Annotated in this window: 54 protein-coding genes (2 of these 54 cut by a window edge); 27 read left to right on the top strand and 27 right to left on the bottom strand. The window is 39.0% G+C overall.

All coding sequences use genetic code 11. The features are described 5' to 3' along the window. Positions 1-269: the final stretch of a TetR/AcrR family transcriptional regulator gene (locus ACFSR6_RS16020; protein WP_113950607.1), read on the top strand. Its footprint begins 307 nt before the window's first position; 269 of the gene's 576 nt are visible here — the last part of the coding sequence; its start codon lies off the left edge, out of view; its stop codon occupies positions 267-269. A gap of 168 nt (positions 270-437) precedes the next feature. Here ACFSR6_RS16020 and ACFSR6_RS16015 read toward each other — a convergent pair whose 3' ends face one another. From ACFSR6_RS16015 to carA, 5 genes are all read right to left on the bottom strand, one after another. Further along, on the bottom strand, positions 438-1,121 hold the full coding sequence (locus ACFSR6_RS16015) for an XAC2610-related protein (protein WP_379080621.1): 684 nt from the start codon (positions 1,119-1,121) through the stop codon (positions 438-440). A 55-nt stretch (positions 1,122-1,176) separates the two neighbouring features. Beyond that, the gene (locus ACFSR6_RS16010) at positions 1,177-2,133 is read right to left on the bottom strand and encodes a Fic family protein (protein WP_379080619.1); all 957 of its coding nucleotides are present in this window, start codon (positions 2,131-2,133) and stop codon (positions 1,177-1,179) included. Positions 2,134-2,357: 224 nt separating this feature from the next. Beyond that, entirely contained in the window at positions 2,358-3,479 is a 1,122-nt protein-coding gene (locus ACFSR6_RS16005) for an ABC transporter permease (protein ID WP_379080617.1), read from the bottom strand. A 63-nt stretch (positions 3,480-3,542) separates the two neighbouring features. After that, positions 3,543-4,307 carry an ABC transporter ATP-binding protein gene (locus tag ACFSR6_RS16000; protein WP_379080615.1) on the bottom strand — a complete coding sequence of 255 codons (765 nt, stop codon included), beginning with the start codon at positions 4,305-4,307 and terminating at the stop codon, positions 3,543-3,545. A 243-nt stretch (positions 4,308-4,550) separates the two neighbouring features. After that, complete coding sequence (gene carA, locus ACFSR6_RS15995; protein ID WP_183768549.1) at positions 4,551-5,663, bottom strand: glutamine-hydrolyzing carbamoyl-phosphate synthase small subunit; 1,113 nt, start codon at positions 5,661-5,663, stop codon at positions 4,551-4,553. 321 nt (positions 5,664-5,984) lie between these two features. Here carA and panB point away from each other — a divergent pair, with 321 nt between their 5' ends. From panB to ACFSR6_RS15980, 3 genes are all read left to right on the top strand, one after another. Continuing rightward, entirely contained in the window at positions 5,985-6,800 is an 816-nt protein-coding gene (gene panB / locus ACFSR6_RS15990) for a 3-methyl-2-oxobutanoate hydroxymethyltransferase (protein ID WP_379080614.1), read from the top strand. Between the two features lie 140 nt (positions 6,801-6,940). Further along, on the top strand, positions 6,941-7,627 hold the full coding sequence (locus ACFSR6_RS15985) for an RluA family pseudouridine synthase (protein ID WP_379080612.1): 687 nt from the start codon (positions 6,941-6,943) through the stop codon (positions 7,625-7,627). Positions 7,628-7,707: 80 nt separating this feature from the next. Further along, on the top strand, positions 7,708-8,133 hold the full coding sequence (locus ACFSR6_RS15980) for a hypothetical protein (RefSeq protein ID WP_379080610.1): 426 nt from the start codon (positions 7,708-7,710) through the stop codon (positions 8,131-8,133). A gap of 123 nt (positions 8,134-8,256) precedes the next feature. Here ACFSR6_RS15980 and ACFSR6_RS15975 read toward each other — a convergent pair whose 3' ends face one another. The 12 genes from ACFSR6_RS15975 to ACFSR6_RS15920 form a co-directional block, all read right to left on the bottom strand. Further along, the gene (locus tag ACFSR6_RS15975; RefSeq protein ID WP_379080608.1) at positions 8,257-9,561 is read right to left on the bottom strand and encodes a sensor histidine kinase; all 1,305 of its coding nucleotides are present in this window, start codon (positions 9,559-9,561) and stop codon (positions 8,257-8,259) included. A 77-nt stretch (positions 9,562-9,638) separates the two neighbouring features. Next, positions 9,639-10,316 carry a response regulator transcription factor gene (locus tag ACFSR6_RS15970; RefSeq protein WP_379080606.1) on the bottom strand — a complete coding sequence of 226 codons (678 nt, stop codon included), beginning with the start codon at positions 10,314-10,316 and terminating at the stop codon, positions 9,639-9,641. Between the two features lie 53 nt (positions 10,317-10,369). Beyond that, complete coding sequence (locus ACFSR6_RS15965; RefSeq protein WP_379080604.1) at positions 10,370-11,560, bottom strand: aspartate aminotransferase family protein; 1,191 nt, start codon at positions 11,558-11,560, stop codon at positions 10,370-10,372. A 71-nt stretch (positions 11,561-11,631) separates the two neighbouring features. Beyond that, positions 11,632-12,075 (bottom strand): hypothetical protein, encoded by a 444-nt coding sequence (locus ACFSR6_RS15960; protein ID WP_379080602.1) that lies wholly within the window; start codon positions 12,073-12,075, stop codon positions 11,632-11,634. Position 12,076: 1 nt separating this feature from the next. Next, positions 12,077-12,730 (bottom strand): hypothetical protein, encoded by a 654-nt coding sequence (locus ACFSR6_RS15955; protein WP_379080600.1) that lies wholly within the window; start codon positions 12,728-12,730, stop codon positions 12,077-12,079. Positions 12,731-12,763: 33 nt separating this feature from the next. Then, positions 12,764-13,324: an RNA polymerase sigma factor gene (locus ACFSR6_RS15950; RefSeq protein WP_379080598.1), complete on the bottom strand. Its 561-nt coding sequence runs from the start codon at positions 13,322-13,324 to the stop codon at positions 12,764-12,766. A gap of 81 nt (positions 13,325-13,405) precedes the next feature. Continuing rightward, positions 13,406-14,362 carry a transketolase family protein gene (locus tag ACFSR6_RS15945; protein ID WP_379080596.1) on the bottom strand — a complete coding sequence of 319 codons (957 nt, stop codon included), beginning with the start codon at positions 14,360-14,362 and terminating at the stop codon, positions 13,406-13,408. 109 nt (positions 14,363-14,471) lie between these two features. Beyond that, positions 14,472-15,317, bottom strand: coding sequence for a transketolase (locus ACFSR6_RS15940; RefSeq protein WP_379080594.1), 846 nt, complete (start codon positions 15,315-15,317; stop codon positions 14,472-14,474). Positions 15,318-15,374: 57 nt separating this feature from the next. After that, the gene (bcp, locus tag ACFSR6_RS15935) at positions 15,375-15,839 is read right to left on the bottom strand and encodes a thioredoxin-dependent thiol peroxidase (RefSeq protein ID WP_379080592.1); all 465 of its coding nucleotides are present in this window, start codon (positions 15,837-15,839) and stop codon (positions 15,375-15,377) included. Positions 15,840-16,002: 163 nt separating this feature from the next. After that, positions 16,003-17,736, bottom strand: coding sequence for a M23 family metallopeptidase (locus ACFSR6_RS15930; RefSeq protein WP_379080590.1), 1,734 nt, complete (start codon positions 17,734-17,736; stop codon positions 16,003-16,005). Positions 17,737-17,739: 3 nt separating this feature from the next. Next, positions 17,740-18,351 carry a fumarylacetoacetate hydrolase family protein gene (locus ACFSR6_RS15925; protein WP_379080588.1) on the bottom strand — a complete coding sequence of 204 codons (612 nt, stop codon included), beginning with the start codon at positions 18,349-18,351 and terminating at the stop codon, positions 17,740-17,742. 75 nt (positions 18,352-18,426) lie between these two features. Then, positions 18,427-18,957, bottom strand: a complete 531-nt coding sequence (locus ACFSR6_RS15920; RefSeq protein ID WP_379080586.1) for a T9SS type A sorting domain-containing protein — start codon at positions 18,955-18,957, stop codon at positions 18,427-18,429. 180 nt (positions 18,958-19,137) lie between these two features. Here ACFSR6_RS15920 and ACFSR6_RS15915 point away from each other — a divergent pair, with 180 nt between their 5' ends. Together ACFSR6_RS15915 and ACFSR6_RS15910 are read left to right on the top strand one after the other, a co-directional pair. Then, positions 19,138-21,117 (top strand): KUP/HAK/KT family potassium transporter, encoded by a 1,980-nt coding sequence (locus ACFSR6_RS15915; protein ID WP_379080584.1) that lies wholly within the window; start codon positions 19,138-19,140, stop codon positions 21,115-21,117. Between the two features lie 3 nt (positions 21,118-21,120). Next, positions 21,121-21,273, top strand: a complete 153-nt coding sequence (locus ACFSR6_RS15910) for a hypothetical protein (protein WP_162800021.1) — start codon at positions 21,121-21,123, stop codon at positions 21,271-21,273. 35 nt (positions 21,274-21,308) lie between these two features. Here the strand turns inward: ACFSR6_RS15910 and ACFSR6_RS15905 are convergent, their stop codons facing one another. Together ACFSR6_RS15905 and ACFSR6_RS15900 are read right to left on the bottom strand one after the other, a co-directional pair. Next, entirely contained in the window at positions 21,309-21,812 is a 504-nt protein-coding gene (locus tag ACFSR6_RS15905) for a transposase (RefSeq protein WP_379080582.1), read from the bottom strand. 5 nt (positions 21,813-21,817) lie between these two features. Next, positions 21,818-23,767 carry an amino acid permease gene (locus ACFSR6_RS15900; RefSeq protein ID WP_379080580.1) on the bottom strand — a complete coding sequence of 650 codons (1,950 nt, stop codon included), beginning with the start codon at positions 23,765-23,767 and terminating at the stop codon, positions 21,818-21,820. Positions 23,768-24,056: 289 nt separating this feature from the next. Between ACFSR6_RS15900 and ACFSR6_RS15895 the strand changes: the two genes are divergently transcribed. Continuing rightward, a complete protein-coding gene (locus ACFSR6_RS15895) occupies positions 24,057-25,277 on the top strand; it encodes an MFS transporter (protein WP_379080578.1) in 1,221 nt (406 codons plus the stop codon). Between the two features lie 234 nt (positions 25,278-25,511). Here ACFSR6_RS15895 and ACFSR6_RS15890 read toward each other — a convergent pair whose 3' ends face one another. From ACFSR6_RS15890 to yihA, 3 genes are all read right to left on the bottom strand, one after another. Beyond that, positions 25,512-27,218, bottom strand: coding sequence for a M3 family oligoendopeptidase (locus ACFSR6_RS15890; RefSeq protein ID WP_379080576.1), 1,707 nt, complete (start codon positions 27,216-27,218; stop codon positions 25,512-25,514). A 100-nt stretch (positions 27,219-27,318) separates the two neighbouring features. Beyond that, positions 27,319-28,176, bottom strand: a complete 858-nt coding sequence (locus tag ACFSR6_RS15885) for a UbiA-like polyprenyltransferase (RefSeq protein WP_379080574.1) — start codon at positions 28,174-28,176, stop codon at positions 27,319-27,321. 115 nt (positions 28,177-28,291) lie between these two features. Then, on the bottom strand, positions 28,292-28,915 hold the full coding sequence (gene yihA / locus ACFSR6_RS15880) for a ribosome biogenesis GTP-binding protein YihA/YsxC (protein WP_379080572.1): 624 nt from the start codon (positions 28,913-28,915) through the stop codon (positions 28,292-28,294). Between the two features lie 164 nt (positions 28,916-29,079). On the opposite strand from yihA, the gene ubiE reads away from it, so the two are divergent. The 14 genes from ubiE to ACFSR6_RS15810 all read left to right on the top strand — a co-directional run bounded on the left by ubiE (position 29,080) and on the right by ACFSR6_RS15810 (position 43,242). Then, a complete protein-coding gene (ubiE, locus tag ACFSR6_RS15875) occupies positions 29,080-29,811 on the top strand; it encodes a bifunctional demethylmenaquinone methyltransferase/2-methoxy-6-polyprenyl-1,4-benzoquinol methylase UbiE (RefSeq protein WP_379080570.1) in 732 nt (243 codons plus the stop codon). Then, a complete protein-coding gene (gene porT, locus ACFSR6_RS15870; RefSeq protein ID WP_379080568.1) occupies positions 29,808-30,605 on the top strand; it encodes a type IX secretion/gliding motility protein PorT/SprT in 798 nt (265 codons plus the stop codon). Before ubiE ends, porT begins: the two co-directional genes overlap by 4 nt. 89 nt (positions 30,606-30,694) lie before the next feature. After that, positions 30,695-31,453, top strand: coding sequence for an SDR family NAD(P)-dependent oxidoreductase (locus ACFSR6_RS15865; protein WP_379080566.1), 759 nt, complete (start codon positions 30,695-30,697; stop codon positions 31,451-31,453). A gap of 120 nt (positions 31,454-31,573) precedes the next feature. Continuing rightward, positions 31,574-32,020, top strand: a complete 447-nt coding sequence (locus ACFSR6_RS15860) for a GatB/YqeY domain-containing protein (RefSeq protein ID WP_379080564.1) — start codon at positions 31,574-31,576, stop codon at positions 32,018-32,020. A gap of 163 nt (positions 32,021-32,183) precedes the next feature. Continuing rightward, positions 32,184-32,948 (top strand): alpha/beta fold hydrolase, encoded by a 765-nt coding sequence (locus ACFSR6_RS15855; protein ID WP_379080562.1) that lies wholly within the window; start codon positions 32,184-32,186, stop codon positions 32,946-32,948. Continuing rightward, entirely contained in the window at positions 32,949-33,611 is a 663-nt protein-coding gene (locus tag ACFSR6_RS15850) for a CBS domain-containing protein (protein ID WP_379080560.1), read from the top strand. Positions 33,612-33,620: 9 nt separating this feature from the next. Further along, positions 33,621-34,502 carry an NAD kinase gene (locus tag ACFSR6_RS15845; protein ID WP_379080558.1) on the top strand — a complete coding sequence of 294 codons (882 nt, stop codon included), beginning with the start codon at positions 33,621-33,623 and terminating at the stop codon, positions 34,500-34,502. A 2-nt stretch (positions 34,503-34,504) separates the two neighbouring features. Continuing rightward, positions 34,505-35,317: a type IX secretion system protein PorG gene (gene porG / locus ACFSR6_RS15840; RefSeq protein WP_379080556.1), complete on the top strand. Its 813-nt coding sequence runs from the start codon at positions 34,505-34,507 to the stop codon at positions 35,315-35,317. Positions 35,318-35,336: 19 nt separating this feature from the next. Continuing rightward, entirely contained in the window at positions 35,337-36,077 is a 741-nt protein-coding gene (locus tag ACFSR6_RS15835; RefSeq protein WP_379080554.1) for an isoprenyl transferase, read from the top strand. 149 nt (positions 36,078-36,226) lie between these two features. Then, a complete protein-coding gene (gene bamA, locus ACFSR6_RS15830; protein ID WP_379080552.1) occupies positions 36,227-38,770 on the top strand; it encodes an outer membrane protein assembly factor BamA in 2,544 nt (847 codons plus the stop codon). Between the two features lie 102 nt (positions 38,771-38,872). Beyond that, positions 38,873-39,403, top strand: coding sequence for an OmpH family outer membrane protein (locus tag ACFSR6_RS15825; RefSeq protein WP_121283542.1), 531 nt, complete (start codon positions 38,873-38,875; stop codon positions 39,401-39,403). A 62-nt stretch (positions 39,404-39,465) separates the two neighbouring features. After that, positions 39,466-40,044, top strand: coding sequence for an OmpH family outer membrane protein (locus ACFSR6_RS15820; protein WP_183768625.1), 579 nt, complete (start codon positions 39,466-39,468; stop codon positions 40,042-40,044). A gap of 213 nt (positions 40,045-40,257) precedes the next feature. Further along, the gene (gene murI / locus ACFSR6_RS15815) at positions 40,258-41,076 is read left to right on the top strand and encodes a glutamate racemase (protein ID WP_379080550.1); all 819 of its coding nucleotides are present in this window, start codon (positions 40,258-40,260) and stop codon (positions 41,074-41,076) included. A gap of 264 nt (positions 41,077-41,340) precedes the next feature. Further along, positions 41,341-43,242 carry an amidophosphoribosyltransferase gene (locus ACFSR6_RS15810; RefSeq protein ID WP_379080548.1) on the top strand — a complete coding sequence of 634 codons (1,902 nt, stop codon included), beginning with the start codon at positions 41,341-41,343 and terminating at the stop codon, positions 43,240-43,242. 608 nt (positions 43,243-43,850) lie between these two features. Here the strand turns inward: ACFSR6_RS15810 and ACFSR6_RS15805 are convergent. Then, positions 43,851-44,477, bottom strand: a complete 627-nt coding sequence (locus ACFSR6_RS15805; RefSeq protein WP_379080546.1) for a LysE family translocator — start codon at positions 44,475-44,477, stop codon at positions 43,851-43,853. Between the two features lie 142 nt (positions 44,478-44,619). On the opposite strand from ACFSR6_RS15805, the gene ACFSR6_RS15800 reads away from it, so the two are divergent. The 5 genes from ACFSR6_RS15800 to ACFSR6_RS15780 all read left to right on the top strand — a co-directional run bounded on the left by ACFSR6_RS15800 (position 44,620) and on the right by ACFSR6_RS15780 (position 50,855). Beyond that, positions 44,620-46,056, top strand: coding sequence for an MFS transporter (locus ACFSR6_RS15800; RefSeq protein ID WP_379080544.1), 1,437 nt, complete (start codon positions 44,620-44,622; stop codon positions 46,054-46,056). Positions 46,057-46,120: 64 nt separating this feature from the next. After that, positions 46,121-46,579 carry a deoxycytidylate deaminase gene (locus ACFSR6_RS15795; protein ID WP_379080542.1) on the top strand — a complete coding sequence of 153 codons (459 nt, stop codon included), beginning with the start codon at positions 46,121-46,123 and terminating at the stop codon, positions 46,577-46,579. A 227-nt stretch (positions 46,580-46,806) separates the two neighbouring features. Then, positions 46,807-48,336, top strand: coding sequence for a glutamine-hydrolyzing GMP synthase (gene guaA, locus ACFSR6_RS15790; RefSeq protein WP_379080540.1), 1,530 nt, complete (start codon positions 46,807-46,809; stop codon positions 48,334-48,336). A 113-nt stretch (positions 48,337-48,449) separates the two neighbouring features. Next, positions 48,450-49,661: an ABC transporter substrate-binding protein gene (locus ACFSR6_RS15785; protein WP_379080538.1), complete on the top strand. Its 1,212-nt coding sequence runs from the start codon at positions 48,450-48,452 to the stop codon at positions 49,659-49,661. A 24-nt stretch (positions 49,662-49,685) separates the two neighbouring features. Next, positions 49,686-50,855 carry an RsmB/NOP family class I SAM-dependent RNA methyltransferase gene (locus ACFSR6_RS15780; RefSeq protein WP_379080536.1) on the top strand — a complete coding sequence of 390 codons (1,170 nt, stop codon included), beginning with the start codon at positions 49,686-49,688 and terminating at the stop codon, positions 50,853-50,855. A gap of 399 nt (positions 50,856-51,254) precedes the next feature. Here the strand turns inward: ACFSR6_RS15780 and ACFSR6_RS15775 are convergent, their stop codons facing one another. From ACFSR6_RS15775 to ACFSR6_RS15760, 4 genes are all read right to left on the bottom strand, one after another. Then, positions 51,255-51,821, bottom strand: a complete 567-nt coding sequence (locus tag ACFSR6_RS15775) for a MarC family protein (RefSeq protein WP_379080722.1) — start codon at positions 51,819-51,821, stop codon at positions 51,255-51,257. An 80-nt stretch (positions 51,822-51,901) separates the two neighbouring features. Beyond that, on the bottom strand, positions 51,902-53,233 hold the full coding sequence (locus tag ACFSR6_RS15770; RefSeq protein ID WP_379080534.1) for a porin: 1,332 nt from the start codon (positions 53,231-53,233) through the stop codon (positions 51,902-51,904). A 95-nt stretch (positions 53,234-53,328) separates the two neighbouring features. After that, positions 53,329-54,837 carry an amino acid permease gene (locus ACFSR6_RS15765; protein ID WP_183768653.1) on the bottom strand — a complete coding sequence of 503 codons (1,509 nt, stop codon included), beginning with the start codon at positions 54,835-54,837 and terminating at the stop codon, positions 53,329-53,331. Positions 54,838-54,970: 133 nt separating this feature from the next. Beyond that, positions 54,971-57,217, bottom strand: a complete 2,247-nt coding sequence (locus ACFSR6_RS15760; RefSeq protein ID WP_379080532.1) for a sodium-translocating pyrophosphatase — start codon at positions 57,215-57,217, stop codon at positions 54,971-54,973. A gap of 252 nt (positions 57,218-57,469) precedes the next feature. On the opposite strand from ACFSR6_RS15760, the gene ACFSR6_RS15755 reads away from it, so the two are divergent. Next, positions 57,470-57,671, top strand: the start of a protein-coding gene (locus ACFSR6_RS15755) for an APC family permease (RefSeq protein WP_379080530.1). The gene runs 1,235 nt beyond the window's last position; 202 of the gene's 1,437 nt are visible here — the first part of the coding sequence; the start codon lies at positions 57,470-57,472; its stop codon lies off the right edge, out of view.

Raw genomic sequence — 57,671 nt, 5'->3', positions numbered from 1 at the left:
GGGATTTTGTGCGCGAGAACGCAAATTCGCAGGAGTTTCTGAAACATTTATCTGATCAGCTCGAAGCCTTGTTGCTGGCCGCATACCTGCAATTAGATAATTTTAAGAATAACCCTGCAAGAAGAGAAGGTTTGGCCTTTTTGCTAAAAGCAAGCAAAAGTATTGTATTTTCATTTGCATTTACTTCGGTGAGCGATTCAGACGTACGTAAGAACTTTGTAAGTTTCCAGAAAGAAATACTGCCATTTTTGGTAAAAGCAGCGCTTTAAATTGAGCGGATTTCAATAAAAAATGATGTCATCCCGACTGAGGCATAGCGGAGAGATCTAAATAAAAAATGCTTTTGATATAGATTTAGCTTCGCTAAGTCTCTGGAGTTCCGGTTACGTTGCCTTTCGCTCAAAACGAAGACATTTGGCACCGCCATTTAATCTTAATTATTGATTATAATAATCTTTCATCTTAAATTTTTGTACGGTTCTTTTCATTTTACCGTCAACCAGTTTTTGGGTAATTACTGTAACGTAATCTGCGATAGTCGAATCTTCAATTACCGAAGAATCTTCATATAAAATGTTTTTACTGTCGTATCTGTAATTGATTGTCTTATCAAAACAGCATCCGTCTTTTTGATGGATGGATAGTTGCTTAGCTTTTTTATCTATATCAAACATGCCGAGGTTTTGGCTGGCCAGTTGGGTTAGTTCGCTGTTCAAAAGGAACTTGTTTTTGGAGGCAGCTAAATATATGTCGTATGACGGACTCGAATAGCTGCCCTTATTGCCATTTCTGATTGCGATATCTTCAAGACCATCGAAATTAAAATCTCCGAAAATTAATGGTGTTTGGTATTTTCCAAGTTCAAGCCATCCTAGTTTTGCATCCTGTTTTTCGGTTAAGCCGAATTCGAGGTCGTCTGAATGAAAAGTATCTATCTCACTGTCTGTAATCTTATCATAGAGTATTATAGTTGCTTTTCCATCACAGGCACTGTTTTGGCACCTGTCTACAATAATTTTAGCCTTATATTGATCAGAACTATTATTGGCAAGGAATTTAAACTGCGCTTCTGCTGTATGAGCAAGCAAAAAAATACTGCAAAAGATGATCAATTTTTTCATTAAATATTTTTCAGTAAAATTACATCATTCTCAAACTGTAAAAAGTTAAAAAAGGTTAACGTTTCCTCTTGCGTGTTCTGATATAGCTTTGCACCGCCGCTTTTGTGGTAAGCCAATCTCTGCCTTCCTTGTAGGCATCTATTTTGCCCTGCCTTGCCAATAAACTCACGTACTCCTGCCCATAAGGCACATCGGGTTCTGAAACGATATGAGAAATGGGTTCGTAATCACCATAGGTGTGGTTAGGTAATGCATTGATATAGATATTTAAAGAACGCTCCAGGGCCTGAAGCATCAATAAGCAAAGTTTGTGATAATTGCCTTTGTTGGCCTGATTAAGTGCTTCGTAGTATTTCTTTCTGTCATTTTTGAGGATAATGGCAGGAGGGAAGCCATTTCGCATGAGCAGTAGATTCATGGCAAGCCTTACGGTACGGCCATTACCATCGAAAAAAGGGTGTATCCAGACTAGTTTATGGTGAAAAATAGTTGATAGTAGAATGTCATTTAACCCTAATGGATTGTCGTTAATAAAAGTGATTAATTGATCTAACAGACCAGAAACCTTGTTGGCATTTGGAGGGGTAAAATTTGCACCTACAATACGTACCCCGCCATTCCTTAGGCGGCCAGCATAATCATCCTCAATGCTTCGCAATACTAAGCCATGCAGCGATAAAATATCAATGCTCCTTAATATATAGTTTTTGTTAACTAAGGTATATAAGTAATCAATGGCTTTTTCGTGGTTGTAGGCTTCGAAATGCTCCCTTAGTGATTTTCCTTTTACAGTCATACCTTCCTGTAAAACCATTTGGGTTTCTTTCAGGCTTAGGGTATTCCCCTCTATACTGTTAGAATTATAGGTCCATTCAAGTGTGAGGTCTTCTTTGATTCGGTGCAGGGCGCTATTAGGCAATGGCCTCGAAGCTTCCAACTTGGCCTTTTTTTCGTATAACCTTTCTATCTGAGGTAATAACTCTTCTAATTCGCTTAAATCAAAATCCCACATACCCAAATATAATATCGGTTAACCGGAAAAACAAATTATCCGATATTAATTTTTTATTCAGAAAAGTAGCCGTAGCCTATAGAAGTGTTATCGCAAGCTAGTTGGACGGCCAGTTTTAATGCCATGCAAGATTTCGTAAAGCTCGGTATAAACCGGGTCAGTTTATACCTGTTGAGATGAAATCACTGCTATGATACGGCCTCTTCAGAAGATTATAAGGTATTTTATTCCCACTTAAATACTTTTACCGCTACTGCATAAATGCCAATGCCCCAAAGCAATAAGATCATGATCTGGAATTTCACATCCCATAAACCTAATCCTTCAAAAGCAACTTTACGCATGGCATCGTTTAAATAAGTGAGTGGTAGGGCTCTGCTGATCGGCTGTAACCAATTTGGAAAAGCCTCTATAGAAAAGAATGTTCCCGATAATAAAAACTGCGGAAGGGTAACAATGTTTGATATGGGAGGTACCATACTTTCGTTTTTGGCGATACCCGAAATGATAAAACCAAAGCCCATAAAAACAATCACGCCAAGCGTAGCGAGTATGAGCATGTTGACGACCGTAAGTGTACCGTGTACAAGGGTAAAGCCAAAAAAGAAATGACCGATTAAAATGATAAATAAGGCACCGATTAAGGCAAAGCCAATACGGGCAATCCCTTCGCCTATTACAATACTCGAACGCTTTACAGGTGTTGCGAAAAAGCGTTTAATTACCAAAGTTTGGCGCAGGCTTAAAAATACAAATGCGGTTCCGAAAACACCTGTACTTAATAGTGAAAAGCCCAATTGACCTGGCAGGATAAAATCAATCATTTTATATTCGCGGCCTGTAATGGTGCTTTCCTTTATTTCCGCTACCGTTGGTTTTAAAGTTTTATCGTAAAATATATTGTTTAAAACCGATTTTAAAATCCCGCCTTTATCTCTTGATGCAGAAGTATAAACTACGTTGACCGAATAGGCTGCAGTGTTTACTTTTCTGTGCACATCTACCATTGCATCAACATTGCCTTTTTCAAGTAATTTATCAAACTCAGCTTTTGACTTATCTTTTACCAGACGGATCATCCCTGTTTTTTCGAGCATGCCTATCACCGGGTTGTTTATATCAGAGCCTGGCGTTACCCCAACGTCAATACGTGTTCCGCCACCACCCAAAAAACCAAAAACGAGAATAAATATCAAGGGGAAAGCAAGGGTAAATACCACGGCCGAAGGACTCCGCATAATAGACCGGAAACTCGCTTTGGCAAGTGCCAGGGTTGCTTTGGTATTGCTATAGCCTCCTGTTGCCAAGGGGGAGTTTGAAGGTTGATTTTGTATATCTTTTTGCATATTGGTTCTGCTGGATTTTATTTTGAAAAATGTATTAAGGAATAGGTTATAAGATAACCCCGGCTATTCACGCCATTCCTGACCTGTAAGATTAATGAAAACATCTTCCAGGTTGGCTTTTTTAACCTCTTTTTTACGCTCAAAACCACTGCTTACCAATTGATCTATTAAATTATCAGGGGTATCTAAAGCGATAATCTGTCCGCGTTCTACAAAAGCTACCCGATCACAAAGCTGTTCGGCTTCATCCATGTAGTGCGTAGTAATTACAACAGTCGTACCGGCATTCCGGATTTCGACAATCAGGTCCCACAGATTACGGCGCGCCTGTGGATCAAGGCCTGTTGTAGGTTCATCTAAAAAAATAATCTTTGGTTGGTTGATGAGTGTAGTGGCTATGGAGAAACGCTGTTTTTGTCCTCCTGAAAGTGCTTTGTATTTGGCTTTAGCCTTATCCTGAAGATTAACTTTCTCCAGCATTTCCATTGGTTTGATATTAGCCCCATATAAACCTGCAAAAAGTTCAATCAGTTCTATCAGGTTAAGGTTTGGGTAATAACCTGCGGCCTGAAGCTGTACACCAATAATCTGTTTAATATCTTGTGCCTGTTTATCTACCGAAAAGCCATCAACAATAATTTCGCCAGATGTTTTAGCTCTCAGGGTTTCTATAATTTCGAGGGTGGTTGTTTTTCCGGCGCCATTTGGGCCAAGCAGACCGAAAATTTCATGCTCATATACCTCAAAACTAAGCCCTTGAACGGCCACAAAATCATCGTATTTTTTTACCAGGTCTTTTACACTGATAATGGCTTTTTTTGTTTCCATATTGCGAATGTAAGGAGCTTTAAGTGAATAGGAAATGAATTTTTATAGAGATAACCGAAAATGTCGGTAAAATGATGTTTTATTCGGGTGAAATGGGCTTAAAAAAGAAATCTGCGAATCTTTAGCCCCAAATTTGCCGCAGATCCACAGATTATATTTTTATATTTTAGCTTTAAACTTGCTTGCTAACTTCACTTTCAAGCCTGCCTCTGCCTTTAGGCTTTGGTCTTTAAGCTGCCTCTCTTACCAAACTAACTCGCCTTTCATTACCTCAACAAAATCATCGAATAAGTAACGCGAATCATGTGGACCCGGAGATGATTCAGGGTGATATTGAACCGAGAATGCCTTTTTGCCTTTAACACGGATGCCCTCTATAGATTTATCGTTCAGGTTAACGTGGGTAATTTCTACCTTATCTGAGTTTTTAACCTCGTCTGGAATTACACCAAAACCATGGTTCTGTGAGGTTACTTCGCAATGGTTTTTAATAATGTTTTTAACCGGGTGGTTTAATCCACGGTGACCATTAAACATTTTCATAGTGCCGATACCATTTGCTTCGGCCAATAACTGGTGGCCTAAACAGATTCCAAATAACGGTTTGTCTACTGCTAAAATATCTTTAATGGTTTCTACTGCATAAGGCATTACAGAAGGATCGCCAGGACCATTGGAAATAAAATAACCATCCGGGTTAAATTTTTCCATTTCTGCGAAAGTAGTCTTGGCCGGGAAAACCTGAACATAGATGTCGCGGTTTTCGAAATTGCGCAAAATGTTTTTCTTGATACCCAAATCTAAAGCAGCAACTTTTAAAGTTGCATCAGGATTGCCATAAAAATAAGGTTCTGTTGTACTTACTTTTGATGAAAGTTCTAATCCTTCCATTGAAGGTACTTCGTCCAGTTTTTCTTTTAATTCTTTTAAATCAGTAATCTCAGAAGAGATAATGGCATTCATTGCACCCTTATCCCTGATGTGGCGAACCAGCGCACGGGTATCGATATCAGAAATGGCAACCAGGTTATCATTCTGAAAATAATCCTGGATGGATTCAGTAGCTTGTTTGCGGCTGTAAACGATGTTGTAATTTTTGCAGACTAAACCAGCGATTTTGATCGATCCTGATTCGATTTCATCTTTATGGATACCATAATTACCAATATGTGCATTGGTGGTAACCATTATTTGTCCAAAATAACTTGGATCTGTAAAAATTTCCTGGTAACCTGTCATCCCGGTATTAAAACAAATTTCGCCGGTAGTGGTGCCAATTTTTCCGGCCGCTTTGCCGTAAAAAACTGTGCCATCGGCCAGTAATAAAATCGCAGGTAACTTGGTGTAGTTAGTCATGGTAATTACAATATGGATTTTGATTTAAAAAAGAGTTGAAAAAAGAATGGCTTTCGGCATTAAAGCCGTATTTGCAGGGTACAAAAAAAGATGAATATATCCCTTCCATTTCGGGGTACAAAGATAGAGCTTTAGATTGGGAATATAAAGAGAAAAATGAAATAAGGTTGAGGCTGAAAGCAGAAAGGCTAAAGCTGAAAGTTGTAAAGTCAGATTTGTATAAAAAATGATTTTAGCTTGAGATTGCTTTGGTCTTTTACCTTTGGTCTTTCAGCTTAATTAAAGAAAAAACAATACTTTTGGCAACACAAAACAAATCCCATGTCGGTACATAAAGAAATCAAACGCGTTACCACGCATATCTTACAGGAAATGAAAGAACGTGGTGAGAAAATATCAATGCTAACAGCCTACGATTATTCGATGGCAACCATTTTGGACGATGCTGGCTTAGATGTTTTATTGGTTGGTGATTCTGCTTCGAATGTAATGGCTGGTCATGAAACGACTTTGCCAATTACCCTCGATCAGATGATTTACCACGCTGCTTCTGTAATCAGGGCGGTTAAACGTGCTTTTGTAGTGGTCGATCTGCCTTTTGGTTCTTATCAGGGAAACTCGAAGGAGGCGTTAAACTCTGCCATCAGGATCATGAAAGAATCAGGTGCGCATGGTGTTAAGTTAGAGGGGGGCGAAGAGATTATTGAGTCGATACAGCGCATTATCACTGCCGGTATCCCGGTTATGGGACATTTAGGATTAACACCTCAATCTATCTACAAATTTGGTACCTATACTGTACGTGCCAAGGAAGAGCAGGAAGCGAATAAGCTAAAAACCGATGTGCTGGCTTTGCAGGCTGCTGGTTGTTTTTCCATTGTTTTGGAGAAAATTCCGGCGGCTTTGGGTAAGGAGGTTACCGAAAGTTTAAATATCCCAACCATTGGTATCGGTGCAGGACCGCACTGCGACGGACAGGTTTTGGTGGTAAATGATATGATCGGATTAACCAAAGGCTTTAAACCCCGTTTTTTACGCCAGTACATCAATCTTTACGACGAAATTTTAGGTGCGGCGCAATCTTATATCCGTGATGTAAAGGGAAATGATTTCCCGAACGAAAAAGAACAGTACTAAGTTTTTGGAGTTGTTTCAAGCGCAGGTAAACTATCCGACCTTAAATAATAAAAAGCTTAACCGATGAACCAATAAACTTTCGCAATAGACGATTTGCTCTATCAAATGAACTAATGACGAATGAACCAATGAACTAACCGATGCCAATTACCGATAACGACATTCTTTTTGAAGACAATCATTTAATCGCTATTAATAAGAGGGCAGGTGACATCGTACAGGTTGACGAAACTGGCGATGAACCCCTGGATGAACAGGTAAAAAAGTATATTGCTAAGAAATACAACAAACCTAATGGTGCTTTTTTGGGCGTGGTACACCGTTTAGACAGGCCGGTAAGCGGTGTAATCCTGTTTGCAAAAACCAGTAAGGCATTAGAAAGGATGAATGCTGTTTTTAAAAACAGGCAAGTAAAAAAAACTTATTGGGCTGTAGTAAAAAACAAACCCGAAAAAGAATCTGCTACTTTGATCCACTGGCTGGTTAAAAACCCCCAGAAGAATGTGGTTTCTTATTATAATACTGAGGTTGCAGGAAGTCAGCGGGCCGAACTTTCCTATAAAGTAAAGGCCAAAGTAGGCGATTATTACCTTTTGGAGGTTGATCCTTTAACAGGCCGTTCGCACCAGATCAGGGTGCAGCTGTCATCAATGGGCTGCCCTATTATGGGCGATAATAAATACGGTTACCCGAGAGGAAGCAGAAAGGGGAGTATTTGCCTGCATGCCCGTCGCCTGCAGTTTATGCATCCGGTAAAAAAAGAACCTGTAAATATATTCGCCAAATTACCTGTTGATGGTTTTTGGGAACGTTTTGAAGATTTATAGACAAAATGATCTCGTTATGAGCTCATTTTAAGGGTTTGGCACAATATTTAGTCATAATTCGGCTAAAAACTAAATCCATCATGAAAAACACCTTCTTATCAATCGCTGCAGCAGGCTTACTGGCTTCTGCATTGGTATCGTGCGACAGTACTAAAAAAACGGAAACGACCAAAGACTCAAGCGAAATTTCTGCTAATGGCGACACCATTACAAAAGTAACTACAAAAACAACTGAGACGGTTAAAACAGAGGTTCCAACATTCTCAAGTGAAGAAGTAAATATGGGGCTTGCCGAGTACAGCAAATTAAAGGATGAATACATTGCAGCTGTAAAAAGTAAAAATGCAACTGAAATTAAAGCCGTTAGCGATAAATACACGGCTTGGGCAAATCAGGCAGCAGGTTGGGCCGCTAAGTTAAAGCCCGATGAAATACAAAAATATTCTGATTATGTACTTAAGCTGGGAGAGGAGTGGTCAAAAGCGGCAAAAGAAGCAGTAAAGTAGTTAAAAGAGTTTAAAAGGCTGCATCCATCAGGGATGTAGCCTTTAATGCTTCCAGCGAAATTTTACTTTACTGTTGTAAGCTAGGTTTCTTTGTAATACCTGTTTTATTTAGCCGTTTTAAGTTTAAAAGGATAACGAGATGCTGGTTCCTTTATGCTCTTCAGATTTAATATCGATTTCGATCCGGTGAAAGCGGGCAATACTTTGAACAATTGCCAAGCCTAATCCAAATCCATTTTCTTCACTGTTCCCTCTTTTAAAACGATCAAAAGCATCTTCTACCAATGCCTGGCTCATGCCCTGCCCGGTATCGCTAATGGTTAAAACATATTTTTCAGCTTCGCTTTTATCAGATATGGTGATCGTACCTCCAATAACATTATATTTAATGGCGTTGTTAATAATGTTTATTAAAAGTGTGTGTATCAATGCTTTATTTCCTGTGAAATGAAAATCCTTTGTTAAGGCGGCACTATAACTAATATTTTTATCCGTTATACGATCTTCAAGGTCTTCGTATATGTCTTCAATTTCCTGTTTGAGGCTAATTTCTTCCGTTTTTAAATATTGGTTGTTTTCTACCTTTGAGATAAGAAGCAAGCTATTGATAATAACCTTTAAACGGTTCAATGTTTTTAAGGATGCATATATTTTATTTTCATGCTCTACCGGTATTTGAGGTGTATTGAGCATGTTTTCAAATCGTGTACTTAAAATAGAAATGGGCGTGAGCAACTCATGCGAAACATTGGCAATAAACTGTTTCTCTAAAGCGAAGAGGGTATTTATTTTCCGCATTAAGGAATTTATACTGTTATCGAGGATTTTAAAATCGTTGGTAGTGGTTGGTATATTCTCATAATTGTAGTGAGACGGATCGTCAACCAGGTTAATCTTTTTATCGATAATAAGATAAAAGGGCTTCAACAGGAAGTTGGAAAAAGTAAAATCAGCTAGGAGGGTAACCAGCAGGGCTGCAACCAATACAATAAGCATATAAAACCTTATCGAATTTTTAATCGACTGGAGAGCCGTCATTGTTTCACCGATTTCTAGGTTATACCAGTTTGTATGATAGGAAAATTTATAGTTCAGGATCCTGTATACTTCAATATCTCCTTCAATTTCTCTCTTTTCGGTAAATACTTTGGCCGTAGAATCTTTTTGGTTATCGGGAATGTCTGTTAAAATGATAAACTCTTCCTTTAATATGTTGTAATCCGTAAAAGATTGTTGTTTGTTTAAAAGGCTGTCGATTTCATCATCATTCAGGTGTTTGATGATTTTGTTCTTTTTTTTGATCAGGCGGTTATCAAATTGGTTATAGGCAAGTTTGTCTAACGAGAATAAAATGATAGCCCCCAACACCAGGATGATGGCGATTTTGGTTACTGCGTTGTATAAAGAAAACTTAACCTGTAACTTCATTTTGTTTAATGGTTCATTAGTTCAATTGTCATCGGTTCATTGTTAGATCGACACTTAACTTCTGACCTCCTGACTCTCTAGCAATTGATCCTGTAGCCAATACTTCTTACGGTTTCAAACCAATCTATAGGGCTAATGCCTGCAAGTTTTTTTCTCAGGTTTTTAACATGAACATCAACAAAGTTAGAATCTGAATTGACTTCTAAAATATCACCCCAAACGTGTTCAGTTAAACTCATTCTAGATACCACTCGGTTTTTGTTCAGTACCAAATAGTTAAATATTTCGAACTCCTTCTTGGTCAGGTTTAATCTTTCATCGCCAAACGAAACGGTTCTGTTCTGGATATTGAGCAAGAAGTTATGAATGTTTACCTCGTTTTTATCTAACTTATGTTTTCTACGGGTAATGGCATGCATACGGGCTAAAAGCTCGTTCAGTGAAAAAGGTTTTGGCAAATAATCATCTGCACCTTCATCGAGCCCCCTAATCCGGTCGTCTACAGCACTACGTGCTGTTAAAATGATTACAGCATCATCACGATCCTTGATGGCTTTCAGCTGTTTCAAAATATCGAAACCATCCCCATCGGGCAAACCTAAATCGAGTAAAATGAAATCATAATTGTTTACAAATATTTTTTCCTCCGCAGAAGATTTTTTCCAGGCATGTTCTACAATAAAGCCTTCTTTGCTCAAGAATTCATCCATTTCGAGCGCCAGGCTCTTTTCATCTTCAACGATTAGTACATTCATTTCAGTTAACAATTAGTAGTTTTAATCTCCGCTTTTTACGCTTTGTTTTGTTTTTACCCTGCAACTAAGTTAATATTTTTTAAGATGATCGCACAGGCTTCTTCAATTTCTTCATTGGTGATAATTAAAGGTGGGGCAATGCGCATGGAATTGCTGCAGTGTAAAAACCAGTCGGATAACACACCATCGAGAATACAGGCATCGATTATTTTTTTGTTTAGCTCGAAATTTTCAAATTCAATGGCCAGCATCAAACCTTTTCCCCTGATTTCTTTAATAGCAGGGTGTTGTAAAAGCTGTTTAAACAATTGCCCTTTTTGTTCCACTTCATCAACAATATGACCATCAACTAGCGTACGTAAAGTGGCCAGGCCTGCTGCACAGCAGACCGGATGACCGCCAAAGGTTGTCATGTGGCCTAAAATAGGCGTATGCGATAAAACTGACATAATTTCGAGCGAACTGATGAAAGCACCGATCGGCATTCCGCCGCCAATTCCCTTGGCCAATAGCAGCACATCTGGTACAACCTGGTAATGCTCAAAAGCGAACATTTTGCCGCTGCGGCCAAAACCCGATTGTATTTCGTCGAAGGTCAGTAAAGTACCTGTTTCATCGCATTTTTTTCGCAAAGCTTGCATGTAACTTAAATCGGCTACACATATACCTGCTTCACCCTGAATAGGTTCTATAAAAACTGCGGCAATCTCTGCTGTTATTTTTTCGAGATCAGCAATGTTATTATGTTCGATAAAGCTTACATGGGGTAAAAACGGACCATAACCGGAAGAATAGGAATCGCTTTCCATTAAACTTTCGGCACCCTGGGTACTGCCATGGTAGGCATTTTTACAGGCGATAAATCCTTTCCGGCCGGTGTAACGTTTGGCCAGTTTCATGGCGCCTTCTACCGCTTCTGTACCTGAATTTAAAAAATAGGTGCAGCTTAGGTTAGGGGGCAAAATATCGGCAAGGGCTTTCGCAAAATTAACCTGTGGACTTTGTACATATTCGCCATACACCATCAGGTGCATATAGGTTTCAGCCTGTTTCTGGATGGCCTCAACTACAGCCGGATGGCAGTGTCCAACATTACTTACACCGATACCGGCAATAAGATCCAAATGTTTTTTACCTGCAGCATCGTATATATAAACTCCTTTTGCCTTCACAAATTCGAGCATGAGCGGTTCCGGAGAGGTTTGTGCATTATGTTGTAAAAACAACTGACGTTGGGTAAGCATAGCACAAAAGTACTGAAATGATAGAGCGCTTTAAAATAAAAAAGACCTACATTGCTGTAAGTCTTTCTTTGTTATGGCCTTTGGCCGCCTCTATACCTGTTGAGCAGCTCCCGTTTAAAACCTTCCTGGGCCCTGTAAAATTTACCGACAACTTTAATGGGTAGTGAAGATTTTAGTTTATTGTAATATTTTTTGTCGAGATTAAGATCTCTTTGTTTAAAGTCGAATTCACTGGTAATTAAGCTCTGTACCTGTGCATCTGTTAAATTATCAATTTCATCCACTTTTCTGAAGGATATCATTTTTTGGATACGTTCCTTGCGCAATGCATTTTGTTCAGCCTGCATATCGTTATAAATCGGCCAGAAAATTTTGGCTTCTTCAGGCGATAGATCCAGTTTTTGGGTAAAAAAGGCTATTTTTAGTGATTCTATTTCTTCTCCTTTAGGCCTTTGAGCAAAAAGGGCAGTGGGCAATAGAAATATTAAAGCAATTAAAATTAAGTTCTTCATCATTTTAATTATTTAGTTCCTGAGATAAATCACTTGAAGAAAAATGACTCAGGATGTAGTTTTCCATTTCTGTATCTGACGCAGAAGTTTTATTATTAGATAATGCAGTAGGTTGTGCTTCTAAATGATCGATGATGGTATTTTCATCGATATCATATAACATCTGTTCATTTATTGCATCTGCAGATTGTACCTGCTGAACACCTGTTACTGAACTGTTTTGGTAAAAATAAATGCTAAATGAAACCATTAGTAAAAAACAGGCTGCACTTGCATATTTAACAATATTCCGCCTCCATAAAGGAATAACCTTAGCCACCTTTTTAGGTTCGGACTGGGCAATTTTAAGTGCAATCCTACTTTGCAGGTTGTCAAAGTAGTTTTCGGGTACGCTAAAAGCATGTTCTGCCTTAGGCAATTCTTCCAGAACAATCCGCGTTTGTATACGTTCCGTTAAATTTTCAAAATAATTCTGCGGAACCTCAAAATTATTGTTATTGGTTTTCTGTTTCAATCCATCTAAAAAGACTACAGAAAAAATGGCCTCTTCACCACCTTCAAAATATCCATCAGGCACCGAGAACGGATTACGCTTTCCAATTACCCTAAGGTTAGGGGTTTCGTTCATCCAGTCGTTATTTTCTATATTTTCGCTCATCACAATTATATGATCCAATTAAAGTGAAAAGGTTTAATAGTCTATTTGATCATTTGTAATAAAAGCTTCAATTTTTTTTGCCGCGATGTGAAATGATGCTTTTAATGCGCCTACAGAGGTTCCAAGAATTTCCGAAATCTCTTCATATTTCATATCGTCAAAATATTTCATGTTAAAAATAATCCGCTGTTTTTCAGGTAAGGTAAGGATTGCTTTTTGCAGCTTAAGCTCAAGTTTATCGCCGTTAAAATAAGAGGATGATACCAAATTATCAGCGAGTTCTGATGATACTTCATCCAAAGGTGTGTTATTGCGCTGCTTTTGTTTATTTAAGAACGTGATCGATTCATTGGTAGCAATACGGTAAATCCAGGTGTAGAGCTGAGCATCACTTCTAAATTTATCGAGGTTTTTCCAAACCTTAACAAATACCTCCTGTAAAAGGTCATCACAATCATCGTGGTTTAAAACCAGTCTGCGGATATGCCAGTATATTTTTTGCTGGTATTTTTTTAACAACAGGTTAAAGGCTTCATTACGCGTACGTTCTACGGCAAACAGTGCCAGGATTTCTGAATCTTCAACTTGTTTCATTCTGTCTCTAGATTTGAGATGTGAGAATTGAGATATGAGATTCGATTTCATGTCTCGAATCTCATATCTAATCACTCAAATCTATTTCTTTCTACCAATTACTTTTTGCGCAGCCTCAACAATGTTTACAGCATCTAAGCCATATTTAGACATTAATTGATCTGGAGTTCCGCTTTCGCCAAAAGTATCATTAGTAGCTACAAATTCTTGTGGTGTTGGTAGTTCGGTAGTAAGTAAACGAGCAACACTTTCGCCTAAACCGCCAAATTTGTTATGCTCTTCGCAGGTTACTACACAACCGGTTTTCTTAACTGATTTTAAGATTGCCTCATCATCCAAAGGTTTAATCGTATGGATATTGATAATTTCGGCATCAATACCTAATTCAGCTAATTTTTCTCCAGCTTCAATTGCTTTCCAAACCATGTGGCCTGTAGCAATAATAGTTACATCTGTACCTTCGTTAACCATCCAGGCTTTACCTATCTCGAATTTTTGATCCGGATCTGTAAATACAGGAATTACCGGGCGGCCGAAACGTAAATAAACCGGACCCTCGTATTCTGCAATGGCTATAGTAGCTGCTTTGGTCTGGTTGTAATCGCAAGGATTAATGACCACCATTCCCGGCAACATTTTCATTAAGCCAATATCTTCCAAAATCTGGTGTGTTGCACCATCCTCTCCTAAGGTTAAACCAGCATGAGATGCACAGATTTTAACATTTTTATTAGAATAAGCTACCGATTGGCGGATCTGATCGTAAACACGGCCTGTAGAAAAGTTCGCAAAAGTACCTGTAAATGGAATTTTGCCACCAATAGTCATACCTGCTGCAATACCGATCATGTTTGCTTCTGCAATACCAACCTGTGTAAAACGCTCAGGAAAATCTTTAATAAAAGCATCCATTTTAAGCGATCCAACTAAATCGGCACATAAGGCAACCACGTTTTCGTTTTTCTTTCCGGCTTCATGTAAGCCAGCTCCAAAACCCGAACGTGTATCTTTTTTTTCTGTATATGTATATTTTTTCACGTTTTTATATTTTTAATTAGCTGCGTTCAAGCTTGCTTCGCAGGTTTTCATTGCTTTTTAGATGTGAGATTTTAGATATGAGACTCACATCTCACATTTCCAATCTAATTTAGTAATCCCCTAAAGTTTCTGGTAATTGCGCTAATGCAGCAGCTAATTGCTCATCATTTGGCGCTGTACCATGCCATTTATGTGTACCCATCATATAATCTACACCAGCACCCATTTGTGTGCTCATTAGATTTAAGATCGGTTTACCTTTTCCTGTTAAAGTTTTAGCATAATGTAATCCTTCAACAATGGCCTGCATATCGTTACCATCTGTATTGATTACGTGCCATCCGAAAGCTTCAAATTTAGCCTGTAAATCATCCAGGGCAAGAACTTTGCTTGTTGGTCCATCAATCTGCTGTCCGTTATAATCAACAGATGCAATTAAATGATCAACTTTATTAAACGGTGCAAACATGGCTGCTTCCCAGTTTTGTCCTTCCTGTAATTCCCCATCACCCAATAAGGCAAAAACATAAGATTTATCGCCGTTTAATTTTTTAGCGAGTGCAGCTCCAATAGCAACCGATAAACCCTGGCCTAATGAGCCTGAGGCAATGCGGACACCTGGGAGATGTTCGTGGGTAGTTGGGTGACCTTGTAATCTGGAATCCAGTTTACGGAAAGTTGCCAGTTCGCTTTTATCAAAATAACCGGCATGAGCCAATGTACTGTACCAAACCGGAGAAATATGACCATTGGAAAGGAAGAAAAGATCTTCGCCAGCACCTTCCATAGTGAAGTCTGTTTTGTGGTTCATTACTTCGAAATATAAAGCAGTAAAAAAATCTGCACAGCCAAGCGATGCGCCCGGGTGACCAGATTGACATCCATGAACCATTCTTACGATATCTCTTCTGATTTGAGAGGCAATATCTTCTAGCTCTTTAATTGTATGTTTCATTAAAATAAGAGGTTGTTGTTATATAACAAAGGTAATATTTTACCCGCTATATCATAATTAGTTATTGATTAAATTGAGTACTTGTTGTGTTGGGTTTTTGGTATCAACTTTTTTGATGATGTGGATAATTTTTCCATCGCCATCAATAATGAAAGTTGTACGGACCGTGCCCATGTATTTTTTGCCGTACATGTTTTTTTCTCCCCATACACCGTAGTCGTTGACAATTTTCTGGTCGGTATCGGCTAATAAGGTAAAAGGTAAATTATGTTTGGTTACAAATTTCTGATGTGATTTTTCGTCATCAACACTAACGCCTAAAATGACAATGCCTTTAGCCTGTAAACCTTGATAGTTATCTCTGAAATCGCAAGCTTCGGCTGTACAACCAGGGGTATCGTCTTTTGGATAAAAGTAAAGCACAACTGTTTTTCCCTTATAGTCGCTTAACGACACTTCATTGCCGTTTTGATCTTTCGATGTGATTGCTGGTGCCTGATCGCCTTCTTTTAACGTTGCCATGATTGAATTTTGAATATTATTAGTGATTTAATGTATTTTTACGTGCAATTTAAACACTTTAATGGATTATACTGTTTGGGGGTAACCTTAAAGATGACATTTCTACGTGTTAATATAAAATTGAAATCCATTTGATCATGCACCCTATCTAAAAAACTTATTACTACCTGAAGAAATTAACGTTATACTTCCGTGTATTTTCTTTCATATCCACTACAATAAGTTCCAGGGTATGCCTGCCCGGAGCTGTTCTCTCATCGAAACTGTGCCAAAGTGTTGCGCTTTTGGCATCGAACTCCATTAATGCCCATTTACCATCAATATAACCGTTAAAACTTTTGATTCCTGATAAATTATCACTGATCTTAAAAAAGATTTTGGATAAACCTGACATATTCTTGCCTTCAGAAATATTTACAGGAAAAATCCTCGGCGCGATGGTATCAACTGCGACGTAAAAACTTCCGAAATTTTTTGGTGTGGCTTTTACATAGCCGTTATCGAAACTTCCACCTTGCGATGAGCCGTTTAAATTTACGATCAATGCTTTGCTGCGCAGGTTTTCGGGAAGGTTATCACCTTTAATCCAAAGATCGAAACCAATATGTAGTGGTACGTAGCGGTTATGGATCTGATGTACAGCCGACCAGGCATTGCCAGCTGGCCTTGGTAGTTTTTTATAGGTGAAATTTAAATCGTTATATAAAGTGCCCTTTGGGAGAATCACTTTTACCTCTTCGGCATTAAATTCGTTTACCTTATTGTATGGGTAAATTATTCCGGCAGCCACTACTGGAGCAGCAACTGGTGCTGAACCTGCATTTACAGTAAAAGGCAGCACAGAAGAATTTCCTTTCGAATCGGTAATGGTATAGCGTAGCTGATGCTGTGCACCATCGTTGAAGTTGATGCGGCCATTATTTACCAGATTGCTATAAATCTTCAATGGATTGCCCGGATCAACAAAACTTTTCTGAATACTTCTTTTTGTATTTAAATAAGTAGGGTAATCAATGTGGGAGTTGATGGCCTTACTGTCTTCAAAGGCAAAGCGTTCCAAAGCCGAAGTATATACCATTTTACCATCAACTTCTAATTGGATGGAGTACACACCGTTTGTGCCCGATAAACCATTGTGCCTATCGGTTACCACAATGCCAAAACCCACTTCGCCTGTTAAACTAACCGGCGCAGTTGTTTTATAGCTGCCATTTGCACCGGTAATGGCAATGGCCTGTTTTGGTGTAGATTCATTAAAAGTTTTGCCATTTAAACGGTAAACATATAAACCATGGATAACAGGAGGGATGTTGTCTGGAATTACAATTCCGAAAAACTGTGGATTAATGGTTTCTTCTGTCTTGGTATCCCTGATCTCGAAATGTAAATGCGGTCCGCCGGAACTGCCACGGTTGCCAGACCAGGCGATCACTTCACCTTTATGTACAGGGATCAATGTCGCATCAGGAAATTCGTCGATCTCGAAAGTTTTCTTTTCGTACTCGAGGTTTTTAACAATGGTTGCAATTTTTGGTGCAAAACGTTGTAGATGCCCATAAACTGTAGTAAAGCCGTTTGGATGATTAATATATAACGCCTGCCCGAAACCACTGTTCTGGACTCTTAACCTCGAAATATATCCATCTGCAACCGCATAAACAGGATAACCTTCGCGTTGGTTGGTCCTGAAATCAATTCCCGAATGAAAGTGGTTACTCCGAATTTCCCCGAAAGAACCTGCAAGCGCTGGTGGATTGATATCCAAAGGCTGTCTGAAATCTGTAATCGGGTACTTATTGGTACTGAAAACCTGTTGTGCCTGTACAAACGCGGTTATACATAAGAGGCAAATTGAAAAGGAAAATTTTAACTTGTATTGGATCGGGTTTTTAATCATTCGTTACTTCACATCAAAATTTAAAAGTTGCTTTCCTTCCAGCCAGGCTTCCATTTTATCTCCTTTGTTTATTTTTCCGACACCCTGAGGGGTTCCGGTAAAAATTAAATCGCCTTTTTTTAAGGTAATGTATTGAGAAACAAAGCTGATTATCTTCTCGAACGAGAATAACAAATCTTTAGTATGGCCAACCTGGCGGCTTTCTCCGTTTACTTTTAGCTCGAAATTTATATTATAAAGATCTTCAAAATCACTTTTCGGCAAGAAAATGCTAATCGGTGCCGAGTGGTCAAAAGCTTTGGCCAGTTCCCATGGAAGCCCTTTTTCTTTGTGCCTGCTCTGGATATCACGCGCGGTAAAATCAATGCCTAATCCCACTTCATCATAATAATTTGCTGCAAATTTTTCGGCGATATGCTTGCCTTCCTTGCAGATTTTTAAAACTACTTCTAATTCGTAATGAACATCATTAGAAAAATCGGGCAGGTAAAAAGGTTTATTATCTTTTAAAATGGCCGTATCTGGTTTCAGAAAAATTACTGGTGTTGTTGGAACAGGATTGTTCAGCTCTTTTGCGTGTTCGGCGTAATTTCGGCCAATGGCGATGATTTTCATTCTTAAAAATATGGTATATGATAAAATAGACGGGCATTCAATCCCCATCAATCAAAAATAGAAAAGAAAATGGTGTTATAAAACTGAGATCCGTTTTACCTGGCTTTCTGATCCTGCAATAACCCTTAAAAAGTAAATGCCGGGGTTTATCCTGTTCGGAATGATAAAACTTTTTGTCTGTTCGCCTGCGTTTAAACGCTCGTTTGCCAATGTTGCTACCTCGTTACCTAATAAATCAATGATTTTGATTGTGGTTTGAGTGCCATCTTTTCCAATAGACAGGATCATGTTTAACTGATCTTCAACCGGATTGGGATATATTTTTACGATGGTCAGCAATTTGTCTTTAGGAGCCGGAATTGTATTTTTTGGAGTTGTAGCGTAAGTGTTAAACATCCCTGGGCCACCGATAGACAAGTAAAATGGTTTATAAGGCGTAATATTTGCTTTAATTTCAGGTATTCTGTTTACTTTTTTGGTTCTGTTTTTTAAGCTAATGTGGATACTATCAGCTTGTTGTGCCCAAGAATTTACGCCGCACAGCAAAACGATGCACAGTGTGCATGCGAGTTTAGTGAGGAACGTTATCTTAGCGTAGAGTTTCATCAAATTGGTATAGCAAATGTATTAATTTAAAACAAAGAAATTAAACATTTTGTTTAAAAGCCATAATTTAACACAATTTAACAATAATATTTAAATTTCATAGTGTTAAAAATACACAATAATTTGGTTGTTAAATTGTTATAGTTAGTTTACTTTTGCCGCACTAAAAATATCAACGAAGTGTCAAATCATAAAAATGTCAACGCGTTAACCGCCGGCGGTGTTCTAATTAGTTTAGGAATTGTGTTTGGTGACATTGGTACCTCACCTTTATATACGCTTAACGCAATTTTTACAAGCATTCTGGGTGTAAAAGAAGGACTGGTCGCAAATCCGGGTTCAATAACTACCGATGTTGTTCTTGGTGTTCTTTCCTGCATCATCTGGACGCTCACCTTACAAACAACCATTAAATATGTTATCATCACCTTAAGAGCAGATAATAAAGGCGAGGGCGGTATTTTCTCCTTGTTTTCTTTAGTAAGGAAAAAGGCAAAATGGCTAATTGTACCGGCCGTTGTTGGGGGATGTGCATTGCTTGCCGATGGTGTAATTACGCCAAGTATCACCGTAACGTCGGCCATAGAAGGATTAACCAGCAGGTTCGAGATACCTGTAGTTCCGGTAGTAATTGCAATCTTAACCGTACTTTTTATCATCCAGCAGTTTGGAACCAATTTGGTGGGCAAACTATTCGGGCCTGTAATGTTTGTTTGGTTCACTGTTTTGGGTGTTGCCGGACTGTTGTTCATCATTAGAGATTTTAGTATTTTAAAGGCGCTTAATCCGTATTATGCAGTACACCTATTGGCTACCAATAGTAAGGCATTTATTATTCTGGGAGGGGTGTTCCTGTGTACTACAGGGGCAGAGGCACTTTATTCTGATTTAGGGCACTGCGGACGGAATAACATCCGTATCAGCTGGATTTTTGTGAAAGTAACCCTGATTTTAAATTATTTAGGTCAGGGAGTTTGGATTTTACAGAACGAAAGTACCTTTATTCCGAGTTCAAAAATGAATCCTTTCTTTCAGATCATTTCGAGCCATTTCCAGGTGCCAATGGTTATTTTAGCTACTATGGCAGCGGTTATTGCAAGCCAGGCATTAATTAGTGGCTCTTTTACGTTAATATCAGAAGCTGTTCGTTTAAATCTTTGGCCTAAAATCAAAATTGTCTATCCATCGGTTCAAAAAGGTCAGCTGTATGTACCTTCCATTAACTGGATGCTTTGGGTAGGCTGTTGCAGTATAGTGTTTTTCTGGAAAGAATCTTCTAAAATGGATGCTGCTTATGGCCTTTCCATTACGATCGCCATGTTGATGACTACGATTTTGGTAAGTGTTTATTTAAAGAGCAAGCGTTTCCCAAAATACCTTATTGCCATTTTTATTTCGATATATGTAATTATAGAAGGTACATTCCTTTTTAGTAACCTGCATAAGTTTTCTGATGGAGGATGGTTAACAGTACTTATAGGTTCGGCACTGTTTACTGTAATGTGGAGCTGGTTTGTTGCCCGTAAGATTAAAAACAGGTTTGTTAAGTATGTTGAAATTGAAGATTATTATGAGATTTTAAGCGAATTGAGTAATGATGAATCTGTTCCAAAATACTCCTCTCAGCTGGTGTATTTAACCAGCGCAAACTTTAAAACTGAAATTGAATCGAAAATTATTTATTCGATTATACAAAAAGAACCAAAACGGGCAGATGTATATTGGTTAGTTCACGTTGATGTGATGGATGAACCTTATACTTTAGATTACAAGGTCGAATTCTTAATTCCAGGTAAACTGATCAGGATCGATTTTAGATTAGGCTTCAGGGTTGAACAACGTGTAAATCTTCTTTACCGTAAAGTAGTAGAAGAATTGGTTAAAAATGGTGAAATCGATATTACAAGTCAATATACTTCGTTAAATAGGCATAAAATTGCCGGCGATTTCAGGTTTGTAATTTTAGAAAAACACTTATCTAAATTTACCAAACTGAGTTTCTACGAGCGTACGATTATGGATTATTATTTTATCCTTAAGAGGTTAAGTTTATCAGAAGAACGCAGTTTTGGTTTAGACAGCAGTTATGTGGATGTAGAGAAAGTACCACTGATTTTTGTTACGCCGGATGATATCGAACTGAATAGATTACCGGTTTAGCGAATGAGAACTGCACTATTAATTTTAGGCATTGTGCTCTTTATAGCGGGGCCGGCCGCAAAGATATACCATCTTGACCATGCAAATAATTATATGATCGCCTCCGGGTTGGGGCTGGTCATGATTACTGCAATGGCTTTTATCAAAAAGAAATAAATCAAATCCTCTTTCAGTTTAAGAAAGGGGATTTTTTATAGATAGAATTTATCTTCATTCCATTTGCTGGGATTATTGATAATGTAGTTAGAGATATTTTGATATGCTCTTTCATTGCGAATAATGTGTTCGTAATAATTGCGCTGCCAAAGCTTTCTCATTATTTTATTATGCGATTTGTATAATTGCAAACATGCATTTGAAACAATTGATTTATATGCTCCAATGATATTTGCAATTGTCGGGGCGACCCTTGCGGTCGCCCGAGAAGAAGATAAGACTATGATGCCGTGCATGTGATTCGGCATAATCTGAAAAACATCGAGTTCGAAATTTGAAAATCTATCGGATAAATTAATCCATTCATTATAAGCGATTTTTCCTGATTCATTTAAAATCATTTCATCATCTACTACCTTTCCAAATCTATGAAGCCTATCTTCACAGCAGATGGTGATAAAATAGGCACCCGCTTTTGAATAATCATAACCCTTTAACCTGATCGATCTTCTGTTATGTATTAAAGGATTATACTTCATGATATTTAAACCTCGGCTTGTGCCAGCTTACTGTGGCGATAACCGTAGGCAAAATAAACCACAAGCCCCACAACCAGCCATATGCCAAAACCGATCCAGTTGGAGATGCCGAGTTCGCACATCATATATAAGCAGCTGATTAACCCCAAAACAGGGATTAAGGATAAGTTTTTAGTGATACAATAATAATTGATTACCACGCAGATAATCAAAAAGATCCACATCGGGATTTTGTGTTTAAACAGGCCCCAGCCACTTTCATATTTCTTCTCTGCCGGTACTTTTGAAGCAGAGATAAACTGTTCGTAACGATCAGCTGGTAATGCGCTCAGGTAAGATTCTGCATCAACTTTATCTTCGTTGATGATTTGCGGAGCCGCATGTTTAACAATTTCCTCTTTTACAATTTTCAGTTCATCACCGTTTAAAGAAGTAACAAAAGTTACCGTTTGAATGGTTTTAGGCGAATTGAAAAAGAATGCTTTGGTTTCTTTACCATATTGCGTAAAAGCAAAAGCAATGGCGGCTATAAAAGCAATAGGGACGATAAATTTGCTGTTGATGTAAGGGATTTTAAACTTTCCACGCTGCACATCAGGTCTGTTCTGCAGCACTAAAACACCTGCACAAACCAAAACAAAAGCGAATAAGGTACCAATAGAGCAAAGATCGGTAACAATGGTGAGGTTCATAAACAAAGACGGAACGGCTACTACAAAGCCAACCACGATGGTGGCAAATGAAGGTGTTTTATATTTTGGGTGGATTTTCGAAAATGATTTAGGCAATAATCCATCCCTGCTCATGCTCATCCAGATGCGTGGCTGACCCATCTGGAAAACCAAGAGCACACTTGCCATGGCAAAAACAGCACTCACAGCGATAATACCACTCATCAGTTTTAAATCAATCTGATCGAAAACAAAGGCCAATGGATCGCCAACTGCTAAGGTGTCAGACTTAACAATACCTGTTAAAACCAGGGCGATGGCTACATACAATAAGGTACAGATGATGATGGCCCACATCATACCACGGGGCAGATCGCGCTGCGGATTTTTACATTCCTCAGCAGTTGTAGAAATGGCATCGAAGCCAATATAGGCAAAGAATACTGCTGAAACACCTTTTAATATCCCTGAAACACCGTTAGGAGCAAATGGATCCCAGTTTTTGGTGTCAACATAAAATATACCAACAGCCAAAACCAAAAGGATTACAGCCAGTTTTACTACTACCATGGCGTTGCTGGCGTTACGGCTTTCCTTCATGCCGCGGTAAATCAGCCAGGTGATTAAAATGATAATGCCCAAAGCTGGAATATCTGCAACAAGATGAAAACCACCTATTTGTGGCGCTGTAAGCCAGGCATTATTAGCCAGGGCAGTTGCCGGATCTAAAGCTGAAAGGCTTTTTCCTGCGGCTAATAGTGCTTCGGCATGTTTGTGCCCGTTATAAGCACTTAAGTAATCCATGGTCATCCAATCGGGTACATGGATACCATTTATGCCGAGAAAAGGTATTTTTATGGTAGAGAGTAGTCCTGTAAAATAATCAGACCAGGATATGGCCACCGTAATGTTCCCGATGGAGTATTCCATAATAAGCGACCAACCAATAATCCAGGCAATCAATTCTCCGAAGGCAACGTAAGAGTAGGTATAGGCACTACCCGAAACAGGAACCATCGAAGCAAATTCTGCATAAGCAAAAGCAGCAAAACTACAGGCCACTGCTGTAAAAATGAACAAAAAGATTACGGCCGGACCACCATCGGCACTTGCTTTACCTATCGTACTAAAAATACCAGCGCCAATAATTGCTGCAATACCAAAAGCTGTTAAGTCGCGGACGCCTAGTGTTTTATGTAGTGTATTTTCATGGTCGCCATAGCCTTTTGCTGCATCTTGTAATATTTTGGAAATGGATTTCTTTCTGAATAGCTTTTCGAACATTTTTTATTTGATTGTTTCTTCAAACTTATAAAAAGTTTGGCTAAAAACGTTTAAAGCCACATATAATTTTCGTTGCAGGTTATTTAGAGTACGAAATGCATCTAAAATAGGGTAATTATAAGCTTTAAGTCAAAAATTGCAATTATTTGGCTTGAATAAGCCTTTGTTTGATTCGCATAATTTTAATGTTTCTGATAGTGTTAATTTTGCCTTAATTAATCAGCAGGTTGATGCCGAGTGTTGAAAAACCTGTTTGATTAGAATATTAAATTATAATTAATACATCATTATGAATACGAGCACTGCACCAATAAAATACATTAAAGAGCGTAACCAGGGCATTGCTACTATACTGGCTTTTGCACTGCTACCCATTTCCGGTTTTGCAACTGATATTTATATCCCCTCCTTACCCGATATGGCAGGCGCCATGCATGTACCCAACGTTCAGGTTCAGCTTACTTTAAGTATCTTTCTGATCAGTTACGGGGTTTCGCAGCTTTTTATCGGGAGTGTGCTCGATAGTTTCGGACGTTATAAAATCTGTCTTTATGCCCTGTTGGTTTTTGCAGCAGCAAGTATCATTATTGCCACCAGCCATAACATTTATCTGATTTATTTAATGCGTGTAATACATGGGATTACCGTAGGGGCTATTGTGGTGGCTAAGAGGGCATATTTTGTTGATCTTTTTGAAGGCGAACAACTGAAACATTATCTTAGTTTGTTTTCGATTATCTGGAGTACCGGACCAATTATTGCGCCGTTTATAGGCGGTTATCTGCAGACTGCTTTCGGATGGGAATCTAACTTTTATTTTTTGGCAGGTTTTGCAGCTGTTTTTGCTTTACTGGAGCTGATATTCAGTGGCGAAACCTTGAGGCATTTTACCGATTTTCAATTGAAAAAAATTGCAAGGATCTATGTTCAGATGATCAGGACCACTAGTTTTACACTGGGTATTGTGATGTTGGGTTTAGCGTACTGTATGGTAATGGTTTACAATATGACGGGGCCGTTTATCATCGAACACCATTTGAATTTCTCTCCGGTTGTGGCTGGCTACAGCTCCCTGTTTTTGGGTTTTGCCTGGATGGTTGGTGGTTTTATTGGTAAAGCAACAATTAACAGGCCCTTTTTTAAAAGGTTAACGATTAATTCGCTGTTACAGCTGGCGTTTGTAGTTTTAATGATCCTGAGCTTAAATTTCGTATCAAACCTTTGGTCGTTAATTTTCTTTGCCTTTATTATCCATGTTGGCGCAGGCTATACCTTTAACAACTACTTTACTTTTTGTCTGGCTAAATTTCCTAAAAATGCGGGGATTGCAGGCGGCCTAACAGGTGGCTTTACCTACGTAATTGTTTCTGTATTGAGTTATGGTATTGTAAACCTGATCCCGGCAAAAGACGAGCGTAACCTGGGTTACAGTTACCTGATCATGATTGTTATATCATTGGCCGTGATGTTTATGATTTTGAAGGTAAGAAAAAAGGATGCGGTAAATTAAAACAGCTTGATTTTCAGTCTTAAGATAAGGTAGTGTCATAGCAATAATTGCCGTCCTGAGCAATGATTTATAGTATAAAATCAATATGGATCACGGGGGAGCAACGGTATTGATCTTTTCGAAAAATCGTCATTGCGAGAAGGAACGACGAAGCCTGCCCGCAATGACTCAACGATATAGCTTTTTTGTTTTTTGAGGGAAAACCTTCAACCCCCTACCTTCCAACCTTCTACCTTAACCCAATTTCTCCAGTTCTGATTTCACAAAACCTGCAAGTTCTTTCACATAATCTGCACTGAAATCAAATTTGATACCTGCTGTTTCATAGATTTCATTCATAGGCCTGGTGTAACCCAAAGAAAGTGCAGCAAGGTATTGATCAAGTGCTTTTTCAGGATTTTCTTTATAATTTTTCCAAACGGCAATGGCTCCTAATTGTGCAATGGCATATTCGATGTAGTAGAAAGGTACTTCAAACAAGTGAAGTTGTTTCTGCCATACGTTACCGAATTGCTGTTCTAAATCTGTCCAATCGGCAAAGCCAGCACCAAAACGATTATAGATCTGCTTGAAGGTTTCCTCCCTGTCTGCCGCAGTATGGTTTGGGTTGGTGTAGATCCAGTGTTGGAATTGATCAATTACCGCTACCCACGGCAATGTTTTTAACACATCGGCCAATTGTTCTTTTTTTGCGCGGATTAAGTCTTCTTCATTATCAAAGTAAACCTCCCATTTGTCCATAGAGATCAGTTCCATACTCATTGAGGCAAGTTCGGCTACTTCTGAAGGACAGTGTTTAAAATCGTTCAATTCTAAATTGGCCGTTAAAAACGTATGCACAGCGTGACCACCCTCATGTACCATTGTGGTTAAATCGCGTAGTGAGTTTGCCGAGTTCATAAAAATAAATGGTGCACCGGTTTCGGCCAAAGGATAGTTGTAACCGCCTGGAGCTTTACCTTTTCTGCTTTCTACGTCAAAAAGGTTGTTGGCTTTCATTGTGGCCAGTTTTTCTCCTAATTTTTCATCTATTGCATTAAAACAGGCAATACTTTTATCAATCAGTTCTTCGCCATTGTTAAAAGGTTTTAAGGCTGGTTTACCACTTATGCTAACCTCAAGGTCCCAGGGTTTTAATACGTCTAAACCCAACGCTTCGCGGCGTTTTTCGGCCTGTTCTTTTAAAATCGGAACAATTTCTTTTTCGATGGCATTGGCAAAATCATAACAATCCTGCGGGGTATAATCGAAACGGCCTAAAGCCTGGAACATGTAATCGCGGTAGTTCTCAAAACCTGCGTTTAAGGCTACCTGGTTACGCAACTTAATCAGTTCATCAAAAAGAATGTTTAAATCGTCTTTATCAACCAAACGGCGTTGCTGGATTGTTTTCCATGCATTTTCGCGCACCTCGCGGTTTAAATCTTTAATGAAGATCGAAGCCTGTTCCAAAGTGTATTCCTGTCCGTTTATCTGAACGCTCATGGCGCCGGTTGTGCTTTGGTATTTTTGTTGTTTTACCTGCAGCTCAGTAAAAAGCTCAATGTTTTCATCACGGTAAAGCGCTAAGGCTTTTTTAATTGCACGGCTGTAAACAAAATATTTTTCTTTATCCAGCTCATCCATAAAAGGACTTTCAACAAACTTTTTATTCAGCTCGTTGGCTAATGGCGAAATTTTAGGTTCTATTTCTGTTGCAAAGTATTGGAAATTTTTAACCAGCTCTTCGTTGGCTGTATCGCAGCTCATTTTAATGTATCTCCAGGCAAAGTCTTCTTCCAAAGCCGCTTCCAGCTCAGAACGATCTTTAAGCCATTGCTCTAACCCGGCAGAGCTGTTTATTTCGCGGTGCTGTAGTTCGGTAAAAAGTGGTTCTAAATTTTCCCAGGTAATGGTTAATTCCTGCGGAATATATTTTCTCGGTTTCTTGGTGATGATCATGTTTAATTTAAATTATTGAATGATAGAATTAGTGATTGAGTGAATGTAGCCGGATTAAACACCAGACATCCAATCATTCAGAACTCAAAATCCATTCATTTTATTTATGTCTCAAATACGCGTCTATTAAAAAGCAAATGGCAAATACTACTGAAGCATAACCGTTTAAGGTTTGGAATGCCCGGTTTACCTTGCTGATATCGTTTGGTTTTACAAGCAGGTGCTGGTAAATCAGCATCGAACAGAAAAATACAATCCCTACATAATAAACCCAGCTAAACTCGGTAAAGAATACAGGTAAAATTACGCAGGCTGCCGATAATACATGCAATAAAACCGAAACGTTCAGAGCATTTTTTATGCCAAGTGCCGATGGAATAGAATGTAAATTTTCTTCGCGGTCGAAATCTTCATCCTGCAAGGCATAAATAATATCGAAGCCGCTTACCCAGAACAATACTGTTAAGGAATATAAAACCGGCACAAGAGCAAACTGGCCTGTTACGGCAATGTACGCACCTATTGGTGCCAACGATAAGCCTAGCCCTAACACCAGGTGGCAAAGTGCTGTAAATCTTTTGGTATAGCTGTAAAATAATATCACAAACAGGGCTACTGGCGATAAATAAAAACAAAGCGGGTTAATGAAATAGGTGGCAATAGCAAACAATACACAATTGATAATGACAAAAGTAAGCGCTTCTTTGGCCGAAACTTTCCCCGCCGGGATATCGCGCATTTTGGTACGCGGGTTTTTGGCATCAATATTCCGGTCGAGGTAGCGGTTAAAAGCCATAGCCGAGTTGCGGGCAAAAACCATACACAGCAGAACTAAAATTAATTTATACCACGAAAATGGGTTTTCGGTAGTGGTTACACCCAGAAAAAAACCAATCATGGCAAAAGGCAGTGCGAAAACCGAGTGTGCGAATAATACGAGTGAAAAATATTTTTTCATTTATTGATAATGATTAACTATTCTTATTAATGGTTAATAGTTGCTGGTTAATGGCAGATTGCCGAATACTAATGAACCAATAACTAATGATCAATAAGCCAATGAACATTAAGTTTTAAAACCGCTTATAATCTGTCGGAACTACAAAATCTTTATTTACTTCATAGATAAAATTCAATACTTCGTCTTTACCGATAGCTTTTTCGGCCGAAGTAATGAAAGTTGCCGGAATTTCTTCAAAAAACTCACCTAACTTACGCTTAAAGCCAGCCACATTTTTTTGTGTGGTGGTCATACCTTGTTTGTCTGCTTTGGTAAAAATCAACGAAAAGGGAATTTGCCTTTCGCCGAGCCAGTAGCAAAATTCAATGTCAATCTGCTGCGGTTCCAAACGGCTGTCAATCAATACAAACACACATTGCAGGCTTTCCCTTTTAGTGATATAGGCACGGATAAATTTTTCCCATTTCTCTCTGCTGGTTTTTGAAACCCTGGCATAACCATAACCCGGCAGATCGACAATATACCAGGCTTCATTAATCAAAAAGTGATTAATGAGCTGTGTTTTTCCCGGCCGTTGCGAGGTTTTGGCCAAACCATGCTGATTAACCAACATGTTGATTAAAGACGATTTGCCCACATTAGAACGACCAATAAAAGCATACTCAGGCAATATAGGCGGCGGCAGGGCCGAAACCTGGGTGTTGCTGCATACAAATGCTGCTGTTTTGATAACCATAGTGCAAAGGTAGGGTTTTGAGTCCGAAGTCCGAAGTCCGAAGTCGGAAGTACAAATTCATATTTCCTAAATCTGATTTTTGACAATATGGTGAACACTTTGTGCCAAAGACTTCGGACTCCGGACTAAAGACTCCCGACTTTTATCTATCTTTGCCACATATCATGAATCAGAATATCACTCCATACCAAGTAGAAGATGCAACTAAAAAAGAGCAGGTTGCAACCATGTTTAACAACATTTCGGGTACCTACGATTTTTTAAACCATTTTCTTTCTTTAGGCATTGATGTATTATGGCGTAAGAAAGCAATTAAAGAGCTGGTTTCCATCCAGCCCAGGATAATGCTTGATGTAGCTACAGGAACAGGCGATTTTGCTTTCGAGGCGATAAAAAAACTTCGCCCCGAGAAAGTAATTGGTGTAGATATTTCCGAAGGCATGCTCGAGGTTGCCAAAAAGAAGATTGATGAGCGTAACCTGAACGAAACTTTTACAGTTCAGGTAGGTGATTCGGAAGGACTGCATTTTAACGATAATACTTTTGATGCCATTACCTGTGCTTATGGTGTACGTAACTTCGAAAACCTCGAAAAAGGTTTAACTGATATGTACCGTGTATTAAAACCAAATGGTAAAATGGTAATATTGGAATTTTCTAAACCAAGGGTATTTCCGGTAAAACAATTGTACAGCTTCTATTTTAAACAGGTAACACCGTTTTTTGGTAAGTTGTTTTCTAAAGACCACAGGGCCTATACCTATCTGCCCGAATCGGTAGCGGCTTTCCCTGATGGAGAAGATTTTACAGGCCTGATGGAAAAAATAGGTTTCAAAAGTACCAAACAAAGAATTTTAACGTTTGGAATAAGTTCGATATATATAGGAACCAAATGATCAGAAAATTAAGCCTCATTCTTTCTCTCTTCGCCGTATCTGCAACTGTCTTTGCGCAAAACTGGGGTGGTGGTATAGATGATGAAGATTGGAGTTTTGGCTTTAATTTCCAATATATCTCAGCCGAATATAAAATCCTCAAGAAGCAAAATTGGCGGTCGCCTTTCTACGAGGTACCGAATTCTTTTGATCCTTCTTACGATCCAAATTCGGGCATTCCGGTTACCTCAATGTTAAACGCTATTTCCAGTCAACCATCTCAGGGCTTTGGGTTGGGGTTTGTAGTTAACAGGATGATTTCCGATAATTTCGATGTCAGGGCCACGCCTTCTCTTATTTTTAGCGACAGGATAGTAACTTATGAGTACGAACCAATGGCACCGATCAACCTTGGTAATGGACAAATGAAAAATTTTCAAACCGTGGTCGAAAGAAAAGTTCAGGCTACGATGTTTGAATTTCCATTGGGTATAAAAGTGAAGTCGAATCGGTTGAACAATTTTAGGGTGTACTGGCTGGGTGGAGCTAAATATTCGATAGATATCGCTTCAAAAAAGAAAACTTTCGATGAAGGTGAAACTGCGGTAAATAAATTTTTAAAAAATCGAAGAAATTACCTTTCATACGAAACGGGTATCGGTTTCGATATTTACTTCGAGTATTTTAAGATGTCGCCCGAAATAAAACTATCGTATTCAACCAACGACTTACTTCAGCACGACAATACTGTTTACGCTAATCCGATAGATAAGTTGAAATTACGTCAATTAACATTCAGTTTGATTTTTCAATAGTCCTGCAATCCAAAAAAACTTACCTTTGTTGGAGTTGGTAAATCAGAGGTGTTATCTTAGGGGATTACCAATACTTAAAATTCATAAAAATGTCTAAAATCGCATTAATTACAGGTGCCACTTCCGGTATTGGCGAAAGTTGTGCACATACATTTGCCCAGCAGGGTTACAATCTGATACTATTGGCCCGCAGAGAAGACCGTTTAGCTAAAATTGCCCATCATCTCGAAGATAAATATGCCATCACCGTTAAACAGGTATTGGCAGATGTTCGCGATAAGGATAATCTTACTGCTGCTTTGGAAGCTTTGTCCGCAGAATGGAAAAAGGTAGATGTACTGGTGAATAATGCAGGTTTAAGCCAGGGTTTAGATCCCATTGATAAAGGCGACACCAACGATTGGGATACCATGATTGATACAAATGTAAAAGGAGTGTTGTATGTAACCAAAATCGTTTCCAACTGGATGATCCCGAACCAATCCGGTCATATTATCAATATTGGCTCAATAGCCGGTAAAGAAGTTTATCCGAATGGAAACGTATATTGTGCCAGTAAACATGCGGTAGATGCGTTAACCAAAGGGATGCGTATCGACCTGCTTACACATGGAATAAAAGTTACCGCCATTAATCCAGGTATGGTTGAAACCGAATTTTCGGTAGTGCGTTTTAAAGGCGATGAAGAACGGGCAAAAAAGGTATACGAAAACTTGGAGCCCCTCATTGCAGACGATATTGCCGATGCCATTTGGTACGTAGTAAGCAGACCGAAACACGTAAACATTAACGATATGCTGATTATGCCTACAGCGCAGGCTACCGCAACGATAGTAAATAGAGGTTAATTTGGTTAACTGTTTAAATTGGTTAATTGAAAGATTAAATGATTAATAAAAAATGAAAATAATAATTGGCGATCGGGATTTACAATTAACCGCTTAACCAACTACAACAATTAAACAACAATGATATCAAACACAATAGATCAGGAAATAAAAAAAGCCATGCTGGCTAAAAACAATGCACAGTTAAGAGGGTTAAGGGCAATAAAGGCAGCTTTACTTTTAGCTAAAACAGAGAAAGGATCTTCAGAAGAAATTACTGAAGAAGCTGAACTTAAAATTCTTCAGAAACTGATTAAACAACGCCGAGAATCTGCTGATATTTACAAGCAGCAAAATCGCGAAGATTTGTACAAGGTAGAGGAAGAAGAAATTGAAGTGATTAACCAGTTTTTGCCAAAACAGCTAGATAGGGAAGAGGTTGCCGCAATTATTGAAACGGTAATCAAACAATCTGGCGCTACATCGGTTAAGGAAATGGGGAAGGTAATGGGGCTGGCAAACGCAGCGCTTGCAGGTAAAGCCGATGGTAAATTAATTGCTGAGATTGTTAAAGAAAAATTAGCTTAATTTAAAGCGCAAAAGCGTATTTATCGCTGGCTGCTTGTCGCCATATGCAATGCAAACAGCGTTTTTATACCGTTTTCGATTTTATTTCAGAAAAATGGCATATAAATGCATAATTTTAATTTTACTCTACTAACTTAGTAGCACAATACCATCTAGAATAGATATGACTTACCCGATAATAGAAGAAGACGGATTTAAATACATAGAAGCTGGAACAGGCGAAACACTGGTATTGCTACACGGCCTAATGGGCGAATTAAGCAATTGGGAACTCGTTATAGAACACTTTAAGGATCGCTACCGTGTAATTATTCCGATTTTGCCAATCTACGACCTGCCTATTTTAACATTGGGCGTAAAAGCATTATCAAGATACCTTCATCGCTTTTTAAAATATAAAAATTTAAACCAGGTAGTGCTTATTGGTAATTCGCTTGGTGGCCACGTTGGTTTGGTATTTACTGTAGCCCACCAGGAGTTTGTTAAAGCCCTGGTTTTAACAGGCAGTTCAGGTTTATACGAAAATGCTTTCGGAGGATCTTTCCCACGCAGGGAGAGCTACGATTATATTAAGGAGAAAGTTGAATTTACTTTTTACGATCCTGCTACTGCAACCAAAGAGCTGGTTGATGATGTTTTTAAAACGGTTAACGATAGGTCGAGGGTTATTCGCATTTTAACCATGGCAAAATCGGCAATACGCCATAATATGGCTAAAGATCTCTCGAAAATTACCATACCGGTTTCCCTGATATGGGGTAAAAATGATAAGGTTACACCGCCGGAAGTGGCAGAAGAATTTCATGAATTGTTGCCAAATTCGGAATTAAACTGGGTTGATAAATGTGGGCATGCACCTATGATGGAACACCCGGAAATATTTAATACATTTTTAGAGAAATTTTTAGATAGAATATTGTTAAAGTAAATGTTTGCAGCAGAAATCATATCAGATGCAGTTCCATCATTAAGGACCGATGATACGGTGCAGAAAGCTTTAGATCGGATGAACGATTTTAAGTTAAAGCATTTGCCTGTTGTTAATGGGGTAACTTTATTGGGCCTGGTATCTGAAGATGATTTACTGAATATTGATAATCACGATACGCTGTTAAGTGCCAGTACAGTAAATATACTCAATGTTTTTGTATGGAACAATGTACATACTTATGATGTAATCAGGTTGTTGAGCCAGTTAAAATTGACGGCGGTTCCGGTTTTAGATCAACATAAAAATTATTTGGGTTTAATTTCGGTCAATAACATGATAAATGCAGTGGCCGAACAGTATGCCGTAAATGAACCGGGAGGGATTATCGTTTTAGAGATCAGTAACCGCGATAATTCACTTGCGCATATTGCACAGATTGTGGAGGCCGATAATGCACAGGTGCTCTCTTCTTATGTTAATTCTTTCGAGGATTCTACACGTTTGGAAGTCACGCTGAAAGTAAACAAAACAGAAATTACTTCGTTGGTAGCCTCTTTCGAAAGATACGATTATCTGGTAAAAGAGGTATACAATAACACCCAGGTTGATAATGGATCGCAAGAGCGTTACGATTCTTTCATGAACTATTTAAATGTATAAACCGATCTTATGAGGATTGCAATTTACGGCAGAGATTTTAATGATACGGTTTTACCTTATGTACAGGTGGTTTTCGATCATCTGGCCGAACACCAGATCCAGCCAGTGGTGTATTCTAAATTTAAAACTTCTCTGCATGGCAAAATAAAACTGCCAGCGAATACCATTATATTCCATAACCACGCCGAACTTAAAGACCATGCTGATGTATTGCTGAGCCTGGGCGGAGACGGAACGTTGTTAGACACTTTATCGCTGATCCGTAATTCGGGTATTCCTGTAATCGGGATTAATTTTGGCCGTTTGGGTTTTTTGGCCAGTATCAACAAAAACGAAATCGCATCGGCACTCCAAGCCCTGATCAATAAAGAATATACCTTAGATTCACGTTCGCTTTTAACATTAGAATCTGATAACGGTTTATTTGGAGAAGAAAATTTTGCACTGAACGATATTACGATTCATCGTCGCGATAATTCGGCCATGATGATTATCCACGCATCAATGAACAATGAGTTTATCAATTCTTATTGGGCAGATGGATTGATTATTGCCACCCCCACAGGTTCTACAGCGTATTCATTAAGCTGTGGAGGACCGATTATTTATCCCGATTCTAAAAATTTTGTAATTACACCTATTGCACCACATAATTTAAATGTGCGGCCAGTGGTGGTGCCAGATCATAATAAGCTCTCTTTTGAGGTAGAAGCAAGGGAATCTAAATTTTTGGTTTCGTGCGATAGCCGGACAGTTACGGTAGAACGATCGGTGAAAATTAGTATCAAAAAAGCAGATTTTTGCGTAAATCTTATCAGGCTTAACAATGAAACTTACTTAAACACGTTAAGGAATAAATTATTATGGGGCATCGATACCCGTAACTACTAAGTATGACGCCAAACAAAAAACTATTGATTATCCTCTTCATCATCGTAAGCGGACAGTTTGTCCGTGCACAGCGTGAGCCGATAGGTGAACCCTCTTGGGAGGTTGGTGTTATGGCTGGTGGTGCCGGTTATATGGGCGATCTTAATCAGAATAATCCTTTGCAGATCAGTGGTTTTTCGGGCGGTGTTTATGTAAAGCGGAATTTTAACCAATATGTGGGTATTCGCTTAAATTATACCTACGGACAGGTAAAAGCGGATGATTCTTATTCTAGCAACGAGCAGTTCCGTGAAAGAAACCTGCGTTTTAGAACTTCGCTGAACGAGTTTAGCGGATTGGTAGATTTTAATTTTTTTAATTTTAACCTCGGCGGCGGAACGCGCCAGTTTACGCCATACCTTTTTACCGGGGCAGGTTTTCTTATCTTTAAACCAACTGTAAAAGTAAACGGCGAAAGGTACCGGTTAGACAGGCTGGCAACTGAAGGCCAGGAAAATGGCTACAATAATGCTGTTTTAACCATTCCGTATGGGGTAGGACTAAGGTATAATTACAAAGATACCTGGAGTGTTTTTACCGAAATAGGCTACAGAACACCATTTACCGATTATATCGACGATGTGAGTGGCCGTTATCCGGCTAACCAGGTGATTGTTGGAAATGGCCAGAACCAGGTTAATTTATCCGATCCTTCACGCTATCAAATTGGACAGCCAGGTACGCAAAGAGGCGATTTTCGAAAAAGGGACACTTATCTATTTGTTAGTGTTGGCATATCTTTTACCTTTGTATCCTCAAAATGCTATTCCTTTTAAGCTGATTTTGACATAATTAATGGGATTTAAAGAACAAATTGACTATAATCGCCTGCCAAAGCACATTGCCGTAATCATGGATGGTAACGGAAGATGGGCAAAAGGCCAGGGTAAAGTGCGGGTTTTCGGCCATGAACAAGGGGTACTGTCTGTAAAAGACATTGTAGAAGGCTGTGTGGAAATAGGTATCCAATATTTAACTTTATATGCTTTTTCTACCGAAAACTGGAACAGGCCAAAAGAGGAGGTAGATGCTTTGATGCAGATACTCATTTCTACCATCAACAAAGAAACCGAAACACTTAATAAAAACAACGTTAAGCTAAATGCAATTGGCAATATTGCATCCTTACCACAGGAGTGTATTGACGATTTAAAAGAAGCCATGGCAAAAACAGCCCATAATGAAAAATGCACACTAACACTGGCATTGAGTTATAGCGCAAAATGGGAAATTTTGGAGGCTGCCAAAAAAATTGCTGCTGCGGTAAAAGACAATACCATTTCTTTGGATGATATTAACGAAGACCTGTTTTCATCAAAACTAACCACGGTAAATATACCCGATCCGGAACTCATGATCAGGACCAGTGGCGAACACCGTATCAGCAATTACCTGCTTTGGCAAATGGCTTATACCGAGTTTTATTTTACTGATGTTCTGTGGCCGGATTTCAGACGTGAAGACCTTTTCGAGGGCATTGTAGACTATCAAAAACGCGAACGTCGCTTTGGTAAAATTAGTGAACAATTAAACTAATTTTTCTTTTAACACTTTTTAACAAGCGTTTAAACTAACTTAGCACCACTTTTACACTATAAATGAAACCATGATAAGGGAACAACGTAAGAAAATTTTGCTTTATAAAATACCGTTATCTTTTGGCCATTACTGAACAACTAATTTTAATGAAAAGAATATTTCAAGTTTTAATCCTACTAGTTTTAGCCGCTCCGGCCTTCGCTCAAATACGTCCACAAGGTCAGGCTCCGGTAACCCCTTCTTTAAAGGTTGGTGGCTTAGATCTCGATTATTTTAGTCCAAAAGAATATATCATTGGTGGTACCACAGTAACCGGCACCCAGTACTTAGATAAAGAAGTATTGATTACCCTATCTAAGCTAAATAAAGGCGATAAAATCGTTCTTCCTGGCGAAGCAACTTCCGACGCAATTAAGACACTATGGGCCCAGGGATTGTTTGATGATGTTAAACTTAATATCGAAAAATTTGTTCAGGATTCTGTTTATTTTGAAATTGAAGTGGTTGAGCGTCCGCGTTTAAGCTCTATCGACCTAAAAGGTATTCGTAAATCTGAAAAAACTGCAATTCAGGAAAAATTAAATGATAAAACAGGTAAAATCGTGAACGATAACCTGTATAATACTACTTCTGCCATTGTTAAAAAATACCTATTGGATAAGGGTTTTTTCTTCACCAAGATCGATTACAAAACACGTAAAGATCCGAATGCAGAAAACAGTGTGGTATTGGAAGCAAATATTGATAAAGGCCACCGTGTAAAAGTACAGCATATCGATTTTACCGGAAACAAAGATTTTAAATCGGCAAAACTTAGAAAATACCTTAAAAACCCTAAACAATTTGCCTGGTGGCGCTTTTGGGGATCCGGAAAATTCTCAAAGGAGAAGTACGAAGAGAACAAGGTAAAAATGATTGCCAAAATGCACGAAAAAGGTTATCGTGATGCTGAATTACTAAAAGATACCATTTACCAATATAACAGTAAAAAAGTTAATATCAGAATGGACCTTTACGAAGGTAAAAAGTATTATTTTGGTAATATTACCTGGGCAGGTAATGCCATTTATCCGGATAGTATTTTGCAAAAAGTATTAACTATCGAAAAAGGTGATGTTTTCAGCGAAGAGAAATTAAATAAAAAATTAAACGGTGGTGGCGAAAACGGTGGCGATATCAACAGTATGTATACCGATAACGGATATTTAACTTTTAATATCGATCCGGTACAGACCAAAATTTATGGAGACACGGTTGATGTTGAATTACGGATGTATGAAGGACCACAGTATACCAACAACCGCATCACACTAAAAGGAAATACCATTACAAACGATAAAGTGGTATTACGTGAAATCCGTACCAAGCCGGGACAGAAATTTAATAAAAGTGATTTAATCCGTACCATCCGTGAAATTGGTCAATTAGGGAATTTCGACGAATCTAAAACAGTTCCTACACCGCGTCCTAATCCGGCAGATGGTACTGTAGATATCGAATACGCAGTTGAAGAAAAACCATCAGATCAGATTGAGCTATCAGGTGGTTTTGGTGGTGGCCGTATTATTGGTACCTTAGGTTTAACCTTTAATAACTTCTCATTACGTAACCTTTTCAATTTAAAAGCATACAAGCCATTACCAAAAGGCGATGGACAGAAATTAAGTTTACGTGGGCAAACCAATGGTAAATATTACCAGTCGTACAGTTTCTCGTTCTCTCAACCTTGGTTTGGTGGCGAGAAACCGGTAAGTTTCGGGGTAAGTGCATTCACCTCGTTACAGTCTAACGGTTTAAGCAGCGGCGATGCCCAGTTTCAGAAAATCCGTTTAAATGGTGTAACCGTTAGTTTAGGCAGAAGGTTAAACTGGCCGGATAACTATTTCCAATTATCTCATGCGATTAGTTTGCAACAGTATATCTTAAATAACTATTCGGGATATTTATTTAGCACCGGTACCTCTTATAACCTGAGTTTATCACAAGAAATTAGCCGCGATTCAAGGGACTCGCCAATTTTCCCTAAGTCAGGATCTTTTTTACGTTTCACTATTCAGGCAACCCCACCATTTTCACTACTTAACAAAGTGAATTATGCAACTGCATCTGATAAAGAAAAATATCGCTTTACAGAATACCATAAATGGAAATTCGATTCGCAATGGTATCAACGTGTTGTAGGTAACTTAGTAGTTAAAGCACAAGCGCAATTTGGTTTCTTAGGTTTGTATAACAGGGCTGTTGGTCAGTCGGCATTCGAGCGTTTCAAATTGGGTGGTGATGGTATGCAGGGATTCGATTTTTTACAGGGGTCTGAACTAATCGCGATGCGTGGTTATGCAAATAATACAGTGATACCAAATGGTTCTGATCCAAGAATTGCACAGCAATCGGGTAGTCCAATTTACACCAAATATGTACTAGAGGCACGTTACCCGGTAATTGCAAGTCAGCAGGCAACAGCATTTGTTTTAGCCTTTGCCGAGGCAGGTAACACCTGGAATAGATTTGGTGATTTTAATCCTTTTAACGTGCGAAGATCTGTCGGTGTAGGTGCCCGTATCTTCTTGCCAATCTTCGGTTTATTGGGTATCGATTACGGACATGCATTTGACAGGATCCCTGGGGTAACAGACGGAGGTAAACAAAACTTTACTTTCAGTATCGCACAACAATTAGGTGGATTTTAATTGATAAAGAACAAAAAAATAAGTAATTATGCAATAAATCATTGCAAGAGGAGTTTAAAGAAAGCTTAGGTTATTAATATATATCATTTAACACACACCAAAATGAAAAAGTATCTTTTTATCGCATTCCTGCTTTGCACTTCTTTCGGTGCCTTTGCACAGAAGTTTGCTTATGTAGACACGGAGTATATTTTAAAACATTTACCAGAATATAAGTCGGCACTAAGTCAGTTAGATGTGGCCTCAAAACAATGGCAACAGCAGGTTGATCAGAATTTTTCTGAAATTGACCGGATGTACAAAGCATACCAGGCTGACCAGGTTTTACTAACAGATGATATGCGTAAACGCCGCGAAAACGAAATTATTGAAAAAGAAAAACAGGCAAAAGAATTTCAGCGGTCTAAATTTGGCCCCGATGGAGATCTTTTCCAAAGCAGGGTAAAATTAATTAAACCGATTCAGGATAAAGTAGCCGAGGCTATTAAACAGATTGCAAAATCTAAATACCTAGACTTCATTTTCGACAAGAGCAGTGAAGCAACGATGATGATTTATGCAAGCAGCAGTTACGATGTTAGTAATGATGTTATTGTAAAATTAGGTTATAAACCAGGGACAGTAAATAATTAGTATATTCGTCACTCATTTTAGAAAAAACAAACGAAAAAAATAAAAAAAAGTAAAATAGAAAGATGAGAAAGTTAATTAACGTATTCTTTGTAGCAGCAGGTTTATTGTTTACAGCGAATATGGCAAGTGCACAACAAAAATTGGGTCACATTAATTCTGAAGAGGTATTCGCAAACTTACCAGAGGCTAAAACAGCTCAAACTACTTTAGAAACCTTGGGTAAACAAAAGCAGGCTGATATTGATGCAATGATCAAAGAATATCAAACCAAAATGGCCGCTGCAGAAGCCAAGCAAAAAACGTTAAGCGAGGCAAACAAAGAAACAGTGGGTAAAGAATTGCAGGCAGCAGGCCAGGAATTACAGGATTTAGAAAAACGCATTACAGATGCACGTACAAAAGCTTCACAAGATATAGGTACTAAGCAAGGCGAATTGTTCCAGCCAATCCAGGCTAAAGTGGCCAATGCAATTTCGGCTATCGCTAAAGAAAAAGGTTTAGCTTACGTTTTCGATATTGCAAACGGACAAGGTGGTAACAACTTAGTTTTTTGGGATGGCGGTGACGACATTACGGCAGCAGTTAAAACCAAATTAGGTATTTCTGCAACTACGGCAAAACCAGCTGCACCTAAAAAGTAATCTTGAGTCAGGAGTTTGGAGTCAAAAGTCTCCCTTCCAGTTCAAAATATAAAGCGGGATTAAGTTTAACTTGGTTCCGCTTTTTGGTTTATGAGAGTTTTATTGTTTAAACGCTGGAAGCTGCTGCCCTGTGGCGTTAAAACATTCCAATGTTACAATATTTCAACCTTCAAACATTTAAGCTAACTTTACAACTTTCCAACATCAAAAGGCATGCAAAACTCTTCGCCCATAGGTATTTTCGATTCAGGCTACGGCGGTTTAACGGTTTTCCGTTCTATTGTAAATAAATTGCCAGCTTACAATTATATCTATCTGGGCGATAATGCCCGCTCGCCCTATGGCGATCATTCTTTCGATACCATCTATAAATATACGCTGGAATGTGTAGAATGGCTTTTTGAAAAAGGATGCCAACTGGTAATCCTGGCCTGTAATACTGCCTCTGCAAAAGCGCTGAGAACCATTCAGCAAAAAGATTTACCAGTTAAATATCCTGGCAGAAGGGTGCTGGGGGTAATAAGGCCTACAGCAGAAGTAATTGATGCTTATACTCAAACCAAACAGGTTGGTGTAATGGGCACAAGAGGAACGGTTAACTCACAATCTTACCTATTGGAAATCAACAAATTTTTTCCGGAAATAAAAGTGTTCCAGCAAAGCTGCCCGATGTGGGTTCCGCTTATCGAAAATAATGAGCATTTAGAGCCCGGAGCAGATTTTTTTATTAAAGAATACTGTAATCAGCTGTTGGGCCAATCGGCTGATATAGACTGCGTATTGCTGGCCTGTACACACTATCCTTTATTAATGCCCAAACTAAAGGAGGTTTTCCCTGATCATATCAATATTTTAACACAAGGCGAGATCGTAGCAAACAGTTTGATTGATTATTTAGACCGACATCCTGAGATCGAAGAAAAATTGGCTAAAAATGGCGAAAGGCATTTCTATACCAGTGGCGATCCTTTAAGCTTCGATGAACATGCGTCGATATTTTTTGGAGAAGCACTGAAGTCAGATAAAATGTAGGCCAATAATTTATTTGTTCATTGGTCATTTGTTTATTGATGGTGCAAACTGTTTATTGTAAACTTAAGTATAGTTAACCGGTTAACCGTTGATCATGATGAACCGTGAGGCACTCAATGCCAATTAGAACTGTAGCTGTTTCAGTCATCAACTAACCGTACTTTTAGCTCATCTGTCAGTCTAAACTCATCATAATAAAAGAAAGCATTTTTCTTTAGGTTGTAATGAGTTAAAAGGATAACTTTGCGGCTTCAAATCCACACAATGAGTGATCAGATAAAACACGAATGCGGAATCGCTTTTATTCGACTGTTAAAACCACTTTCTTACTACCAGCAAAAGTACGGTACAGCACTTTACGGCCTTAACAAATTATACCTCTTAATGGAAAAACAGCATAACCGGGGCCAGGATGGCGCAGGTATTGCCACCATTAAGCTGGATATGAAACCCGGAAGCAGGTATATCAGCCGATACCGGAGCATGGCCTCCAATGCGGTAGCAGATATTTTCGAATATGTACAGAACAAATTTGTTGATATCCAGGAAAATACGCCTGAACTAATGCAGGATACTGAATGGCTCAAAAACAACGTAAGCTTTATTGGCGAGGTGTTATTGGGCCATTTGCGTTATGGTACACATGGGAAAAACAGTATCGAAAATTGTCACCCTTTTTTAAGGCAAAACAACTGGATGACCCGGAACCTCGTAATTGCAGGTAACTTTAACATGACCAATGTGGATGAGTTATTGGAGCAATTATACGAATTGGGCCAGCATCCTAAAGAAAAAGCCGATACAGTTACCGTATTGGAAAAAATTGGTCACTTTCTGGATGATGAGAACCAGGAGCTTTTTGATCAGTACAAAAAAGAAGGGCATGACAATGTTGCGATTACACATAAAATTTCAGAACATTTAGATATTGCCAATATCCTTCGCCGCTCGGCCAAAACCTGGGATGGCGGGTATTCGATCTGTGGTATGGTTGGTAATGGCGATTCGTTCATTATGCGCGATCCGGCAGGTATCCGCCCGGCCTACTATTATTACGATGATGAGATTGTGGTGGCCGCTTCAGAACGTCCGGCTTTACAAACTGCATTCAATATTCAGTATAAGGATGTTAAAGAGATCGATCCGGGTCATGCTTTAATTATCAAGAAAAATGGCCAGGTAAGTATGGAACAGTTCCGCGAGCCTACCGAAAGATTATCATGCTCATTTGAGCGCATCTATTTCTCGAAAGGAAGCGATGTTGAAATTTACCGCGAACGTAAACAGCTGGGCCGTTTATTAAGCGATAAAATTTTAAAAGCCGTTAACTACGATCTAAAAAATACCGTATTCTCGTTTATCCCGAATACAGCCGAAGTAGCCTTTTTCGGTATGGTTGATGGCGTACAGCGTTATGTGCGTAACCTCCAAAAAGAAACCCTTTTACATAAAAAGGAACAGCTGAACGACGAGCAGTTAGACGAATTATTGTCACTGGCTCCCAGGGTAGAAAAACTGGCGGTTAAAGATGTAAAACTACGTACCTTTATTACGCAAGACGCAGATCGGAGTGAAATGGTTGCCCATGTGTATGATACTACTTATGGCATTATCAACAACCACCAGGACACGCTGGTAGCGTTAGACGATTCGATTGTTCGTGGTACTACGCTTAAGCAAAGTATCATTAAAATTGTAGACCGTTTACACCCTAAAAAGATCATTATTGTTTCTTCAGCCCCTCAAATCCGTTATCCTGATTGTTATGGTATCGATATGAGCCGTATGGGGCAATTTGTTGCTTTTGATGCTGCGATACAACTCCTTACCGAGCGTGGCATGTGGCAGGTAATTGAAGATGTTTATACAAAATGTAAAGCTTCGTTATTATTGCCTAAAGAGGAAATTGTAAACCATGTTAAAGAAATTTATAAACCATTTACCCCTGAAGAAATTTCTGCCAAAATAGCGGAGATTATTACACCAAAAGGTACGGTTGCCGAGGTTGAAGTAATTTACCAGAGCTTGGAGAACCTGCATGAGGCTTGCCCGAAAAACAAAGGCGATTGGTATTTTTCAGGAAATTATCCAACGCCAGGCGGTAACAAAGTGGTAAATAAAGCTTTTGTTAACTGGAAAGAAGGAAATAACCAAAGGGCTTACTAGCCTCAAAATCCCTAAGGGAGAATAAAATATCGAATAGCTCATATCACTGATATGGGCTATTTTTTTGCTTTTTTACCACCGAGTAAACTGAGTTTTCACAGCGAAAGGGAAAGTGTACTCTGCCATCAATGACGATCCTATAGACAATTTTTATCACTAAGGAACAAAGACCCAAAGCAGATTTCAAATACTTGTTCCGGTCTTAGTTAATACTACTGTCTTTTCATCCCTAAACCTGACATTCGCGGAAAGCCCGGAGGCCGGTTTTTCACCGGACGAGGACTTGCAGCATTGGCAGGACTGACGCTTAACGGGAGTACAGGCATTGCTTTTCAATAAAAATAATATGAACCACTGAGGCATAGGGATACCAGACATATTTTGAATAATTACTCGGTCTTATGAGTCAATGCTACTGTCTTTTCATCCCTAAACCTGACATTCGCGGAAAGCCCGGAGACCGGTTTTTCATCGGACGAGGACTTGCAGCATTGGCAGGACTAACGCTTAATAGCTGTACTGCACATGCTTTTCAAAAAATAATATTAACCAATAAGGGAGAAAGGCACCAGGTCACATTAGTATGCCGGTACTGTACTGCTAAGTTTTTATGCGTAAAACTTCAGGTAGGTTTTAATAATGAGCCAAAAGGCAAAAAAGATAATTACAACGCCCGCAATTTTATTCAGTTTCTTAAGTGCATCTTCTTTTATCTTGTAACGGAGTTTGCTTGAATAAAAACTCTTAGCGGCATCTATTGACAGTTGAGTGGTCATGGCAATAAAAAAACAGACCAATTTCTCATTTAGCATGTTGTTGAGCTTAACAGAGATGATTCCGCTCACGATAATCCAGAACATAAGGGTAGAAGGGGTGAGGATACACATCAGAAATCCTTTTATAACATAACCCCTTTTACTTACTTTCTGTAAGGTTGAACTATCGTAATGCACGGTAATTTTAGAAACCAGGTAGTAGATGCCTACCGCTAACAGGAATAAGCCCCCAATAGCACCTACATATTTATCGAATTCGGCTTTATAGTCGAAAAACTGACTGCCGAAAAGTACTAAGCCAATGAGGATAATATCACTGAGGATTACGCCTACGGCTAAAGAAAAACCTGCTTTGAAGCCTCTTTCTATGCTGGTTTTAATCATTGCAAAAAATACCGGCCCTGTTAAAAACGACGAAATAATCCCTGCTCCTATTCCTAGTAATATGGCTTCAAACATGCATTGTATTGTTTATAATATGCGAATATGCAATTTTATACCTAAACATATAACATTTATTTTTGTTGCACAGGTTGCATAAAATTACTGGTTTTCATTTTTTTTTATTTATGTTTAGCGCCATTAAAACTAAATTTAAAAAATGAGTTCAGAACAAACACAAACCAAATGGGGGCAATTTATTCCTTTGGTCACGGTATTCTTTTTCTGGGGCTTTGTGGCCGCCAGTAATGACATTTTAATACCTGTATTTAAGCAGGCTTTTAATTTAACTCAATTCCAGAGCCAGTTGGTGTCATTTGCATTTTACATTGCATACACGGTTGGCGCTTTAATTTATAATGGCATTTCGGTAGTAATGGGACAGGACATCGTCAATAAACTAGGCTACAAAAACTCTCTGGCTTTGGGACTTGTTATTTCGGCAGTTGGAACGCTTTTGTTTTATCCGGCAGCAAATCTGCACTCATTTCCGCTAATGTTATCTGGCTTGTTTATTGTAGCCCTGGGTTTCTCTTTACAACAAACTGTTGCAAATCCTTTAGCTATTGCCTTGGGGCCAATTAAAACCGGTTCGCAACGTTTAACTCTTGCAGGTGGTATTAATAATTTTGGTACAACCATTGGCCCCTTGTTGGTAAACTTCGCTATTTTTGGTGTTGCTACAAGCGCTACTACCAATGTGAGCATCGAAAGTGTAAAAATTCCGTATTTAATACTAGGAGTGGCCTTTATTTTAGTAGCTGTATTTTTAAAAATGTCGTCTTTGCCTGATCGACCTACTTTAGTAGAAGCTTCGGCTAATGATACTAAATCGATTAACGGCTCTGCTTTGAACTATCCACAGCTGGTACTGGGAATGATTGCTATTTTTCTATATGTTGGTGTAGAGGTATCTACTGCCAGTAATTTGCCGGCGTATATGGAGGAGAAATTAAAATTTGCTATTAAAGATATTGCGCCATACGTTTCTTTATACTGGGCCAGTTTAATGATTGGTCGTTGGACAGGGGCGGTAGAAGCTTTTACTGAAGATATGACCTTGCAAAAAATATTGAGATTTGTAGCGCCTTATTTAGCTTTTGGTGTTTTCTTAATTGCAAATGCTATCGCTAAACACGATTTAACACCATTTTATGTATATGCAGCAGTAATAGTTGTATTAATTGGTGCCGATATGGCCAGTAAAGGAAATCCGGCACGCATGTTGTTAATTTTTTCGGTAATGGGTATTCTAGCCTTATTTATTGGTATGTTTACTACAGGTATGACTAGCGTTTACGCGTTTACCAGTGTGGGTTTATTCTGTAGTACATTGTGGCCATGTATTTTTACTTTGGCTGTTAGTGGCTTAGGTAAGCATACCAGCCAGGGAAGCAGTTTCTTAATTATGATGATTATGGGAGGTGGTATTGTGAGTTTAGCGCAAGGATACCTTTCAAAGTTTACCGGTATCCAATACAGTTATATAGTTGGGGTGGTGTGTTTCGCATATCTTGCATTTTATGCAATTAAAGGAAGTGCAATTTTGAAGACACAGGGAATTAATTTTGATGAGAAAATTTCTGGTGGACATTAATTTTTAATAAAGTAATTTTACAGCCACAGAGATTTAGTTCTTTGTGGCTTTTTTAATTTTTATAATGACAGATAAACCAAGTTTCGACTCGATATTTATGAACCTGGCCACCGATCTGGCAGCCCGCTCACATTGTGTGCGTGCCCATGTAGGTGCAGTGTTAACAAAAGATACCCGCATTATTTCAATCGGTTATAATGGTCCGCCGGCTGGTACACATAACTGTGATGAAGAATGGCCTGAACATGGTTGTGCCCGCGATAGTAAGGGAAGCTGCTCTTTGGCTTTACATGCCGAAGAAAATGCCATTCTCTACGCCTCTAAAAACGGCGCCAGGATTGAAGGCTGTACACTGTATACCACGTTATCGCCTTGTATTGCCTGCGCCCGTCTTATTTTATCGTCAGGGATTAAACTGGTATATTATTCTAAGTCTTATGCAGCTTACAAAGGTTTACCAAGCGATGAGGGAGTTGACTTTTTGAGGAAGTTTGGTGTGGAGGTGATTTTGCTGGAGGCTTAAAGGTTCATTGGTTCATTTGTCATTAGTTTATTAGTGGATTGCGCACCTTACAAAGTTTAACAGATTTAAATTCATAATCGAATAATTGATGTTAAGATGGATGCTCGTTTCCTCAAATTATCTCTTCACATCTGGCTTCGGACTCCTGACTGTAGACTCCTGACTTTTTCCTTCAAAAATCTTAAATCTCTGGTCTCAAATCTCATATCTAATCACTACCTTTGCGGATGCAAGAGAAAATCATTATCGTCGATTTTGGTTCGCAGTTTACACAACTCATTGCCCGCAGGGTTCGCGAACTAAATATTTACTGTGAAATATATCCGTACAACAATCTTCCTGAGGTTACACCTGATGTAAAAGGAGTAATATTTTCGGGAAGTCCCTATTCTGTCCGTCAGGAAGATGCCCCTCAAATCGATCTATCGAAGTACCATTTAAAATATCCGTTATTGGCAGTTTGCTATGGTGCACAATACATTGCACAGCATTCAGGAGGTTCGGTTCAGCCATCGTCTACGCGCGAGTATGGCCGTGCTAACCTAAACTTCGTAAATCAGGAAAATAAATTATTTAAAGGTATCAATTTAGGCTCGCAGGTTTGGATGAGCCATGGCGATACCATTACCGACATTCCTGAGGATTTTGAGCTAATTGCGAGTACAGATAGTGTTAAAGTTGCTGCTTATCACATTAAAAACTCTGATACTTATGCCATCCAGTTCCACCCGGAGGTAACACACAGCATTGATGGCAAAATCCTTTTAGAAAATTTCCTGGTTGATATCTGCGGTTGTAGTCAGGATTGGACCTCTTCAGCCTTCGTTGAAACAACGATTGCTGAGCTTAAAGAGACTTTAGGAAATGATAAGGTGGTTTTGGCACTTTCAGGTGGTGTTGACAGTAGTGTAGCGGCCGTGCTATTACATAAAGCCATTGGAACAAACCTTCACTGTATTTTTGTTGATAATGGTTTATTGCGTAAAAACGAATTTGAAAATGTTTTAGAGCAATACAAAGATTTTGGACTGAACATTAAAGGTGTAGATGCAAAGGCTAAATTTTTAGGTGAATTGGCCGGGGTAGAAGATCCGGAGCAAAAGCGTAAAATCATCGGTCGTGTGTTCATCGAAGTTTTCGACGAAGAATCGCATTTAATTCAAGATGTAAAGTGGTTGGCCCAGGGTACCATTTATCCTGATATCATCGAATCGGTATCGGTAAAAGGTCCGTCAGCAACCATTAAATCGCACCATAACGTAGGCGGTTTGCCAGATTTTATGAAACTTAAAGTAGTTGAGCCACTTAAAACTTTGTTTAAAGACGAAGTAAGAAGAGTAGGTACTGCATTAGGTTTAGAGTCGTTTATCTTAGGCCGTCACCCTTTCCCGGGACCAGGTTTGGGTATTCGCATTATTGGTGAGGTTACTGCAGAAAAAGTAGCCATTTTACAGGATGCCGATAAAATTTATATCGATAACCTGAAAGAAGCAGGATTATATGACCAGGTATGGCAGGCAGGAGCAATCTTTTTGCCGGTAAGATCTGTTGGTGTAATGGGCGATGAACGTACCTATGAAAATGTAATTGCATTAAGGGCCGTTGAATCATTAGATGGTATGACTGCAGATTGGTGTCATTTACCTTACCCGGTATTGGCTAAAATCTCAAACGAAATTATCAATAAGGTTAAAGGCATCAATAGAGTGGTATACGATATCAGTTCTAAGCCACCTGCAACTATTGAATGGGAATAACGTTGAGTTAGGAGTTGTGAGTTTTTAGTTTGGAGTAACAACTGCATAAAATAAAAGTAATGCTAGCAAGGTGGAATAAACTTTGCTAGCATATTTTGTTAAAAACGATAGGTATGAATTTTAAAAAGGTTTACGGGTTACCACTTTTGCTGATGTTGGTTTTAGGTGCTTGTTCGCCAAAAGTGAGAACGCCTAAACCCGGTACAGGTAAACCAACAGAGAAGGAAAAACCGGCAGATAAAAAGCCTATTAAAAAGTTTACGCAGGCCAGTGTTTCTTTGCTTGTTCCTTTTAAGCTGGATGAACTGAACTTAAAAACAGCTACAAAGGCCGATATCGAGAAATATGCTATGCCTATCGATTTTTATCAGGGCTTTAAATTAGGATTGGATTCTGCTGCGGCCCAGGGTTTAAATTTTAAACTTAATGTTTTTGATACCCAGGATGATAACGCACATATTTCTACTTTATATAAAAACGAACGTTTTAAACAGAGTAATTTAGTTATTGGCCCCGTTTTCCCTGAAGGTTTAAAATTTATAGCCAATTATGCTGAAGAAAACAATGTAACCATTGTTTCTCCCTTAGCTGCTACCGATCCCGGTGAATTTAATAACCCAAATCTTGTTTCTGTGGTCAACAATATTGGTTTGCACGGAAAAAAGATTGGTACTTACATTGCGAAAAACTTTAACCCGGCCAGTACCATTGTAGTGATCATTAATCCAAAGAAAACAGAAGATGAAGCCTTTGCAGCCCCGATCAGGAGTTATTTCCAAAACAATGGCAAGTTTACTGTACAGGAATATGCATCGGCTTATACCTTTGAAACCAAAATGATAAAAGGCAAGCAATATGCAGTTATTGTAACCTCATCCGACCGTAATTTTGTACAGCCGACTATTGAAAAGCTCTACAGGCTAAAGAATTTGCCAAAGGGAGGTTATTCCATTAACCTTTTTGGACATCCAAACTGGGTTAAACAGAATTATCCCGCAGATAAGCTACAGGATCTTAATGGAATTATCAGTTCATCGTATAAAATAGATTATAAAAGTGCTGCTGTAATTGCCTTTATCAAAAAGTACCGCTATAAATATGGTTTCGAACCGGGAGAATATGCATTCAAAGGCTTTGATGTAGGATATTATTTTGGCAGGTTACTGGTAACTTACGGAGAAGATTATAAAGACTATATTGTAAAAGACAGGTATAAAGGACTTCATAACAGCTTTTCATTTATATATGATCAAAAATTAGGTTATATTAACACCAGTTTAATGTTGTTGAAATATAAAAACTTTGCATTAAACCTTGTTGAGTAACATTCCCTCAGTTTTAATTATCGCATGAGAGCAGACCACCAGTTAAGAGCCTTTGAACAGATTTTAAGCAGTTATGATGGAAGTTTGCCCCTTCACCGCTTCTTGCCCGCTTATTTTAAGCAGCACAAGCAAATGGGCTCTTCTGATAGAAGATGGGCTACACGCCATATATATAGTTTTTTTAGGTTAGGGAAAGCTTTACCTGCCTTGCCGGCCGAAGAACGCTTAAGTATAGCAGACTTTTTATGCCATACAACTTTGAGCCAGGTGGTAGAGAAAAACCTGCCAGACTGGATAGAAAGCATCGCTTTGCCTTTAGAAGAAAAATTAAGCCTCGTTAAAGCCAAACACCCTGATTTTGATCTCAAAGCGGTATATACTCTTCATACCGAGCTTTCTTCCGGTATCGATAAAGAGGCATTTTTTGCTTCGTTTTTTAAGCAGCCCGATCTTTTCATCAGGGTTGCAGCTGCTGATGCCAAAGCCATCATCGCAAAACTGGAGGACGAAAACGTTGCGGTTAAGGCAATTTCTGATACTGCGTTGGCACTACCTAATGGTACCAAACTCGAAACCATTTTAAAAGAAGGCAGTTATGAGGTTCAGGACTTATCATCACAGCAAACCGGCGAATATTTTAAACCCAGTAAATGGGATAAATGGTGGGATTGTTGTGCAGCATCGGGCGGGAAAACCCTGCTTTTGCATAGTTTAGAGCCTGTTATAGAGCTTTTGGTTTCTGATCTGCGCGAAAGTGTACTGTTAAACCTTGATGAACGTTTCCGGTTGGCAGGCATTAAGAAATACCATAAAAAAGAAATGGATCTTTTGCAAAATAACGATCAGATTTTGCACCATTATGCGTTTGATGGAATTATTTTGGATGCACCCTGTACTGGTTCAGGTACCTGGGGAAGAACACCGGAAATGCTTACTTTTTTCGAAGAACGTAAGATCAACCAGTTTGTAGCCATTCAAAAAGGTATTGTGCAGAATATAGTGAGATACCTTAAGCCTGGTAAACCATTGGTTTATATTACCTGTTCTGCCTTTTCGCAGGAAAATGAAGATGTTGTTCGGCATATTATTGATACACTGCCCTTAGAAGTGGAAAAGATGGAGCTGATAAAGGGATATAAAAATAATGCCGATACGATGTTTGTGGCAAGATTGATCAAGAAAAGCCAGGATTAGTCAGGACTAGAGGATTTTAAGATCAGTGAATATTTTCCCAGGCCGTCATTCCCGCGCAGGCGGGAATCCTAATACTTTAAGATTTCCAAGTTGGAAATGACGAATCTATTTAAAAAATAGAAATCGATTCAATACTGGTTAAGTATGCTCAAACCAGGACCTGAAATTCTTTTTAAGGTATTTCACTGCTTCTATGAGTACCGCGATGGCTCCAATAATTAAGGTATATTCTTCAAAGCTTTTCATGATGTGAGCTTTATGTTAAGATAAATATAACTAAATATTGTTACAGTTTCGTGTGTAGATTGTCATTTATATTATTGTCGGCTTTTAAGCCGCAGTAGAGAAATCTAATGGAGCGCGTACTAATTTTACATCATCCCTCTCACATTTACCGTTTTATAGCCCTGTGTTATTCCTGAATAATTTAATGGCAATGGCCAGTAAAATTACGCCAAAAGCTTTACGCAAAATGTTTAACCCTGATTTTCCGAAAAGTTTTTCCAGTCTGTTGGTGTTTTTCAGTACGAAGTAAACAAACAATATATTGAGTATAATACCCACTAAAATATTCTGGGTATGGTATTCCGTTTTTAGCGAAAGGAGGGTGGTCATGGTGCCGGCACCTGCAATCAATGGAAATGCCAATGGAACGATCGAAACCGTTTCGGGGGCCTCTTCTTTGAAGATGGTGAGCCCTAAAACCATTTCCATGGCGATGAAAAAAATCACAAAAGAGCCGGCAATAGCGAACGATTCTACATCTAACCCAATTACTTTTAACAGCGATTCGCCTACAAATAAAAAGAGGATCATTAAACCTGCAGCCACGAGGGATGCTTTTTCCGATTCGATATGGCCAGCCTTTCTGCGCAGTTCAATTACGACCGGGATGGCTCCCAAAATGTCGATAATTGCAAAGAGAACCATCGTAGTAGATAGGATCTGGCTTAAGTTGAACTTCATAAAATCGAATTTCATAGCAGGACAATTTTAGGTAAAGGTAGCGGAAATTGTATGAAATTCTAAAATGGTTCAACTTTTTATTAGAAATAGAATTGGGTGCGTAAAGTAAGCACATTATCTTTTCTGTCGGCTGTATAACCCGAAATCTGGGTCGATTCATTTTTGATGATATCGTAATAAAGTACAGCTTTAAAATGCGGATTAAAGTGATGTAAAAAGCCAAAACCAAAAGTATCAAAACGAACGTCGGCTGCTGAAAGTCCTTTATCGGCCGAAATGTCCATTCCTTTAACTTTAGCATTAGGGTCATACCAATCATATTTCAAAATGAGTTGATTATCGGTACTGTTTAATGTTTGTACGAAAGTAAAGTACGCACCATTAAAAGTCCTGGTATAGAAAGGTAAAGCTATTGCCTTATTATCTACGGGGTAGGAGCCTGGTGTTGTAGAGTTGGTCGATGTACCTGTTTGCAGACCCGATATTACCTCAGCCCTTAGTTCCGATTTCCAGCTTTTTGTTTTGGAGGCTAACTGTATATCGGCACCATAATATCTTCTCGGGGCAACTTTGTTTACGGTGGCAGCAGAAGAATCTTTAACCATTTTCCATACATCATTAACCTGCTCCATTTTGTAACTCACTGGTAAACGATGGTCTAAACCTCCCTGAAGCGTGCTTATGCCGCCGGCAATCGTAAAATTTTTAAAAGCATAAGTTTTATGGCTTAACCTGAAAATGTAGTCTTTACTGTTATCGAACTCTCCATTACCCGCTAAACCCTGGCCATTATAAACACCAAAATCGAATACAAAATTTTTGAGTTTAGCATCTTTCCAGCGCGGATTTAAAGTAAAAGTTACCCCCAGGTCGCGTTCAGTTTTCATTAAAATCTGCGACATCCTGCCACGCTCAGGCGCTTCTCTAACCGATGAGGAAAGTTGGAGTTCATTGCCAAACGGACGGCCTGAGAGACCAAGTGTTACAGCCAATATTTTCCATTTGTTTTCATAATAACGGCCCCAGAAATCGCGTATTGCAACCCCTTGTTCAGTACCATCAAACTGGAGCACAAAATAGGTAGATGGAGATCCATCTTCTGTTAACATCATGTAATCGGCTCTTAAACGGCCTCTTCTCAATCTAAACCGGTTGTTGGTAAAGTCGCCAAAATTTCCACCCTGAAACTCGGCCTGTGTGCCTTTCGATTCTGCAAGTTGGAACTGGGGCTGTAAATATCCGCTAAAAGACAATGAACCATATTTCTTCGATATAATCAGCAGATGGTTTACTGTGGTCGAATCCATTACATCGTTAATTGTCCTTTGTGCATATCCTGAAATAGAAATGAAAAGTAAAACAAAGGTTAAAGAGCAGTGAACGCTTTTAATTTTGGCAGAATTGCGGTACATTTTATCAATTTTTTGCAAAGGTACTTTTATTAACAATTATTTAACATAAAAAAAGCCCCAACTTGCGTTGAGGCTTGAAAAAATTTTATAATTGTTTACAATTCTGGTTTTGGAGGATCAACCGGATCTACTGTTTTACCGGTATTACCTAAAACAGAGTGTTTGCGGCTGTAACCAAAATAAATTACAAAACCAATGGCCAACCATCCGAACAACCTTAGCCAGTTGGTCCAGTGTAAGCCCAATATCATTAAGCCGCAGGCAATTATACCAAGTATAGGCAATAATGGCACAAAAGGTGTTTTAAATTCGCGGTGCAAATTAGGATCTGTTTTTCTAAGTACAATTACTGCCGCGCAAACCAAAATAAAGGCAAATAAGGTACCTATAGAAGTCATATCGCCCACAACATCACCCGGAACAAAAGCAGCAAACAATGCACAGATTACGAAAATAATCATATTTGCCTTGTAAGGTGTTTTAAATTTAGGGTGAAGATCGCTGAAAATCCTTGGTAATAAACCATCTTTACTCATAGAGTAGAAAACGCGGCTTTGACCTAACAACATCACCAGGATTACTGATGAAAATCCTGCCAAAATCGCCACCGTCACCAATTTTGCCAGCCAGCCATATCCTGGCATATAGTCGATAATCGCAGCCACAACTGATGCTTCGCCACCTTTTGTCCTGAAGAATTCTACCGGTGCCATACCTGTTAAAACATGGGCAAACAGAATATATAAAACGGTACATACGGCTAACGAACCCAAGATGCCGATAGGCATTGCTGTTTTAGGATTTTTGGTTTCCTGAGCAGCAGTACTCACGGCATCAAAGCCGATAAAAGCAAAGAATACCGTACCGGCAGCGCCCACAATACCCCAAAAACCACCGAAATTATGGGTTAATCCTTCTTTATCAACATATTTTGTCGCTTCAGGAATGTATGGTGTATGGTTAACTGGATTGATGAATGACCAACCAAAGGCAATGATCAACAATACAATAGCTACTTTGGTAATTACAATCAGTCCGTTTACGAAGGCCGATTCCTGTGTACCTTTGATCAATAAAAGACTTAATAAAAAGATAATTAATAAGGCAGGCAGGTTCATGATACCATGCACACCACCTTCACTCTGGAAAGGTGAGTGGCACCATTCGTAGGGTATGGGGCTCATGTGCAATACTTCGGTAAGCAATTTGTTAAGATACTCACTCCAGGCAATTCCAACTGTAGCGGCACCCACGGCATATTCCAAAACGAGATCCCAGCCAATGATCCAGGCCATAAACTCGCCCATGGTGGCATAAGTGTAGGTATAAGCACTACCGGAAATAGGAATAGATGATGACAGCTCAGCGTAGCAAAGGCCCGCAAGCGCACAACCGATAGCAGCCAGGATAAACCCAAAAGTAACCGAAGGGCCAGCGCTTTGGGCAGCAGCATTTGCGGTACGGACAAAAAGGCCAGCGCCAATAATTGCTCCAATACCCAACGCCACTAACGAACCAGCTGAAAGGGTGCGTTTTAAGCTTTTCTCAGACTCTGACGAATCTGCCAAAAGTTGAGTAATTGATTTCTTAAGAAATAAACTCATAAAAGTTAGTTAATGGTTTGATTTATTTGTTAATATAAATTTCAGGCCCAAACCTAAATAAAAATTACCACAATGTAAAAGGGATTTTGGTTAAAAATCCCTTTTACACGTTATTATATCAGCTACTTTACAACTAGTGGCTCAAAGTATCGATCGAATTGATTAAAGTGTCGGTTTTTATGTTACCCAAACTATCTGTTTTTTGCTCAATTCTGATTTCTTTCCGAACTTCTTGCTTATGTTCGCCCGCAATTGCCTTAACTGCGATGTAAGGGGCAATAACAAGCGAAACAATCGACATTAATTTGATCAAAATGTTCATCGAAGGGCCTGAAGTGTCTTTAAAAGGATCTCCAACGGTATCTCCGGTAACAGAAGCCTTGTGTGGTTCTGATTTTTTATAATACATTTCTCCATTAATCATTACGCCCTGTTCAAAAGATTTCTTAGCATTATCCCAGGCACCGCCGGCATTACTCTGGAAAATCCCCATTAATACACCGGTAACCGTTACACCGGCCAATAAACCGCCCAAAACTTCCGGTCCAAAGGTAAAGCCCACAATTACCGGCGTAATTAGGGCAATAGCTCCCGGCATCATCATTTCGCGGATAGAGGCTTTGGTAGAAATGGCCACGCACTTTTCGTATTCGGGTTTAGCTTTATACTCCATAATGCCAGCAATTTCCCTGAACTGGCGACGTACTTCCTGAACCATATCCATTGCAGCTTTACCAACCGCCTGGATACATAAAGCAGAAAAGATAAAGGGGATCATTCCGCCGACAAACAAACCTGCTAAAACGGGTGCTTTATAAATATCAATAGCAGTAATGCCGGCAATACCAACAAATGCCGCAAATAAAGCCAAAGAAGTTAAAGCAGCTGAGGCAATGGCAAAACCTTTGCCTGTTGCTGCAGTAGTATTACCCACAGCATCTAAATTGTCGGTACGCTCGCGTACCTCCGGAGGTAATTGGCTCATTTCGGCAATACCTCCGGCATTATCGGCAATCGGTCCGAAAGCGTCAATAGCCAGTTGCATCGCTGTGGTAGCCATCATTCCGGCAGCGGCAATGGCTACACCATACAAACCAGCGAAATGGTATGAAGCCATAATCCCACCCGCCAGAACCAAAATCGGGATTACGGTAGATTTCATGCCTACTGATAAACCTGCAATAATATTGGTGGCATGACCTGTTGAAGATTGTTGAATGATTGAATTTACAGGCCCTTTACCCATTGCAGTAAAATACTCGGTTATAATACTCATAATGGTACCGACTACTAAACCAACTATAATGGCATAAAATACATTGATGCTCGAGAATTCATATCCACGGAGGTTAAGGGTTTCAGGAAGCATCCATTTCACGATAAAGAATGAAGCCACGGCCGTAATGACGATAGACGACCAGTTACCCAGGTTCAGTGCATTTTGAACATTCGATTTTTCATCTTTAATGGTTACAAACCAGGTACCAACAATCGAAAATATAATACCCAGTCCGCAGATTACCATGGGCAGAAGAATAGGAGACATTCCTCCAAAATTATCTTTCACATTAATTTCCTGTCCTAAAACCATCGTGGCCAGGATAGTGGCCACGTACGAGCCAAATAAATCGGCCCCCATACCAGCAACGTCACCCACGTTATCGCCTACGTTATCGGCAATGGTTGCCGGGTTACGTACGTCATCTTCAGGAATTCCGGCTTCTACCTTACCCACCAAATCGGCACCAACATCAGCAGCTTTGGTATAAATACCGCCGCCAACACGGGCAAATAAGGCAATAGATTCGGCACCTAAAGAAAATCCGGTTAAAACTTCTATTGCGGTTTTCATTTCAACACTGTTAACCAAAACCACGTTGAAATGCTTAAGAAATACAATAAATAAACCTCCTAAACCCAAAACGGCTAATCCGGCAACACCCAGGCCCATTACCGAACCGCCGGTAAATGATACTTTTAATGCTTGTTTTAAGCTGGTTCTGGCTGCTTGTGTGGTTCTTACATTGGCTTTTGTGGCCGATTTCATGCCGATATACCCCGCAGTTGCAGAAAATACCGCTCCAATAATGAAAGAAATAGAGATAATCCAGCTCGAGTGCATCGGAACACCTTTAATTTCGGTAACAGTTCCCGAATAGGCCAGAAGCGCAGCCGTAAAAACAGCAAAAATGCTCAATACCCTCCATTCCGCTTTTAAAAAGGCCATGGCACCGTCTGCAATGTAGCCGGCAAGTTCCTGCATGTTTTTATCACCCGCATCTTGCTTGTTTATCCAGGCGCTTTTAATCATCATAACTATTATCCCGACAAGGCCCAGCGCTGGGATACAGTAAATTAAATTGTTTTGTAAAAAATTCATAGTTAATAATTGATTTATATTTGGTTAGTTGTTATTCGTTAACTGTTAAATCGGGTAATTTGTTTAATCTATGTGAAGCATCCCGCTTCAAACTCCGTACTTATATCTAGCAAGATAACAAATATTCTTCTTGTGATTAAAATTTTCGTCACCCTGACCAATAAAATTTTGCTCAATTAAAATAATACAGGCAAAGCGCTCCTAATTTCTTTTTTTTAAATAAATTAGCCACAAACTAAACCAGAACTAAAAATGAAAATTGAAAAAGAAGAAAGATCTTCCAAGAGAAAATTAAGCCTTTTTGATGCCACAATGTTGGTAATGGGCTCGATGATTGGAAGCGGTATCTTTATTGTAAGTGCCGATATCATGAGAAATTTAGGCTCTGGTTACTGGTTGATTGTGGTATGGGTAATAACCGGTGTAATGACCGTTGCAGCTGCAATTTCTTACG

The sequence above is a fragment of the Pedobacter vanadiisoli genome, assembly GCF_042684385.1.
GTDB classification, from domain to species: domain Bacteria; phylum Bacteroidota; class Bacteroidia; order Sphingobacteriales; family Sphingobacteriaceae; genus Pedobacter; species Pedobacter vanadiisoli.
Note: the sequence above shows the minus strand (reverse complement) of the source record. Positions and strands in the feature narration are given on the sequence as shown.

Bases quoted from the DNA above. Each gene is read 5' to 3' on its own strand.
- ACFSR6_RS16015 (WP_379080621.1), bottom strand. From the start codon at position 1,121: ATGAAAAAATTGATCATCTTTTGCAGTATTTTTTTGCTTGCTCATACA.
- ACFSR6_RS16010 (WP_379080619.1), bottom strand. From the start codon at position 2,133: ATGTGGGATTTTGATTTAAGCGAATTAGAAGAGTTATTACCTCAGATA.
- ACFSR6_RS16005 (WP_379080617.1), bottom strand. From the start codon at position 3,479: ATGCAAAAAGATATACAAAATCAACCTTCAAACTCCCCCTTGGCAACA.
- ACFSR6_RS16000 (WP_379080615.1), bottom strand. From the start codon at position 4,307: ATGGAAACAAAAAAAGCCATTATCAGTGTAAAAGACCTGGTAAAAAAA.
- carA (WP_183768549.1), bottom strand. From the start codon at position 5,663: ATGACTAACTACACCAAGTTACCTGCGATTTTATTACTGGCCGATGGC.
- panB (WP_379080614.1), top strand. From the start codon at position 5,985: ATGTCGGTACATAAAGAAATCAAACGCGTTACCACGCATATCTTACAG.
- ACFSR6_RS15985 (WP_379080612.1), top strand. From the start codon at position 6,941: ATGCCAATTACCGATAACGACATTCTTTTTGAAGACAATCATTTAATC.
- ACFSR6_RS15980 (WP_379080610.1), top strand. From the start codon at position 7,708: ATGAAAAACACCTTCTTATCAATCGCTGCAGCAGGCTTACTGGCTTCT.
- ACFSR6_RS15975 (WP_379080608.1), bottom strand. From the start codon at position 9,561: ATGAAGTTACAGGTTAAGTTTTCTTTATACAACGCAGTAACCAAAATC.
- ACFSR6_RS15970 (WP_379080606.1), bottom strand. From the start codon at position 10,316: ATGAATGTACTAATCGTTGAAGATGAAAAGAGCCTGGCGCTCGAAATG.
- ACFSR6_RS15965 (WP_379080604.1), bottom strand. From the start codon at position 11,560: ATGCTTACCCAACGTCAGTTGTTTTTACAACATAATGCACAAACCTCT.
- ACFSR6_RS15960 (WP_379080602.1), bottom strand. From the start codon at position 12,075: ATGATGAAGAACTTAATTTTAATTGCTTTAATATTTCTATTGCCCACT.
- ACFSR6_RS15955 (WP_379080600.1), bottom strand. From the start codon at position 12,730: ATGAGCGAAAATATAGAAAATAACGACTGGATGAACGAAACCCCTAAC.
- ACFSR6_RS15950 (WP_379080598.1), bottom strand. From the start codon at position 13,324: ATGAAACAAGTTGAAGATTCAGAAATCCTGGCACTGTTTGCCGTAGAA.
- ACFSR6_RS15940 (WP_379080594.1), bottom strand. From the start codon at position 15,317: ATGAAACATACAATTAAAGAGCTAGAAGATATTGCCTCTCAAATCAGA.
- bcp (WP_379080592.1), bottom strand. From the start codon at position 15,839: ATGGCAACGTTAAAAGAAGGCGATCAGGCACCAGCAATCACATCGAAA.
- ACFSR6_RS15930 (WP_379080590.1), bottom strand. From the start codon at position 17,736: ATGATTAAAAACCCGATCCAATACAAGTTAAAATTTTCCTTTTCAATT.
- ACFSR6_RS15925 (WP_379080588.1), bottom strand. From the start codon at position 18,351: ATGAAAATCATCGCCATTGGCCGAAATTACGCCGAACACGCAAAAGAG.
- ACFSR6_RS15920 (WP_379080586.1), bottom strand. From the start codon at position 18,957: ATGAAACTCTACGCTAAGATAACGTTCCTCACTAAACTCGCATGCACA.
- ACFSR6_RS15910 (WP_162800021.1), top strand. From the start codon at position 21,121: ATGAGAACTGCACTATTAATTTTAGGCATTGTGCTCTTTATAGCGGGG.
- ACFSR6_RS15905 (WP_379080582.1), bottom strand. From the start codon at position 21,812: ATGAAGTATAATCCTTTAATACATAACAGAAGATCGATCAGGTTAAAG.
- ACFSR6_RS15900 (WP_379080580.1), bottom strand. From the start codon at position 23,767: ATGTTCGAAAAGCTATTCAGAAAGAAATCCATTTCCAAAATATTACAA.
- ACFSR6_RS15895 (WP_379080578.1), top strand. From the start codon at position 24,057: ATGAATACGAGCACTGCACCAATAAAATACATTAAAGAGCGTAACCAG.
- ACFSR6_RS15890 (WP_379080576.1), bottom strand. From the start codon at position 27,218: ATGATCATCACCAAGAAACCGAGAAAATATATTCCGCAGGAATTAACC.
- ACFSR6_RS15885 (WP_379080574.1), bottom strand. From the start codon at position 28,176: ATGAAAAAATATTTTTCACTCGTATTATTCGCACACTCGGTTTTCGCA.
- yihA (WP_379080572.1), bottom strand. From the start codon at position 28,915: ATGGTTATCAAAACAGCAGCATTTGTATGCAGCAACACCCAGGTTTCG.
- ubiE (WP_379080570.1), top strand. From the start codon at position 29,080: ATGAATCAGAATATCACTCCATACCAAGTAGAAGATGCAACTAAAAAA.
- porT (WP_379080568.1), top strand. From the start codon at position 29,808: ATGATCAGAAAATTAAGCCTCATTCTTTCTCTCTTCGCCGTATCTGCA.
- ACFSR6_RS15865 (WP_379080566.1), top strand. From the start codon at position 30,695: ATGTCTAAAATCGCATTAATTACAGGTGCCACTTCCGGTATTGGCGAA.
- ACFSR6_RS15860 (WP_379080564.1), top strand. From the start codon at position 31,574: ATGATATCAAACACAATAGATCAGGAAATAAAAAAAGCCATGCTGGCT.
- ACFSR6_RS15855 (WP_379080562.1), top strand. From the start codon at position 32,184: ATGACTTACCCGATAATAGAAGAAGACGGATTTAAATACATAGAAGCT.
- ACFSR6_RS15850 (WP_379080560.1), top strand. From the start codon at position 32,949: ATGTTTGCAGCAGAAATCATATCAGATGCAGTTCCATCATTAAGGACC.
- ACFSR6_RS15845 (WP_379080558.1), top strand. From the start codon at position 33,621: ATGAGGATTGCAATTTACGGCAGAGATTTTAATGATACGGTTTTACCT.
- porG (WP_379080556.1), top strand. From the start codon at position 34,505: ATGACGCCAAACAAAAAACTATTGATTATCCTCTTCATCATCGTAAGC.
- ACFSR6_RS15835 (WP_379080554.1), top strand. From the start codon at position 35,337: ATGGGATTTAAAGAACAAATTGACTATAATCGCCTGCCAAAGCACATT.
- bamA (WP_379080552.1), top strand. From the start codon at position 36,227: ATGAAAAGAATATTTCAAGTTTTAATCCTACTAGTTTTAGCCGCTCCG.
- ACFSR6_RS15825 (WP_121283542.1), top strand. From the start codon at position 38,873: ATGAAAAAGTATCTTTTTATCGCATTCCTGCTTTGCACTTCTTTCGGT.
- ACFSR6_RS15820 (WP_183768625.1), top strand. From the start codon at position 39,466: ATGAGAAAGTTAATTAACGTATTCTTTGTAGCAGCAGGTTTATTGTTT.
- murI (WP_379080550.1), top strand. From the start codon at position 40,258: ATGCAAAACTCTTCGCCCATAGGTATTTTCGATTCAGGCTACGGCGGT.
- ACFSR6_RS15810 (WP_379080548.1), top strand. From the start codon at position 41,341: ATGAGTGATCAGATAAAACACGAATGCGGAATCGCTTTTATTCGACTG.
- ACFSR6_RS15805 (WP_379080546.1), bottom strand. From the start codon at position 44,477: ATGTTTGAAGCCATATTACTAGGAATAGGAGCAGGGATTATTTCGTCG.
- ACFSR6_RS15800 (WP_379080544.1), top strand. From the start codon at position 44,620: ATGAGTTCAGAACAAACACAAACCAAATGGGGGCAATTTATTCCTTTG.
- ACFSR6_RS15795 (WP_379080542.1), top strand. From the start codon at position 46,121: ATGACAGATAAACCAAGTTTCGACTCGATATTTATGAACCTGGCCACC.
- guaA (WP_379080540.1), top strand. From the start codon at position 46,807: ATGCAAGAGAAAATCATTATCGTCGATTTTGGTTCGCAGTTTACACAA.
- ACFSR6_RS15785 (WP_379080538.1), top strand. From the start codon at position 48,450: ATGAATTTTAAAAAGGTTTACGGGTTACCACTTTTGCTGATGTTGGTT.
- ACFSR6_RS15780 (WP_379080536.1), top strand. From the start codon at position 49,686: ATGAGAGCAGACCACCAGTTAAGAGCCTTTGAACAGATTTTAAGCAGT.
- ACFSR6_RS15775 (WP_379080722.1), bottom strand. From the start codon at position 51,821: ATGAAGTTCAACTTAAGCCAGATCCTATCTACTACGATGGTTCTCTTT.
- ACFSR6_RS15770 (WP_379080534.1), bottom strand. From the start codon at position 53,233: ATGTACCGCAATTCTGCCAAAATTAAAAGCGTTCACTGCTCTTTAACC.
- ACFSR6_RS15765 (WP_183768653.1), bottom strand. From the start codon at position 54,837: ATGAGTTTATTTCTTAAGAAATCAATTACTCAACTTTTGGCAGATTCG.
- ACFSR6_RS15760 (WP_379080532.1), bottom strand. From the start codon at position 57,217: ATGAATTTTTTACAAAACAATTTAATTTACTGTATCCCAGCGCTGGGC.